This window comes from Helicobacter aurati, assembly GCF_003364265.1.
GTDB lineage: Bacteria > Campylobacterota > Campylobacteria > Campylobacterales > Helicobacteraceae > Helicobacter_A > Helicobacter_A aurati.
Genome location: NZ_NXLW01000005.1, coordinates 1 through 57,671, shown reverse-complemented (window position 1 = coordinate 57,671; position 57,671 = coordinate 1). Strand labels below are relative to the sequence as shown.

Below are 57,671 nucleotides of genomic sequence, written 5' to 3'. Positions count from 1 at the left end.
TGCGCAATCATAGCAAGAATCCCTTGCTTAAAATAAGACGTGATTATATCATAGTATTTCATATTCCCTGCAAATGAATTTGTAAGCAATAAAGAAAAGCTTAAATGCAATATACTTCCCTCAAAGAGGATAATACTTTTGCGTAAAGAATGTTTTGCAATCAATGTTTGCAAAAGAGATTCTACGTTATCAATGACTTCGTATAAATCGTTTATGTTGCGGACATCTGTGTCGAGCAATGCACTAATTTGCATAGATAATTCTTGAGTAGGCTGAAGAATCTCATGATTATTCAATGTAAGCTCAAAAGGTAAAAAATTTTTTTTTAAATTTTGTATAGCTATTGGTTTATTGATGTCTCGTAAGGAAAATTCATCATCGTTATAGCTTAAAGCCCCTGTAATTTTTGCCCCATAGCCTAAATTAATAACCATATTTGGTTTATATAAGTCAATGCAATGGGCTATGTTTTTTGCGCTTAGGTAAAACAAATCATTGCTATACACTTCTAAATTCTTATTGGATTCTACTTGGAAACAATCTTTTGGAATCTCTTTGGTTTCTTGTCCATAAAAGCTATTTTTTGCATGTTTGCTATAACCCTTAATATAGCCGCAATCAATGCCGCATAAAATCACATCACTTCCTAGCAAAGCAGCTAGTGCTACTCCTGCGTTTCCAACGAATGGTGCACTAAATTCTAAAACAGATAGTTTAGAATCTAGGTAGGCACTTGCACTTCCTCCGCGCATAAACGCGAAAGATTGTTTTGTGAGTGTTACGGCATCACAATTAGTTGTTTGTGCGAATATAAGGGGAATATCTCCTAAATTTGCTTCCTGTAAAATTTGTGAGAGATAGGGTACGCGTTCAATTTCGATTTGAAAGTCTGGTTTGATACCATGATGACGTAGGACCTTAAGAGCCGTTCCGCAGCTAAAAATAATCATTTTATTTTGATATGCCCGAATAAAATCTATACATAAATCAAGGCTTGCCCCATTTCCAACAACACAAATTGGAGCATTGACTCGTTTAGGACGTTGTAGAATAGAGCAGTTTGCTAAGTTATTAAGCGCATTATGAAAGCCTATCATCTCATCTTCAAAGCTTCCCCAACCTCGCATAGCAGCTTTTTTTTCTTGCATAATGAGATTCTGTAATGCTTGTGTTTGCACACTTGTGTAATGTTTAAGTTCAAGGCTTAAAAAATTATTGGTTAGTCGTTTTGTAGCAATGAAGCTTTTAATGATGGTTGGATAAATGTCTTTGATAATAATAAGGCAGCTTCGTTCTTTGACAGATTCGAAGAGTCTCTGATAATCAAGGAAATATAAAGAGATTCTTAGCAGATCAATATGCTCTTCATAGATAATAAGAGAATGGAATGAAAAACCTTGTTCTAGTAAATCTTGTAAAAAAATGCCGCCCATAAGTCCATAAAGAGTTGTTTGAGGTAGAAATTTAGAATCCATAAAACAAGTTAATAGATTGTTGTATGCTTGCGTATTGGCTATTGTTGCTAACTCTTCTTGTGCTTTATTGGAAGAATCTGCATTATCATTACATGAATCAATAGATCTATCTTGTAAGGTATGTAAAACGGATTGCAGCATTTGATTGTAGTATTTACCTGTGATTGGTAATTTATCTTGATTAACGAAGTTGGATTCTATGGATAAAGAAAAATTATAAGAGAGATTCCATTTCGGATGTTGCAGAGGATTCTTTGCAAGGTCTTTATGGGTATCTAACATGGTAGAAATCATTTTAGGTTGCATTGGGTTTGTTGATTGTATGTTGGGCATTAATGGATATTGCAAGGTTTGGCTAGGTAAATGGATAATGTTATAGCCAGAGGAATCCACTTGGAGATTATAATGTATTGGATTCTCTTGCAAGGCTTGGAATAGTTTGTCATTATATTCTCTGAAAAATTGCATGTTTGTGTAATAAGTGATTTGGAGTTGTTGTTCTAAACTATAATGTTGTGGTTTTTGCGGATTTGATTCGAAAGATTGCATAATAACCTCATACCAATTGTGTGCAATAAAGTAAATGGTATTGTAACATTATTCGCTTATATTTATTGCTATTGTCATAGAGAGTAGAGTTATGCGATATTTTAGTGGTTTTGGTTTACAAGATGAATATTGTTTTTTTGCCCCATTATTAAATAATTTCGGTTTTACATTGACTGAATTTGATATTGTAGGATTTGACTATGGAGCACAATTAGCATTAGAGTATGCGTATAAATGTATTACTAATGGGCAACGCGTAGGGAAAGTCTTGCTGCTTTCCCCATGTGTGTATTGGCAGAATCTTTCTTGGTTTAATTGGGGCGAAGTCGATAAAGTATTAGTGAACCATGATAATATAGCAACGTCATTGTCTCGTTTTCCATTGCAATCAGATGTGCCTTTTACGCATACCCGCTTGGCATCTTATATGCGATTTCTATATAAACAGGATTCTAGGCAAGATACAACAAGGGAATATTATAGCCTTGTAGCAAGATGCGTGAATTATTACAAAAATCAACGTGCAAAATATATGCAAAAAGTATATCAAGATTATGGATTATTGTTTAATGGCTATGATTGTAGTGGGATAAAAGAGCCTAATTATTTTGAATATAGGTATAAAGATTCGCTAATGAATACGTATTGTATTCGTCCTAACATTGGAGATTTAGTGAATCTTTTGTCTTACAATTGGATTGAGATAAAAGAAGTTGCCCAAAAAGCAAAATCGTTAATAATTTTTTGCGGAAAAAATGATAGAATTGTTAATTCGAATTTTGTGTCAAGCTTTTTTTCACGTTTTGGTTATTGTTTTTTGCTGCATTCTTGTAATCATTTGTTAAGACAAGAATCCTTGCAGCTTGGAATATAGAAAAGCTCACATTTTCTAAAAGAGGCTTGTTATTAATGAAAAAGAGATCGTTTTCTGGCATACAACCTACAGGAAAACTGCATTTAGGTAATTATTTGGGAGCGGTTAAGAATTGGGTAGATAGTCAAGAGCAGTATGACAATATTTATTGTGTTGTAAATTCCCATGCCATTACTGTTTATCACGATCCTAAGGAATTGCAACAAAGAACATTTGAATTATTTGCGATACTTCTTGCCTGCGGGTTGGATTCTAAGTATTCGAAAATGTTTGTACAAAGTCGCATTGATTATCATGCTGCCCTTGCATGGATTTTAGATTGTAATATTGCGATTGGTGATATGAATCGTATGACACAATTTAAAGATAAATCACAGAAGAGTCCTAAAAACATTAATGTTGGTTTATTTAATTATCCCGCTCTTATGGCGGCAGATATTTTGCTTTATCAAAGTGATATTGTACAGATAGGGGATGATCAAAAGCAACATTTAGAACTTGCGCGTGATGTTGCTATACGATTTAATGAAAGATATGGAACTTGTTTTACAGTTCCAGAGCCTATCATAGCTGAAGTCGGTGCTAGAATCATGTCATTAGATAATCCTCAAGCAAAAATGAGTAAATCTAACACATCGGAGAATGGTATTATTTATATGTTAGATTCTAAAGATGCTATTGTTAAAAAAGTCAAACGCGCTGTTACTGATAGCTTAAACCATGTTGCTTTTGATACTAGTCGTATAGGACTCTATAATCTTTTATCTATCTACGAATGTTTGACAAAGAAACCAAGAGATGAAATTGAAAAAAGTTTTACAGGCTATGGTGATTTAAAAATAGCATTGGCTGAAGAGATTTTTAGAGAGTTAGAGCCAATTCAACGGAAATATTATCAGTTAACTAAGGATATTGGTTATATTCAGCAACTTGTGATACAACATGAAGAATATATTAAGGATATTGCAAGTGATACCTACAATAGAGCTAAAAACTTGGTTGGCTTAATTTAACTTTTAAATATAGGAGTTATTATGGATGATATTGTTAAAGAAGATATTTCTACAATTATAGGGCAGATTCAAGATTATTTAGATGAACTTGAAAGTCATTTTGAGAAATTAGAATCCAAAAACACAAAAAATTCCGAAACTATTCGGAATATGATTGAAGAAATGAGGTTAAACCTTGAGACATTGCAGGATTTTCAAGATAATTAAATATCCTATTCGTTGTTTGCATGAAGTAACACCATTTATTCAATGTGCTATTTAGTGTTTAGTCTTAGAGGAATAGATGCAGCTTCACAGCATTAAAGTGTTATTTGTTGGGTATCTAGCAATGATATTGTTAGGTACATTTTTGCTGACTTTGCCGCCCATGTTTTCTACTAATATGGGGTTTTTAGAGGCTTTTTTCACAAGTGTTTCGGCTATTACATGCACAGGCTTAATTATTAGGGATACTTCATTAGATTTTACTTTTTATGGTCAAGTTGTAATTCTTGTATTGATTCAAATTGGCGGTTTTGGTTATATGACTGTGATTGGAATCCTTTATATTGCTATTTGGGAAAGATTAAGCACCGCAGAGAAGAGTGTTATTAATATTGTCGAAAATCTTAATCATAAATCTCTTAGCGGCGTAGAGAAAGCCGTTCGTAATGCGTTTATCTTTGTGCTTTTCGTAGAATGTGTTGGCGCGCTTATTTTATCGCCTTATTTTTGTTGGAAGTTAAATGATACTAAAATGGGTATTTGGGCAGGAGTATTTCACGCCATTGCGGCTTTCAATAATTCTGGTTTTACAATTTTTAATAATAGCCTCATTGATTATCAGGCTGATATTTTTGTAAACGTTGTTGTTGCTTTACTTGTTATTATTGGTGGAATAGGGTATGTTTCAACACTTGAAATTTCACGTTTTTGTTATTCTCGAGTGAGTTATAAGATTTTTCGCAAGGAAGATTTCGTAACTAGGTTAAGTCTTAATGCGCGCATTGTAGTCGTTGTAAACACATTGCTTGTGTTATTTGGTATGCTGAATATTCTCATTTTTGAATGGAACAATATTAAAACACTTGCTAATATCCCTTTCTGGGAAAAAATTATTAATTCTTTTTTTACTTCCGTTTGTTATCGCACAGCTGGCTATAATATTTTTGATATGAGTGGATTTGATGATAGAACGATGTTTTTTTCAGTATTTTTTATGATAATTGGTGGTAGTCCTGGTGGCACAGCATCAGGAATTAAAGTAACGACTTTTGCAGTGCTGATTGCGTTGTCCATTGCAATTATTAGGAATCGTAAAGATACGATTCTTTTTAAGAGAACTATTGCACAAGATATTGTTTCAAAGGCTTTTAGCGTTTTCGCGATTGCTGCTATTTATCTTTTGGTAGCAACTTTTTTGCTTTCAGTTTTTGAGCCAGATATTCGCTTTCTACCATTGTTTTTTGAGACTTCTTCGGCATTTGCTACAGTGGGAATGTCGATGGGCGATGGTGGAGTGTTGAGTCTTTGTTCTAAATTTGATACTGTTGGCTTATGTATCATTATGATCCTTATGCTTTCGGGTAAGATTGGAATTTTAAGTTTCACTCTTATATTTGTAGGCGGCACAAAGTCTAAGCATGTGCAATATCCCCAAGAGAGAGTGTTGATATGAAATTCGATAGTTTCATTTAATCATACAACAGTCAGGAGTGTAATATGGCAAAGAGTTATGCTGTGTTAGGTTTAGGTAGGTTTGGTTATCATGTTGCTTTAGGGCTTATAGAAAATGGTGAGAATGTTATTATTTGCGATAATAAAGAGTCAAGTTTTATAAATTTACGCGATAAAGCAGAACAAATTTATATTTTAGATTGCACGGATAAAATAGCTTTAAAAGAGGCTGGAGTAACTGAACTGGATATGGTTATCGTAAGTATTGGCGAACATATTGAAGCAAGTATTTTAACTGTTATGGCGTTGCGTGAGCTCAATAATAAAAAAATTATTGCTAAGGCTATTTCTAGTACTCATGGTGCAATTTTAGAAAAATTGGGTGTAGATGAGGTTATTTATGCTGAAAAACAAGCTGCAAAAAGATTATTAAGCGAAATCACTGAATCTAATGTCGAAGATATTGAATTGAGTGCAAATATGAAAGCCTGTAAGGCTGTCGTAACGCGTTATTTTGCAAAAAGAAGCATCGGTACAATTCGAGAAGAAGATAATGTCAAAATAGTTGCTATTCGCAGAGGCGACAAGTGGGATATTGACGTGGAATCTGACTTTATTCTACAAAGAGGCGACGTCGTTTTGTTTTTGGGTGCAAGGGTAGATATAGAAAAAATTACGCAAACTATTGAAGCGTAAGATTATCTAATTATTTTGTAATAAGAGAGTGTAAATGAATGCAAGTAATATAAAGAAACGCGATGAGTTATTGCATGAGGACTCTGGTTTAGAACCCTTAAACGATGAGAGAGATATTCTTATGCCCACTCTTTGTTTGGTTGTCCCTGCTTTCAATGAGGAAAAGGTGTTAGCCAAAACCTTAGAAGTGTTGTTGAGTAAACTGCAACATCTTATCGAAGAAAAATATATTACAAAACAAAGTATGCTTCTCGTTGTTGATGATGGAAGCAATGACGCAACTTGGGAAATTCTTAAAAATAGTGCTAAATTATTTTCAGATTCTTGGAAAGACAATAATTATCAAAGAATCCAAACTTCTTGCCCCCCCCCCCCCGTTTTATTGCATTAAAACTTTCTCGTAATTTTGGACATCAAAATGCTCTTTTGGCTGGGTTACATTATGCAACTAATAAATGTGATTGTGCGATTAGCATTGATTGCGATTTGCAGCAAGATGAAGAAAAGCTTACTGCTTTTATACAAAAATTTCAATCTGGGAATGACATTGTCTTGGGCGTCAGAAAAGATAGGAATACTGATTCTATCTTTAAAAAATATAGTGCCGTTGCATTTTATGAAGTAATGAAATTATTAGGGGTAAAGATTGTTAAGAATCATGCTGATTTTAGATTGTTAAGCAATAAGGCATTATTGCATTTGGGAAATTATACAGAATTTCATTTTTTTCTACGTGCTTTAGTTATTGATATGGGGTTTAAGCAGGATGTTGTATATTTTGACGTTAAACCACGTTTTGCAGGAGATTCTAAATATCCGTTATGGAAAATGTTGGCATTTGCATGGGATGGCATTACAAGTTTTTCCATTAAACCATTGCGTTTAGTAAGCGCATTAGGTGCTGTTATCTTTTTACTATCATTATTGTTTGGTGTGTATGCGTTATATGTGAAGTTTTTTACAGATAATGCTGTATATGGTTGGGCTTCTACTTTGATTCTGTTGTGTTTTTTCAGTGGATTGCAATTATTAAGTTTAGGCATTATTGGTGAATATATTGGGAAAATGTATCAAGAGGTAAAAGCTAGACCTAAATATTGTATTGATGAGATTATAGATTCCTGTGAATCTTAATTTATGTTTCTCTTTAGATTGTGTTGATACAGGAATATTACAATCTACTTATGTTGCAAAGAAAAATTATAGAATGCAATAATTTCCAAAAAATATAACATGTAAAACATTAGAATCTAGGATATTCTTATTGGGAATTTGGCGAATAAAGCAACTACTTAGATCATTGTTAAATAAAGAAATAACTAGGAATCTTGCAGTTTAATTCTATCTACATTGATAGCTTCCTTTAACACATTACGCTTTGAAAGTATCAATAAAATATGTTTAGACTAATATAGAAAGCTATACGTTAAATATTTATGCCGATAAAAATAAATAGAATTTCATAAACTTAGACTACACTATAAAGAACGCAAATCCCAACAAGATATGCCTATTACTCGATTCTATTTTGACAATCTAAAAGAGCAAGAAAGTGCTTTTGAAAATCTTATTTTAGATTATCAAAGTATGCGCAAAGTATTAGTGATAAAGACTTAAAAAAGTTACTTCAAGCTACCCACAGAACACAAACAAATAATCTACAATGTTATTATCATATTGTTGTTAATACATACGATGTAATTTAGATTATATAGGTTGATGGCTTTAATTGTAATATTCTTGTTAATGTAGAGTTATTTTGGTGCTTATGGAATTTTTTGGCTTTAGTGGGAGAAATCAGACGATAAATAAAGAGATGATTAAAAAACTTAAAGATAGTGCAGAATATGTTTGAGGAAATATTTATAGTATTCTTGTTCATTTATGATTGCAATTCATTGCATTTACCTTTTTCTGTTTTTAACATCTAAGAAAGTACGGGAAATGCTCAAAGCCCCTTACGCATTCCTAGAGTATTTTTATATCCTTTTATAAATATCGCTAATAATTATATTGATTTATCCCTATGGCGTGCTGGTTTCTAAACTTTGACTAAACAATTTATTATCTCGTATCCTTACACATAAACCTCTTTATTGCACTATCTTTAGTAAAGTTTATCTCCGCGTCAAATGTCTATATAGAATCGAGAATCTACTTGATAAAAAATATTTTCTTTAAATTTATTTCTATTGTCTAGTTGGATAATAAAAAGTTAGTCTCATTATAGCAATACTCTCTTGTTAATAGGATTTATCATTGTTATACGTGGATTCAAAAGTAATTTCTTTTCTATTATTTCTATCATTTCCCTTTTTGTCAATTTTTTTTGGACGTTGTTTCTTTCTTTTATTTAATTCTCAAGCATTTCATGTTGTTTTGCTTATATTCTTTCTTTTTAATGGCTACTAAGAATAACTAAGCTGTGGAAGATTCACAAACCAAAGAGATAGTGAAGTAATTTTATAAGGTTGTATGTAGCTTTTATTGTATTGCATAAGATTACTATTAATAAAAATAGTAGAGTGAGTTTAACTTCATGTAACAAAATTTATTATTGTATTCGAGTGGTTAAAGTTGCTTTTTATTAGGATGTAAGAAAGGTATTGAAAGTAAATGCAGCGGAAAGTCTTTAGGTTTTAAGATTTATTTCATATTCTATTTCATAATATTCAAAATCTTTGAGTAGAGTTTTTCGCTTTGTTTCATCTGGAACAAAAAGTAATAAATTAAGAGAATCCTGATTCTTAAAATAGGAAAAGTCTATATGCCTTTGTCTTAAAATTTCGTTTAGGCAGAAGAATTTATAATCGTCAAGGTTTTTCACTGCGACTTTAGTTGGATCTATTTTTAAGTCACGTTCTCTCTTTACCTCAATAGCAATATCAAGGATATTAGCAGGAAATTGATAATTACTCACTTTTGTGATTTGTTCTGTATTCTGTAGCCATTGCGTATTTTTTGTAGTATCGACTTTAGGAATAGCAGTAAAACTTTCTTTAGGTGGTATGATTACTGGAGATTCTTCAATTACAATATCGTTATTCTGCAGCTTTTGGTAGAAAGCATAAAGACTGTATCCTCCAGTGACAACAACAATAAAAGCCAAAGCTGCAATCACACCTTTAATAATCATATAGCTTCACAACTCTTTTGTAATATTTAATCATCTTTATTCTGTAATTGTTCCTTAAGGTTACCTAATACATCGCCTAGTACAATTTTTTCATGCGAGTTATATTCATTGAGTTCTTGTCTTTCTTTTTTCTTTTGTAATCTGCGAATAGAAATACGAATCTTGTTTGCTTTTTTGTCGATGTGCGCTAGAGAACCTTCTAAAGTGTCGCCTATTTTGATGTTTTCTTTGCTAACATCTCCTAAATCTTCATTGCGTATAATTGCATCGACTTCCTCTCCTTCAATCTTAAGGAATATTCCAAAATTCTTTATAGTAACAACCGTACCCGAAACGTCATCATCAATATGATATTTTTGCGCGAATTTGTCGACAGGAGATTGTTCCAAATCACGCATATTAAGTGATATTTTTTCATTTAACTTGTCTATTTTTTGAATCTTAACTTCTACCTCTTCACCTTCATGAAATATATCCATACATCTTTTGGATTTATTCCAAAAAGCATCTTCATTATGTACTAAGCCGTCTACTTGCCCGATATTAACAAACATACCAAATGAAGTGAGTGTCGCAACCTTGCCTTTTATTATGTCGCCTACTTTATGTAATTTTGCGAAAGATTCAAAAGGCTTATCTTGTAGTTTTTTGAGGCTTACACGTAGTTTTCGATTGGCAGGATTAATTTCGATTACTTCGACGTCAACCTCATCTCCGACTTTTAGGTAATCTCTAGGCTCTTTGATATTTTTCTCCCAAGACATTTCTGAAATATGTAAAAACCCTTCAATATCATTACCCAAATCTACGAATGCACCATAAGATTCTATGTTGCTTACAGTAACTCTAATCACGTATCCAACTTTTATTTCGTTTGCAATTTCTTTCCAAGGATCGTCTGATAGAGCGCGAATAGAGAGAGAAAGCCTGTTTTTTGTTTCATCAAAAGATAAAGGTTTAACTTGTACGGTGTCTCCTATCTTATAAAGCTTGAATGGATTAACTGGTCCTTTGTAGCTAATTTCTGTAATATGCACTAATCCTTCAACACAACCAATTTCTACAAATATTCCAAACTTTTGTATGTTTTTTACAACACCTTGATATGCTAAACCGCTTTCTAGAAGCTTTTTGGCATTCTCTTTTTGAATATTGGAATGAATATTTAAATATCTTTTACGAGAGACTACGATAGAACCTCTCGCAGCTTCTACTTCGATGACACAGGCTTTAATATTTTTTCCTTCATGTTTAGTATCGTCCCTTAATGCAGCGGAATGCTTAGGCATAAAATATTCTGTTCCGTGGCTAGATTTTATAACAAATCCGCCTCTATTTTTTTTGGTGATAATTCCTTCTACAACTTTATCCTTATAATCATCACCGAACGACTTTATTTCATCGAGAGTTTGTTTGAATTGCAAAGCTTTTTTATAGGAAACTCGCAGACCATTTTTTTTTGAAATATGTACTAAAATATCATCTCCAACTTTAAATAATAGTTTTCCTTCAGCATCTTTAATCTCATCAATGTCCATATAGCCTTCTTTTTTTTCTTGGACATCTATCATTACTGAATTATTACTTATTTTAATGATTTTTCCCTCTTTTAACATATTGAAGTCATTATTTTTTTCTGAACGGCTAAGTATTTCTGCAAAATCCTTTCCCTCATTTGGATACATCTCGTCGATTTTCTCTGGACTCACTAACATCGGTTGCCTTTAATCTGGTTAAAATTTGTATATTTTAGTATAATTTTCTTTGAAATTGAATAAAAAGTCTGCAATTTGTGTTTATTATTGCACATTTATTTTTCCTAAAATAAATAGCAGGGTTTTTGAGCTACATGATAGCACTTTATTTTTGCAATTCAATATTGTAATAATCCAGTCCTAAGGATACAGATATGCGAATCGTTATTGCAATTACAGGAGGTGGAACAGGAGGGCATCTATCTATTGCTAAAGCATTGGGACTTGCTTGTAAAGAGCAAAATATACAGACGGTTTATATAGGAGGAGTGAAGGGTCAAGATAGAGAATGGTTTGAGAAAAGCGATATTTTTACTAATGTATTTTTTTTAGATTCCGTGCCAGTTGTTAATCAAAAAGGAATAAAAAAAATCCATGCTTTTAACAAAAATATATTGCAAGCGATACAAGCAAAAAAGATTATGAAGAATCTAGGAGTTAAAGCATGTATTAGTGTGGGCGGTTTTTGCGCGGCTAGTGGCGGATTTGGTTCGCTATTTGGGAGGATACCTCTTTTTATTCATGAACAAAATGCTTTTATGGGTTCTCTTAATAAATTATTAAAGCCTTTTTGTAAGATGTTTTTCTCTAGCTTTACATTTCCAAATTCAATAATTATGCCCTATCCAACAAACGCAATATTCTTTCAAACACAAAGAATACGAAAGCATTTAGATTCCATGCTTTTTTTGGGTGGTTCGCAGGGGGCTAAAGCAATTAATGATTTTGCTTTAGCGATTGCCAAGAATCTGCATGAAAAAGGTATACGCATTATACATCAAACGGGTAGAGCGGACTTTAATAGGGTTGAAACAGCCTATCGTGAGTTGGGATTTGTTACGCAGTCACTCTCAAGTTTTGTGAATCATATTGATTCTGTATTGCAAACAAATCCTCAATCCTCAATTTTTGATACACAAGGTGCACTACAAAAAGAAGTTATTTTGTTTGATTTCAGTGAGAATCTCTCAAGCATTATGGCTATGAGCGATTTTTGTATAAGCAGAGCGGGGGCATCGAGTTTATGGGAGTTGACAAGCAATGGACTCCCAACATTGTTTGTTCCTTATCCTTATGCTGCCAAGAATCACCAATACTTTAATGCAAAATTCTTAAGCGATAAAGATTGTGCTAAGATGTATTCCGAAGAAGAGATTAAGGAATATTGCAAAACTTCAGCTAGCAAGGAAAAATTATTGGCAGAGATTTTTTCTATTCCTCTTGAGAAATATTCAAGAGATCTTATACATTGTGCACAAAAAGATGGGGCAAAAGAGATCGTGGCAAAAGTTATAGAATCTCTCAATCCTTGAATTAAGTGCTAAAACTTGCATGTTCAAATAAGAATTTATTTGTAGCTTATTGTTGCAAGTGAGAGACCTGCATGTGAAACTAATATAATGATTTACTCTTTTTTACTCTTTCATGCCAGCGATTTGGTCTTTTGTGATGAGCGTAATGCCAGCTTCTTGATTAAACTTAGATTCTTTAGTATCAGCAAGAAGTCGACTAATTGCAGCCTTATCAAGCCCGGTCGGATCTATGAATATTCCCTGAAATTTTTCCTTATTTATTTCTCTGAAAAATTCAGAATCTTTCTTTGCTATGACAACGTTATTGTTTTTACTTTGGCTCATAATGTCAATTTTTACGTTAATTTCTACTTTTGCCTGATTGGTAAGAATGAGAAATTTTTTTACATATCTTACTTGATGGTTGCTGTAATAGCGATACATAGCTTGTTCATTTGCGGCAGTGATTTTGCCCTTATCAAGCTTTTTGATTGTTTGTCCTAAGAAAGTCATCATGCAATAGGGCTCATTAATATTATGCTTAAAGAAGACATTGCGAATAGACACAGATTTCATGCCAAATTCCCAAATTTGATTGTCTAATTGTGTGGCGGTTACATTAATAGCTTCTTGTGTTTTTTCACGTAACATATTCATTGTTTTGCGGAATACGGCTTCGAAAATCTTAAGATTTTTTTCTGCAAAACCTTTACATAGTGCTTCGAGATTCTCTGCTGCTTTTGTGAGGGTTTTGCTTTCTTCATGGGATTTATCCGCATTAATTCTTACTCTGTTAATCTTTTCTTTTAACTCATTTTCATCGCCTCTTTTTGCATCGAGTCTATTACGTAGAACTTTAAGCTCATGACTTGAAATTCTGATTTTATTTTGAAGTTGCATAATACGTTCTTTTATGCCCGTTGTAGCACGTACAGCACCCTTATAATGAAATTGATATTCTAAGAATGCTTCCTCAAAAATTCTTTCAGGATTAACTTCATTCTTAGTAAAAAACGCGTTGGAATATTCTAGTGTGCCTAGTCTGCCATGAAATTCAGCAAACATATCGATATTGAGCTTTCTGTCTGAAAAAATTAAATGGTCTAGTGCCTTATTTAAAAATCGTTTGCAAATCGAAAAGTTAATCAGTGGAGCAAGAGAGGGAATATCAATTTCTTGTAAAAACTCGATACTTTTCAATTCAACAGCAAAGTATTCCTTAATGCAGTCTTGAATACTTCTATTGAGCTCTATTTCTTGTAATTTAAGATAGTTTGTTTGAGCAAAGATTTTTTGTGTCTCTTTAGCCCGTAGTTCTGCTTCTTTGTTTTTTAATTCTTCATCCGTATTGCTTTTCCAAAAGTCTATTTCACGGATTAGTGAATCAGGTGCGAATTCTTGATATTTAGAGGCTCTTGCATCGGTTACTTGTATTCCGTTTTCTCCTGTTCTAAATTCCACATACATACCTACAGCAGGTCTGTTTCTTCCATCATGCCAGCTATCTTTTTTGAGTTCAAAGATTTTTTTTGACGCATTCATGATAACTCCAGAACCTGTTGTAGCTGTGTAACGTGTAATTTTTCCGTGCATATCAACTCCTTAATTCTGTGATAAGATTTTAATTATGCTATAATTTTAACCAAAAACTTCGAGGATTTCACAATAAAAAGAATATATATCTTTGCTTTTATCAGCTGCCTAATTTTATTTTTATGGATTACGATAATATTTGGTTACACAGATCCGAATATTGCATTGCAGGGTGTTCAAGTAGAAAATAAATTCTTCAAGATTGATAGCTTTGGCAGTAAGTTTGCAAATTTCAATATTCAAGTTTTTGGATACTTAGCCTATATATATCTTCCATTATTGTTATTTCCACTTTATCGATTATATGATAATACGCAGTACTCTTTTCGTAAAATTCAACTTACTTTTGCGACGTTATTGTGTTTTTTATCGTTGTTAATTTTGCAATCACTTATTTTTGGTGTTGGTGTTTTGGGGAATGAAATTTGTAATGCGATCGCTTCTTATATTGGAATCCCCGGAGTTATTATTGTAATATTATTACTTGCCGGTATTGCTCTTTTTATGGCTTGGAAGAAAGGCATTGTTCTTATGCAGCATCGTATTGGGGAAATAATGAATGCAGCATTTATTTCTTTGCAATCTTCATTTAAGAAAATGCAAATGATGTTAAAGGATATTAAACTTAGCCCCATTGAAAGAGTCAACAGAAAAATACTCAATACAGAATATAGTGAAGTACAAACGATTACAAAGAATCCAGACACATTCAATGAGCCACTTATTGACAAAGTATTGGATGAAAGAACACAATCAGATACTAATCATAAAGACAATTTTATTACACAAAATGAAATACAAGAGGGCAATGGAGTGCCGCTTGTGCAGAATACCGTTAAAGCGAAAGTGCAAGAAACTACGCATATCTTCCCATCCACATTAGCAAATTCGCAGCATCAAAATCAAAAGTCTTTAGAATCTACGGAAGTGAACCCTCATTTTGATGGCACAACAAATTCAATTCTCTTTAATCCAAAAAAAGATTCTCAAATAGTGAGTAAAACACTGCATTATAATCTTGATAATATCGAACAAAGAGTGGACAGCCTTACGAAAAATTATATTCCACGTACACAAATAGTTGAAATGCAAAATGATGATACTTTAAAGAAATTTCATAAATTGCCTAAAGTAAAATCTGAAATAGCAATACATGGAATAGAGCAAACAAAGAGTTCCTCACAAGAGGAGGAATCATCTAATATTCTTAAAAGCTTTGTGAAACCAATAATAATGAAAGTAGATGAAAGCAATTTTCATGCTCAACCAAAAACCATTCAGATTTCAGAGAGCAATGTTGACATTTCATTTGTCAAAAAATCGACAAAGACTACGCAAACGCATACTTTTACACCAGTATCTAGTGATATTTCTCCCTTACAAATTGAATCTTTAACTCATTTAAGTGCGCATACAAATTTGCAGAAAGAACAAAATACCATAGCGGATATAAAGTATTTTCCACAAGCTATAAAAGATAAAGAAAACACAAAAGATTTTTCCTTTATTAGATTTGATTCTGCAATTACACCAATATCAATACCCCAAGAGGACACAATTAACCCAGCAAAAAAATCTTTAAGAAAGCCCTATAAACACACAACATACACGTCTTCTAAAGAAATGCCGTCTGGAGAATCTGATAGCATGATTAATATTTTAGATTCTGCAACAAACGGTACATCTTGTTTGATTTATAGAGAATCAACTAAGGCTCCTGAAGAGATTCTCACTGCTCATACTGATACAAATATCGATATACAACATACATCACAGCAAGGTTTTACAGAATCAGAAATTCGAAGCACTCTAACAGAATCTGATGACAATACGAAGTGTAACAATGTGGAGCAGGTTGCACAAGCTATGCCAAATGTCGATAATGGAGGGTCGCAAGCACATCAGATAGCATTCAATACCACATCTGAAATCAAAGAAAAAAATCACACTCAAGATGAAGAACATTCTATTGATTCAGCACTCGCTATTTCGCAAACTAGCACTGAATTATCTAATAAAAATGCAGCTATCGATATAAATATGGGATTAGATTCTGATACTTCTCATAAATCGATTATACATAATACCGTAAGTCATGATAGCTCACAATCTATCTCTGTATCGCAACCCGTTGCACAAGATTATGCAAATGCCATATCACATCTGAATCTTTCAGATAGCAATCAAAGCAATACTGAACCAGTGGCGCAAGAATCGCAGTCCGTACAATCGCATGATTCTTCGAACAATACCGTACAACTAGAAGAGATAAAGACTACTGAAGATTCTCAAAATCAACCAAACAACTACCATTTCCCCCCACTTTCATTGTTGCAACTTCCCGTGCATCAAGAGCAAGTACAGGATACGGAAATTGATAGTAAAATAGCTAACCTACTTAATAAGCTTCATGTTTTTAAAATAAGAGGAGATATTGTTCGCGTTTTTACTGGACCAGTAGTAACGACCTTTGAGTTCCGACCAGAGCCAGATGTTAAAGTGAATAAAGTTCAGAGCTTGCAAGATGATTTAGCGATGGCACTTAAAGCAAAAAGTATCAGAATCCAAGCACCAATTCCAGGAAAAGACGTTATAGGTATTGAGATTCCAAATGGCAAAACACAAACAATTTATTTACGCGATGTTTTAGAATCTAGTATGTTTTTGCATTCGCCAAATCCTCTTAGTATCACATTGGGCAAGGATATTATGGGGAATATCGTAATAGAAAATCTTGCTAAACTCCCCCATTTACTTGTAGCAGGGACGACGGGTAGCGGTAAATCAGTCGGAGTGAATGCCCTTATCCTTTCGTTGCTTTATCGTAATAGTCCAGATGATTTGAAATTAATGATGATAGATCCGAAGCAGGTTGAATTTGCGCCCTATGAAGATTTGCCACATCTTATTACTCCTCTTATTAATGCTCCAGATAAGGCTGTGCAGGCTCTTTATGCGGCAACGATAGAAATGGACAAACGTTATAAAATACTCTCTGATGCAAAAATGAAAAATATTCATTCTTATAATGAGAAAATAGATTCTAAAATGCCATTCTTTGTAATTGTGATTGATGAATTAGCAGATTTAATCATGACAGGCGGCAAGGATGCTGAAGCCTCTATTACACGTATAGCACAAATGGGACGTGCCGCTGGTATGCACTTGATTGTAGCCACGCAGAGGAGTAGCGTAGATGTTGTAACGGGATTGATTAAAACTAATTTACCTTCGCGCATTAGCTATCGCGTGGGGAATAAAACGGATTCTAAAGTTATTCTTGATGAATTTGGTGCGGAAAGATTACTAGGAAATGGAGATGGATTATTTAAATCTGTCGATTCGCTTAAGAGGATTCATGCGCCATGGGTGAGCGAACAAGAAATTGAAAGTATCGTTGATTTTATTAAAAAGCAAAGGGCAGTACAATATGACACTAATTTCTTGAGCGAACAAAAATCTAGTACTTTAAACTCTAGCGATAGGGTTGCAGAGGGTGGGCTGTTAGAAGAGGCTAAAATGATTATTTTAAGAGACAATAAAGCATCAATTAGTAATCTTCAAAGACGTTTAAGTATAGGTTATAATAAGGCGGCAACGATTATTGAATCATTGCAGGCAGAAGGTTTTCTATCCGCTCCTAATACTAAAGGAGAAAGGACAATATTAGGCTCTTAATTTGTGATTCGCTGCTTGTTTTGTCCAAAATAATATACTACACTTTCATTACGTGTATTGAATGTTCCATTCTTTGAATCATATCCTTTTAACTTCATTGAGTTGATAATCTTTCTCCTATTCTCTATTCTCCTATGGCAGCTTAAATATTGCTTATCATAGAAAATATTAATATTCTCCTAAGAAAATATTCCTTGTTTAATGAGTAAGCCTATTAAATTGTTACTTGTGTTGTAATGGTTGGAGATGTTCTTATTATTTTTGATGTGGGATTGTCTTTAGGATAATTTATCAATACAGATTCTGAATATTATATAAATGATAATGGAGGATTATGGTAGTTCGCATAATGGTCGGAGTAGCGGGATTCAAACCCACGACCTCACCCACCCCAAGGGTGCGCGCTATCAGGCTGCGCTATACTCCGAGACAAAAAATGATAGCATAATTTAATGAAATAAGCATTGTTTGCAGTAATGTTTGCAGATAAATTAATGCAAATTAACGTTACGCGCAGTTTTTGTTTATAAACGTACTTTGTAAAAATTCTTCTAAATTATATTTTTTACGATGATTTTCTGTGAAAATGTGTACAATAATTTCACCAAGATCAACCACAATCCAATCCTCATTTTCTTCGTCTGTATTGTGAATTTTTATTCCTTTGGATTTTAGTTCCTGTCTTAAATAATGAAGTAATGCCAAAGCATGTTTGCCGACGCTAGCTGTTGCAATGATTACAAAATCTGCAAAGTACTCTTTATTGTGTAGATTGATAATACTTATGTCGCTTGCTTTCTTAGAATCTAGAGTTTCTTTAATTTGATTTGTTAAAAGATAAAACGTACGATCATCTTGATTTGAGAAAGAAATTTGTTGCTTTTGTGTCTGCTGCATATCTATCCTTATTGGTCAGTTTATTCTATTATACTCATATTGTATGTATTCTCTTATACAAAGCGGAATGTTTGTTTGATGCAATACAAAGTTTTGCATAATTGTAGTCGATGATATGTCGCACGTGTGCGGTAAATAACGCAATTTTAGTGGCATATCATTAAAACAATGGGGTTGCGCGACGTGATTTCTATGTATTACTACAAATTCTACAAGGGAAATAAGCTCATTGAATTGCACCCATTTATCTAACGTGGTTAGATTATCTTCGCCAATAACACAATAGATTTTTTGTGGTTGATAGAGTTCTTTAAAGTATTTGATAGTTTCAATAGTAGGAATAGGTTTTTGTCGTTTCACTTCGTAGTCGCTACATAGTATAGAGGGAGATTGTGTAAGTGCTATTTCTTGCGCAATGTTTTGTAGCAGGGCTTGCATCCATAGTAGTCTTTTTTCTGCTTGGAATCTGCAAGTTTTTTTAAGTCGATTCTGATAGGCTACAACAACAATGAATTTTGTTATATCAAGTGTCTTGAGACATTGTCGTATAATATTTACATGTCCAACATGTGGTGGATCAAAACTTCCTCCAAAAATAGCAATATTCACTCACTTTCCTTTGTTAAAGAGATATAGAAAGATACATACAGAAATACTAAGCACAGCTATAATTGTAGTGAATGCTTCAAAATATGAAAAAGGAGCACTAAGATCAAAAACCTTTGTGCCGAATATATCAAAGCCATGATATTTGAGAATGATGTGTGGATATATTAAAGAGATCGATGTAAAAATTTGCATGCAGCTCCTTTGCTAATTATTGTAATGTGCGATTGTTTTGGTGATTTTTGGTAGGAAGAATATACCACCAAAGAAGAATTCCCGCTATTATCATAATAACGCTAAGAATTTGCCCCATACTAAGATGCAAGAAATAATAACCCATTTGTGAATCTGGTTCTCTAAAATATTCTGCTATGAATCTTGCAACGGCATAACTAAAGGCATAAATTACCATTAATATTCCCTTTGTTTGTGTGCGATAGAGGAAAAAGCGAACGATAAAAAATACCACAATGCCTTCCAAGAAAGCTTCAATAAGCTGGCTCGGGTAACGTAACGTTCCATCAACATATATTCCCATCCACTGAAGCCATTGTTGTTCTATTTCTCTGCCGTAAAGTTCTTTATTAAGGAAGTTCCCCAAACGACCAAAAACGTATCCCAAAGGCATGCTGATTGCAGCTAAATCTAATAGGCTACAAATAAGAGGTTTTGATAATTTTTTAATTTTACAAAATATAAATGAAGCGAGTAAAAAACCAAAAACAGCACCATGGAAACTCATGCCTGCAATGCCGATAAATTCTCCATGTGCATAAGGATTGAAAGCTTGCCAAGGTTGTGTTATATAGAACCATATAGAATCATCTGTGTAAATAAAAAGATAACCAAAACGTGCGCCTAGTATAATGCCGACTTCAACCCATATAAAATAACTATCGAGTAGGTTAGAATCAATATATTGAAATCTTGCATTTGTTTTAATGAAGTATTTAGCAAGAATAAAAGCTATAAGAAGAGCGAGAACATATGCCAGACCATACCAATGTACGCTGAAACCAAATAGCTCAAACGCTACGGGAGTAAAATATGAGTAAATATTATTCCAAGTCATACATAATGCCTTATGGAAGATTTATGTTAGCGGTATGATTATTGATTCTGAATACATTAGAACCTAATTGATAAATTATACAAGAATGTTGAAACGTTTTGTAAAATCATTGTAGTGCATGTGAGATTTATAAGTTAAGGTCATTGCTTGATTTTTGTGTGAGAAAATCTTTTTCATACACACGTAGTAACGCGATAAATAAAGCATTGATTGCAGGACCAATAATAATTCCCCAGAATCCAAAAGAACCGATCCCTGCTAAAATTGCAAAGAAAATGAGAAATTCATTAATCTGTAACTGTTGATTGAGTAGTCGAGAATTAACAATTCCTATAATCCATGGTTTAATAAGATTGTCAATTATGAATCCAATGAATATCGCGCTATATAACGACAAGATAATCGCATTTTGCGTGTTGCCATCAAAGTACAAGATAAGACTTACCGGTAGCCATACAATAATTCCTCCAATGATAGGGATAAGAGAGCAAATTCCATAAATGATTCCAAGTACTACGCCATGGAATCCAAAGATATACGCAATAACCCCGAAAGCACTGCCTTGAAGCACAACATTAAAAAGAGTAGAAAGAAAGACAATTCGCAACGTTCCGCTTACTTCATGTGAAACTTGTCTGATTTGTTCTTTACGAAAAGGCAAAAGTCTCGTCAAATAATCATAAGTTTGTTCTCCCCAATGTAGAAATATAAACAAAAAAACTATAATAAGACTTCCGTCAATAAGAAAATTTAGGCTACTTTGTCCGAGCGTGCTAGTATATTTTAATATGAGGGTAGAAATATTGCTAAGTGAAATCTCATTGAGATAATGAGTAAATTCTTGTATTGGCATGTATTTTTGTAAAAAAGTAAAAGTCATGGCAATTCGTTCTTTAATCGTATCAAACAAATTGGGCAAGCTATTCCAATCTATATCTTTAAGTGTAAATACCGTATAGGAAAGTATGAATCCTAAAGGTACAAAGAGAAAAAATATTATTAAAAGAATTACGCATAATGAAGAAAGAATGTCATATCGAAAAAATCGCCGTAAATAACTTTTAATCCAAAAAATGCTTATACACAACAAAAGAGCAATAACAATATCGAATAAATACGCATAATATAGTACTCCTATAGCGTAAAGGCACAAAGTAAATATTATTCCAAATAATATTTTTGTTTGCATGTTATTCCTTATTGTTGTTAAAGAATAAAGGATAAATTCCAATTTACAAATCGCATTATATTTACATTGCTGGAATCAAAGCTACTATAAAGGAATTTTTGTAGTGAGTATTCTGCCTATTTGTATTAATTGAATATAGGCTGCCTTATTATTTTATTTGATTCTATGATGTTATCATTCAGGGTGGTGAATACTACGCTTCTTCGAGGGGGACCAACTTAGTCTCTAGGTTATTGTCTGTTTCGTAATTTGCAATGATTTCGCGCACTCTTTCCCCTTCTATCACTTCTTTTTCTAGTAGTTCGTTTGCCATTGTCTCAATCGCGCCTTTGTAAAGCGTTAATGTTTGCTTGACATGTTCATAATGCTCTTGTAGTTGATTTTGAATGTAGCTGTCAATTTTTTGAGCTGTTTCATTGCTGTATTCGCGCGTGTTACTTCCTCCACCTAAGAATCTGTTTCTTGCAGTGAAATCTTCTAATACCATTAATCCAGAGACATCTGTCATACCGTAATAGACGATCATGTTTTTAAGAATCCCTGTTGCGCGCCGTAAGTCATCAGAAGCACCATTAGAAATTTCACCCAAAAAGACTTCTTCAGCACCTCTACCGCCCAATAAAACATTAATGGTTGCTAACATCTCATGTTTTTGTTCTAAATGTCGGTTTTCTTCTGGAGTATGTAGAGTATAGCCCAAAGCACCCATACCACGTGGAATAATGGAGACTTTATTCACACGATGAGCACCTTTTGTAACTTCGCCCATGAGAGCATGTCCGCTTTCGTGGTAAGCCACAATACGTTTTTCTTTCAGAGACAATCTACGTGATTTTTTCTCTAAACCTATCATGGTTCTTTCCATTGCTTCTTTAAAATGTTTGTGTGAGACTTCTTTTTGATTTTCTCTGCCTGCCAAAAGTGCCGCTTCATTGATAATATTTGCTAAATCTGCTCCTGCTAATCCTGCAGTAAATTTTGCAATTTCAGTTAAATCCACGTCTTTGGCAAGTTTAACGCCTTTAATATGCACTTTAAGAATGTCAATGCGTCCTTTGAAATCTGGAGCATCAACAAGCACCTGTCTGTCGAATCTTCCGGGTCTAAGCAATGCAGGATCCAATACCTCTGGTCTATTGGTTGCAGCTAAAACAATCACGGGGGCACTACTACCAAATCCGTCCATTTCTGCTAAAAGTTGATTAAGTGTTTGTTCTCTTTCATCGTTGCCTCCAACCATAGAACCAGCAGCACGACTTTTTCCTATTGCATCAATTTCGTCAATGAAAATAATGCTTGGGGCATCTTTTTTGGCTTTTTCAAATAAATCACGCACACGGCTTGCGCCAAGCCCTACGAACATTTCGATAAAACTACTCCCACTCATAGAGAAAAAGGGGACATTGGCTTCTCCAGCGACAGCTTTTGCAAGTAATGTTTTACCTGTACCGGGCGGACCGACTAATAGGACCCCTTTTGGAATCTTCGCTCCAACAGCCGCATACCTATCGGGATGCTTAAGAAAATCTACAACTTCTACAACTTCTTCTTTTGCCTCTTTATTGCCTGCCATATCATCAAAGCGAACATTGGGTCTTTCTGCATTAATAAGTTTGCTTGCGTTGCCCAATCCAAACATGCCGCCACTCATATTTTTTTGCATACGACTTGTCATAAACATCCATATTGCGATAATAATAAATATAGGCATAAGCCATCCCAACATATCTGTAAAGAAATTTTGCTCACTGAATCCACTATATTTCACTTTATACTCATCGAGTAGGGGGATTAAAGTCATATCCTGAACTTTTTTGGTTGTGTAATAGATAGTTGGATGAGCATTTACACTCACTGCTTTAATTAACGTTTGCCCGATCGATACATTTTGTATTTGTCTATTTTTAATCAACTCTTTAAATTCAGAGTATTCAATTGTTTGACTAACGCTATTGCCACCTAAGCGTCCAAACAAGCTCGCGTCATCGGGGGAAAAAAGCTTAAAAATCCCAAATGTTAGAATTCCTAAAACAATAAAAATAAGAATGTAGTTTTTATTGTTTGGCTTTTTATTGTTCGTATTATTAACTGCCATATATTCTCTCTCAATCTACAATAAATTCGGTAGATTATATTATTTTTTGATAAACTTTAAGGCTATCCATTCCTCAATTTGTTGTTTTTCTAATAATTGTAACGTATCAAATTCTTTCATAATACGTTTTTCATGATCTTCAAGGATTCCAGAGAGGATAAGAATCCCCCCCTTCTTTAAGCATGCTATTAAATTGCGTCTTAGCAGAATAATCACAGAGCTTACAATATTGGCACAAATATAATCATATTCTAAAGGCGGTTTGATAGAAATAGATTCTGAGATTGTAGAATCTGTTATTGCGTGTTGCGCTATTGTGAGATCCTGTATTGCGGTATTTTGATTGTTGTCCAATGTAGTTATACAAGCTACATTTGAATTTGTATGGACTATTGATTCTAAACTTCCTTGCCAAATCATTTGATACTTTACATTGTTGTTATGAAAATTTTGTTTTGTTTGTGTGCAGGCGTAATAGTCTGTGTCGCAGGCGTAGATTTGTGCTCCTAGCTTTGCTCCAACAAGAGAAAGGATACCGCTTCCACAGCCCACATCAAGCAAGCTTTTCCCTTTTAAATCAAGTTGGCTTAGGAACATTATGCACATCTTCGTACTTGCATGATGTCCGCTACCAAAGCTAAGAGAGGGCTCCAGAATAATTGTATGAAGTTCGTCAGATTGTGTATGTTGTACATTAGACTTGATTTCTTGAGTGGTATTAGCGACTTGAGCGGAATGTTTTGATGGCTTTTTGTCTTTATGCCAGCTTGGAGAAATATAAAATTTCCCACACACAATGGGTTGTATGCTTTTTTTGTATTCCTCTATCCAGTCTTTATTTTGCACTTTAAAAAGATGTATTCTTACGGCTTCGATTTGTGAAACGGTATAGAATTTCATATCTTTAATGGAATGCGTTATTGGTTTCGTTGTTTTGGCTTTTATGATTAAATTGCTGACTTTAGCAATAGTTTTTTTACGATAATTTTTGTTCATAAACGGATTATTGTGTTTGATGAGAAGTCGCAACGCGATTTTAAAATCTACATTGCTTATATTTTTTACTCGATTGGGAATATGCAGCCTTGTTGTGTAAAAGGTGTGGTTGTACTTCTTAGGAATAAATTCTATAGTGCTTTCTACCATACTTTGTTTATCAAGTGCTTTGAAAACTTCGGAGCAAGAATCTCGTATTTCATTAATAATTTGTTCTATTTCACTAAGGCTTTTATTGCTGCGCCACACAATATTCGATTCTGTGATACGTATGGGGTTATTGTCAAGTTTTTCTCCAGATAGTTTGTGTGCTAATGGGTGCAAAATGTTTATCTTTTCTTTCATCATTGCTCCTTCATTGGTAGGGAATCTCTATGTTATCTAAGAAGAGGCTCTCTTCGATACATTCATTTGCTTTTTTTAAACAAAGCTTGTAATAAAGAATGCTTTCATTCTTTGCGGTTTGGTTTTGTTGTATATTCACTATGAAAGTTTGTACGTCTTTTAAAAGTAGTGCATTATTGAAATAGAGATTACCATTAGTAAGTTGCAAGGTTTGCGGTATTGTCTGCAAAGAAATATCCATAAAATGAGCACTTTGTGTAGGTATAAACAAATTGTTAAAAGCTTCGTATTTGAGTGTATTATTTGTAACGACAATAGAATCTATTTTTGCTAGATTTATATGTTTGTTAATGAAAAGTTGAGTCTCAAATAGTGAGCTTTTTTTGACAAGAAAAGCTTGGATACGGTGGTTTTGTGCTTGTAAAGATTGCAATGTCTTTAGGAGTGGGATACTGATAAGTCCTACAATAAAAATAACAAAAAGGACTTCTATTATGCTAAAAGTACTTGTTGTTTTAGGGTGTTCATTGTCCCTTGTCATTACAACTCTTGTGGTTCTAGCATTTGCAGCTCTAGCACTTGTTTTTGTAGTTGTGCATTTTCTAGACGTCGATTCTCAACTTCTTGCATAATGTTTTCACGTTCCTGCTGTAACGCCCATAATACCCCCAATGAAGTTGTCCCAAAAAACAAATACCCCGTATATAATCCCGTAAAGCACGCAAATAATGCCACAGCAATAAAAATTCGCTTGGAATACAAGATATAATCCCAAGATTTTTCTCGATAACCTACTTTAATCGGCGAGATCGCCTCTAAATCATCGTCATCTGCTATATAATGTGTCGCAGAATCTTGAGGAAATTTGTTTTCTTCAGAATCTTGTTTTTTATCATTGAATGCCAATGTTTTGTCAGTATGCTTGTCGTTTATATTTTGGTTATTTGGAGATTCGTTGTCTATTGCATACCGCGCATCTAGTTCTTTGTCGTCTTGATTAGTGGAATCATGAGATTCTGTATTTGATACTATCAGAAGTTGGCTTTGTTCGATATCTTGTGTTTGTGGTTCAGTATTATCGAGCTGTAAGTGATTATGTTCTTTGTTTAACGGTGTTGTTTGTAATGATTCTTCTTTTTCTTCTAAAGTATCAGGTTGTATTTCTGAAGTGGTATTTTTTATCCTTGCATCTATGATTGTAGAATCATCTACTTCGTTTGTTGTATGTGATTGTGTGGAAGTGTCATCTGTTGAGATTGACATTATTTTATCCCTTATGCCCATTTTTGTAATTATAACACAAATAACTCTTTGGAATTTTTATCATAAGGATTGACTATGGATAGAGAATCTTTTTTTTTACATGTATTGCAAGAAAGTTCAGTAATAGGGAAATTAAATGATGATTGCGCCTTGTTACAATGCAGTAATAAGCTGCTTGTTGCTATGGATAGTTTTGTAGAAGGAACACATTTCTTGTTGCACACAGGATTCTATCCGCAATGGATAAGCTATAAGAGTCTTGCGCGAAAGGCTTTCATTATTACGATTTCAGATATTATTAGTTCTGGTGCTAAACCCAAGTTTGCGTTGTTGGCGATAACACTTCCAAAATATCTTACTAAATTGAACATCAGAGAGATAGTTGCAGGTATAGAAGAGGTTTGCAGCGAATACCAAATCAGGCTTATCGGTGGCGATACAATCAAGGGGAGTAATTTGTGTTTTCATGTTACAATCATGGGTGAATTGCAGGGAAAATATTTAAGCAGAGATCGTGTTTTATGCGGGGATTTGCTTGCTTATACGAGCATTCGCAATGGTGATTTAGGTAGTAGTTTACATGCTTTGCGGACGTTATTGCGTTGTAAAACTAAGATTCCAAACACACAACGCGGAGTTATAGAATCTGCAAACATTTATGCACGTTTTGGCAATCCTCTATTGCGAGGCAATTTTCTTTTTAAAGCACAGCGATATATTCATGCGTGCATGGATATTAGTGATGGCTTAGGTATGGAAATACAAAGACTACAAAAGATTAATGGTTTGGGATTATCTCTTAGGAAATCCTTTAAGCATTCGTGCCCAAAGCATGTTTATCAAAGTGGTGAAGAATATGAATTACTTTTTAGTTTTTTTCCTAAAGATTTGTTGGCATTGCGATATATTGCAAAGTTATGTCGTATAAAACTGCATATTGTTGGACAATTCGAACGTGTTAAAAAGCAAACATTGCCAATTATCCTATGGCATTGACAATCAATTAAGCATTGAAAGAGAATTGTAACAACCTTAGGTATTCAAAGGAGTGATATGAGTTTGGGCTTTATTACACACAAAGAAACATTAAAGAAAGTACAATTGCTTTCTCCAGCGGGCAATCTTAGAAAAATGCAAATCGCTCTGCATTATGGGGCAGATGCTGTTTATGGCGGAGTAAGCCACTTCTCATTGAGGAATCGGGCAGGGAAAGATTTTAGCTATGAGGATTTTGCAACAGGTGTTGAATACGCCCATAGCTTAAACAAGAAAGTATTTGTAACTATTAACGGATTCCCGTTTAATTCACAGATTGAAAGTTTAAAGAATCATATTGCTAGAATGCGCGATTTGAATCCCGATGCTTTTATTATTGCGGCACCTGGTGTTGTGAGATTAGCGCGAGAAATTGCACCAAATATTCCAATTCACCTCTCCACTCAAGCAAACGTACTCAATGTTTTAGATGCTAGTGTGTATTTTGATATGGGTGTAAAACGTATTGTAGCCGCTAGAGAAGTAAGCTTAAATGACTGTATGCAGATTAAAAAAGTATTGCCAGATTTAGAAATCGAGATATTCGTTCATGGCAGTATGTGCTTTGCTTTTTCGGGACGTTGTTTGATTTCTGCTTTACAGCATGGCAGGGTTCCCAATCGTGGAAGCTGTGCAAATGATTGTAGATTTGACTATGAATATTTTGTAAGAGACATCCAAAGTGGTAACCTTGTAGAGTTTTGTCCACAGGAGCTCTATGTGAAAAATCCAGATAACAACGTTTTTATGCGATTGGAAGAGGATAGTATGGGAACTCATATTTTTAATGCAAAAGATTTGAATCTCGCAAGCTACATTCATGAGATTTTAGAATCTCAAGCAATAGACGCGCTCAAGATTGAAGGGCGCACAAAGAGCAGCTACTATGCGGGTATCACAGCGCGCACATATCGACTTGCCATAGAAGACTATTACCAAAATCTTTCACGTTCGAATCTCTATCAATATGAATTGCATACATTGAAAAATCGCGGCTTTAGTGATGGATATATTATTCATAGACCATTTCAAAAGCTTGACACGCAAAATACTTTTAGTGCAATTAGTGATGGGAGTTATCAAGTGTGTGCAGAGGTTGATTGTAGTGGGAAGTTTTTTCTGTGCAAACATACCATTATAAAGCAGCAATGGATGGAAATCATTGCACCTTTGGAATATTATCCTAAGTACGATTTTGGTCTTGATTTTCCTTCTATCTCTCTACTAGATTCTTATAGCAGCAAAGAATCTAGTAGAAAAGATGTAGTACTCTCTAAGAATCAAGATTGTGTTTTACAAGAAATTTGCAATGATATAGGACAAATTGTCTTTATAGCTGGTAGATATTATCTTAAGCTTTTTAAAATCTTTACTGCAAGTGGCAGTGAATTAGAATCTGTGCATAGTGGGAATACACATCCTATCGTTTTACCTACGGCTTTACCTCCTCTAAGTTTTTTGCGCATAAAAATTAACGATACAACCAATAATGACGGTTAAAAAGTTGACCTATTTGTTCGTTACTAATAAATCCGATAAGTGGTATTTTTTAAACTCTTCAATAAAGGAATTACGCGCGCGATTAATAACTATTTTGAGATTGCAATCTGTATGATAAGGGCATAATTCTCCAGCTTCTTGCTTTAAGCACTCTACAAGATGAATGTTGTTTTCTGTATAGAGCAAAACCGATGAGAGATTGATTTGTTCTGGTTTTTGAGCAAGCCTTATGCCACCTTCGCGACCCTTAAAAGATTCTATGAAATGCCCTTTTGAAAGCTTATGAATTATCTTTTTAAGATGATTTTGTGAAATTTGAAGTTCTTTTGCCATTTGTTCCACTGTGTTTAATTCGTTGTTGTTTTCTGCGAGATACATAAGCGCACGAAACGAATAATCGCTGAATTTTGATAGCTGCATGACATTCCTTAAACGTTAAGGGTAGATTCTCTAATTGATAAATTTCCATTATTAAGTACAAATGTTTGTTGTCTTATAGAGTGTATTTAGAGATAATTTGCGTATTGTATCAACAATCTCCGTGATTGCTTTCATTATGTGAGAAAAGTGCATTACTTACATATTCTAAAATTTCATCGCAGCTTCTAGAACGTAACAAATCGGAATGTTTTACAAGACTATGGTTGATTTCAAAGCCGTTTTTTAGGTTGGCTAAAATGGTTGTCATACCATTTGTGCGCGCACATTTAAGGGCTGGAATCAAGTCAATATCCTTAGAGAAAATAAGGATTCTCTCTGCAAGTTTGTTATAGACAATGTGTGCAATGTCAAGCCCGATAAGCATGTCCACTTGTTTTTGAATGATAATAGGATGCCCATTCGAATCTAACCCTCGATATTTTGAAACACCAAGACGCGTTGCAACAAACGGTAATCGCACTATATCATCAAGAAATTTAAGGACATAAGAGATTTTTTCATTATATTCTTCTTTGCCTTTTTCCAGAAACTTTTCTTCTATAGGTTTGGCGGTGTAAAAAAATATTTTTTTTAATTTTTCCTCTTTTAGTAAAAAAGAATGAATTAGCGCAATGACATGATAAGCATTATTGTAGTCCATCGTATCTTCATTAAACATTGGATATTGAGAATCTTTTTGTATTTTCTTTATTTCATGTCGTAGGTTTTCCCAATCTACAAAAAATTACTGTGTCCATTACAATCCTTAAAACTTATAGCTATAAGCTATATAGGGGTTAAAATCAAGCAACACGCCGCTCTTGTCTATTGTTAGAGCTTGCGTTGGAAGTAATTTTACTCCAATTTCAAATTTATTTTTGTGCGCAAGCGTCATTGTTATGCCTCCTTGCACAGTGACATTGGCACTCCATGCAATGTCTATACGATTGCCGTTTGCCAATATCATAGGCGTATTATTATCAAAATAGATAAGAGCACCTGCGCCTACTCCTAGAAAGAATCCCATTGTGTGCTGATAGGTTTTACCGATAAAAAAATCAATCAAAATATCTATGCCAAGAGAAGCCATAATCATTGTTCCAGAATATTGAATATTCAAATCGGTTGGTTTGAGTGTGTTTTGTTGCAAAATAGCTATGGCTAAGGAATCATGTGTGAAATCAAGTCCAAAATATCCGCGAATTCCAATGTAGCTATCAAGATAGCTTATCATACCACCTCGTAGCCCAAATCCCGAGCTTAGAATCCTTACCGTATTCCCATGAGTATCCAATCGATTAATGGACGTTATATTGTATAAAAGCATAAGGTAATAACCATTACGTTTAATGTTCGCTTCTCTAAGTAACAAACTCTGCGTAGGTGTTTTTGCGATTTTTGGAGTGATAAGTACGGGTTGTAAGGATCTGATTTGTTCTTCTGTAAAGCTTGGTGCTGTTAAAGAATTCTCATCTTCATCAGGAAATGTTATTTCGTTAGTGTTTGCTTGCAAACAACATAGTATCAATAGAACGATAAAGAAATATATGGATTTCTTATGTAATATTTCCCTTTTCATAATTTATGGATTCTTTCTACAAAAGACTTTCTTCATAAGGGATTATACCTTGTTCAAAGAGATTGTTGGCTTGTTGCTTTAGGCTAAGAAACTTTGAAAGGGATTCTTGCGAAAGAGATTCTAATCGTAGGAAATCCTGTATCATTTTCGAGTCGAGAATCTCTTGGATAAGAATCCTCTTGCCAAATCCTTGATAATAGCAATGTGGACATCCGAGTGCTATGGCTTTATCCTGTATTTTACATTGCGGACAAAATGTCTTAAGTAACCTTTGTGAAATAATGCAGCTTAGAGTGGATTCTAATAAATATTGTTTCGCGCCTAAGTCTTTTAATCTCGCAATGCTTGATTGACAATCATGGGAATGAATGCTTGCAAGCACCAAGTGCCCGGTAAGTGTAGCTCGCAAGGCACTTTCCATAGTAGCACTATCACGTATTTCGCCTATCATGATAATATCTGGATCTTGTCGTAGGATATGCTTAAGGGCTAAGGAAAAATTCAATTCTTCATTGACTTGGCATTGTGTAATGCCCGCGATATTTTGTTCAATAGGGTCTTCTATTGTGATGATTTTTTTTGTGCTATCGTTTAAAAAACGTAGACAATTATAGAGAAGCGTGCTTTTTCCGCTACCTGTCGGACCACTTACTAGAATTAACCCGCTTTTTGCAAGTAAATGTTTTTTGAGAGATTCTCTAATATGCGGTTGTAAATTCAGAGAATCTAAACTAAGGAACTTTTGAGAATAATGAGGGATTCTAAGTACAATGCTTTCATTTTCTAGCGCGGGAAAGCATGAAATACGAATATCGCAATGTTGTTGCGAGAGTGAAATTGCAAAATCATCTTTTACACATTGATACAGAGTTTTAAAGGAATGGGTATCAAAAAGCCCATCAATACTAAAATGCCCATCTTGCGGTAACCTTTTCTCTGTAATATCAAGATGACAAAGTAATTTGATTTTTTGTGCGATTTTATAGAAAAGCAGTTCATTGAAATCCATAAAATGTAGTAAATTTCCCTCTATACGTAAGGCAATTTTACCTACCTTTTCTTGCAGGGTGATATGAATATCGCTTACGTTATAGAGTACAGCTAATGAAATCAAACTTATAATGAGATTTTCATGTAGCTCTTTTTCCTCTAAATAATGCTTGATAGTAAGGCAAAAATTAATTTGGTGTAAAAACTTTTGCTTACAGAGGTAGAATACAACATGAGCCTCTGAATAATATTTACGTAGCTCTTCCCGAAGTTGGTTTTGATGCTGTGCATCAAGAGGTTCTTGAAGAATAACACATAAATTTTGAGAATCTGCACAAGGAAAGATAATATGCGGCAATATAATCTGCTCGGTTTGCATGATAGAAAAAATATGTCCTCTATTGTTTTGCAATACGGTGAGTTGATAATAAACGAGATAGCATGACAAAAAGTGTTCTTCAACGTATGGATGTGCGTCGATAAATTTACTAAAAATCAGAGTCTTTTTTTGCAGCATCTCACAAAGAAAGTCTCTAAACGCTTCTTGATGTTGATGATTCAAAGCATGAAAGCTTTCTTGTGTTGGTGTATAAGGGTTGTGCTCAACCTGTGCTCGCAAAGAATCTAAACTAATCAAACTTCACACTACCTTTAAACAAATACTTATGACTATGTGGTAGATTGGAATAAATAGCTAATGCCAACTTCCTAATCTCAAATAATGCTCTCTTATCGGTGCGTAATTCAAAAAAGTTTTGTAATGAACGTGCGTTAATAGTGAAATAAAGATTGGTTCGATAAGCCTCAGGTAAAGCATATTTAGCCACATCGTTAGCCTTACCATTCACTAGCAATTCCCTTAATTTCTCCAATGAATGAATAATTGCATTATTTGTTTCGTTGTCTTGTGTAAAAACTACCCACTTACTAGCTCTCTCAAAATTAACGCTATCAATCGGTAAAAAGCTATCTTGTTGTCTTAACTCTTTCAGTGTGTATCTTGTGCTCTTAACAGAATAACTTGCCATTCTATGCCGTGTTAATTCAATCAAACACGCTCTACTTATGCCTTTAATCTCAAATGAATAGCTTAAATGCTCTAAAACCGATTTATGCTTAAACTTATTCCCAACTCTATCGATTAACTCTAAATCAGCCTTATTTGAAGCTTTATCGAAACTATCCCAACATGTCCTAACTCCACCTACACACACGTTTAAAGGCGTGTAATGTAAAAGTTTTATTGAAAATGATAAATTATATGCAGGAGATGATGCGGATTCCATGATAGCTCATTCTAACTTATTTTGTCGGCTGTAATTGTATATCATTTTAAGAAAATTAGTGCCAAAAAAGTTTTTTGCCTAAGAGTTTTTGAGAGACTTTGTTGATTAAACGTAGCATATATTGCTGTTTGCCTCCAAAGACTCCTTCGAATATTGCTTGTTCGAGTTTGGGGGTTGGTTGCATAGTTTTAGGCGTTTGCAATGGGAAATCAATATCATAATTTTTTAATGCTTGAATTGGTGATGTAGATGTGGTATGTGTAGCATCTTCGCGATTAAAACCAATATTTTTAATAAAAGCATGTTTGGGTTGTATGCTTATTGCCTGATGCTTCCACATGCTATACGTTAATGGGTAATCCCAAGTGTCAATTTCGCCTGCAATGTAGGACAGGAAAATCTTATGCCAATATCTTTTTTCACGGTGATTACAAAAAGACATTTTTGCAAAATGCGTCTCAAAGTCTTCAATCTCTCTTTCGTATTTTGTCCATCGATTTGCCCAGCTAGCCCAGCCCCAAATATGCGCATATTTTGAGAAAAAATAATCTACTTGCATATACTGTTTTAGACGCGGCAGTAAGTCCAATCCACTCCAACCAGATATTAGAAAGATTTGTTCAGTTTCCTTATAATATTCCAGCAATTCATCGCAGAATCTAAAGAAACTTAAACTAGGCAGGCAGTCATCCTCTAAGATAATCCCTTGTTCTTCTTGACTAAAAAACCACGATATGGCTGAACTAACGCCCATTTTACATCCAAGGTTAGAATCTAAAAAGCGAGTTTTGATTTCACATTGTTGATTGATTGTATCCAACATATACTTGCGAATCTTTGCAACTTTTTCACTCTCTAATTTGCCTTGAGAATCTTTTTTATTCTCTCTAGCACCGTCGCTTGCAAGGTAGATTTTAGGTGGTTTTGCCTGAAGAATCTGCGGCAATGTTTGCTCTACTGTATCGAGTCGATTAAAGGTAAGAAAAAGCACGGGTGATTTACATTGATAGAATGTTTGGGAAGCAGCTTTCATGCAACTTCCTTTGAATTTTTGTGAGAAGAATAAACTACATTGTTGTGAATAAAGTGGATTCTGGTTGTTTGAAAGAATTTATAAGTGGAGAAGAAATAAATAGAATAAGATGTGTGGCAATTTAGGCTATTGGTTTTCGTTGTGATTGAGGTTGCCCCCCCCCCCCCGTAGTAGTCAATGCCGCGAATCTCTTTTGTACGCTATTTCGCAATGTTCTTTGTAATTTAGTGATTCTTTTGGAAAATGTCTTTTTCCTTCTTTCAAGTTCAAATTGTTGAATCCTAGTGAGTGCTAGTTTGGATTCGCAAACTTGTTGCGGATAGGTAAGAGGAAGTGTTACGCACACTTCTTGTGGATTGCATATATTATCGTCTCCACCGCAGTGAGTGCCGCTTCCATCAAAGCCTATTTGTCTGATTAGTGAATGCGAGGGTAGCAAGGTTAGAGCTTTATGTTTATAGGCGATAAGATAGTTGAAAATTGCCCAAGTTTTTATTTTGCCGCTTTTATTGAGTAGAAGTTGTTCCCAATAGCCCTTACTATAATCATCCAAATTGATATAACGTATGTCCTCTTGCGTGAAATTTTGCAATGCCCAATCAACATCACGTTTATAATATTGCCATCGATTTGCCCAGCTAGCCCAGCCCCAACAATGTGGGATTCTAAAAAAATAGCAGGATTCTAATCCATCTGTTTGTATAGGTGCACTCCATGCACTAATGCTCCAAACACGATTATTATTTTCGTAAAAATTGAGTGCTTCATTCATGTATTGTAAAAAAATAGGACTAACGACTATATCATCTTCCAAAATGATAGCCTTGCCGTATTTTTGCATCGTAGTGCTTACGCCATCGATAATAGAATCTGCTAAACCAAAGTTATGTTCCCTTTCGATAATTTCAATTTCCTGAAAACGACGTAATATTTTGTTTTGTTCACAGAAAGTTTGAAGATAATTTCTGACTGCAGCAACTTGCTCTATCGCCGTACTGCTTGCCTCCCTTTTTGGCGCATCTGCATAGATAATGAGTTTGCTTTGCAGGCTAAATGGATTGTTTGCTAAAGCTTGGAGTGTTTGCTGTGTATGCCAGATTCGATTGTAGGTAAACAATACAATAGGTGCTAAAGGTTGCTGCATAAAATTCCTTAATAAAATGAAAATTATAACTTATTCTTAGTGATTCAAATGGAATTTTGCATGTGATTTCTATGGTAAGTTTTGTGTTACAATATATATAATTTTTGTAAATCATACAGAGATTCAAGGAGGTTGAAATGCTACAAATAGGAATCTTTGGGGCAACGGGTCGAGTAGGAAAACTTTTAATTAATGAGATTCTTTCGGAAAAAAAATGTCAATTATCAAGCGTTTATGTGCGCAATGAATTGCAATACAATATTCCTTCGAAAACACTTGTAACAAATGATATGTTTGCTTTTATTGCAGCCAATCAAGTGATTATTGATTTTTCGAGTCCAGAAGCTACACAATTGCTTTTAGAATCTATTCTTCAATCAAATTTAGATTCTAAAGATATTCCAGCTCTAGTTATTGGCACAACAGGATTAAATAACATGCAGCAAGAGTTGTTAGATAGGACGAGCTCTATTGCGCGCGTTCTTTATGCAAGCAATATGAGTTTTGGTATTGCGGTTTTAGAGAAGATAGTTGCATTATTAAGTCGTGAATGGCGGGATTCTGAAATAGAAATTACAGAATCGCATCATAAGTACAAAAGGGACGCTCCGTCTGGCACTGCATTATCTCTTGCAAAAAACGTTCTTCAAGCACGTAATTTAAATGAACAACATTTGAAATTTGGCAGACAAGGATTTGCGCTTAGAGAGAAAGATGAGATTGGTGTATTGAGCGTGCGTGCAGGAGATGTTGTTGGCAAGCATACGGTTGGTTTTTATGGCGATGGAGAATATTTAGAGCTTACTCATACGGCTACTTCAAGAGTAACTTTTGCTAAAGGCGCACTTAATGCTGCATTTTGGGTGATTAACCAATCCAATGGTTTATACAGCATGAGCGATATGTTTGAAGTGTAATCAAGGATTCTAAGATTTTTGAAATATGAGGAGAAAAAATGTATAAAGAGTACTTTGAAGAAATTTTAGTACAGCATGCTAAGGAAATCATACAACATTTATTACATTATAAAATACATTTTTACTTGCAATGCTGTGTAGAAAAGGTGCATTTTGATCCTATATTACCCGCAGATATTACTGCGACTTTCCAACCCTTAATTGATTTTGTCCTTGCAGGCTACACGTTTGAGAGCATTGAGCTTTGGGAAAATGAGATTTCTTTTGAAGCTGGTTTTGGTAAGGAGAATTTTGCGAGTATTATAACCGTGCCTTTTTCTGTTATCGTACAAATTATTGTTCCAACACAAGATCGTATTGTTCGTGATTTATGCTTGTTTGTTAATACGATTAGTTTATTGGACCTTGAATCGCCAAATAAAGAACAAACACAAGAAAAGGAAGAGGAATTGTTAGCGAGCTCTAAGAATGCGATACTTTCTAATCCCGATAACCAATTTTTAAAGCATTAATTGCTATGAAAGTTGTTGCATACAGCGTTAAGAATCCAGTCGTTGTTTGTGTGGGGGTGATTTTTCTTCTACTCTTTGGTTACTTAGCCATTAAACAAATGCCTTACTCTCTTACTCCTAATATTAGTAGACCTACTGTGAGTATCATAACAACTTGGAGTGGGGCAACACCCTATGAAATAGAAAAAGAAATTGTACAAAGACAAGAAAAATTCCTTAAGAATCTTCCCAATCTTCTTACTATGACTTCTACAAGCCGCGAAGGTGTTGCAGTAGTGAGTCTTGAATTTGAAATTGATACTGATATGAAAAAGGCTCTGCTTGATATTAATTCCAAGCTCTCTGAAGTTCGCGGGTATCCTTCTGGCATTGATAATCCAGTAGTAAAAGCAACGGGTGAAAATATTGCCCCTGTTGTGTATTTATTCGTAAAGTCCGATACGCAGCAATCTGTAAAGCAGTTTTATACCTATATCAACGAAGATATAGTCAAACTTTATGAGAGATTAGAGGGTGTAGGCTCTGTGGATATTGTTGGTGGAGTGGCTAAACAAGTGCAAGTGATACTTAACACGAAACAACTTGCTTTCTATAATATTACGATAGAGGATGTCATTACTGCTTTGCAGAATCAGAATATTGATGTTTCAGCTGGTAGTCTTGATTACGGGCAAAGGGCTTATCGTGTTCGTACAATCGGCTTATACCAAACTACTCAAGATGTTTATAACACAGTGGTTAAAACGAGCGATACACAAGTTGTTTATTTACGTGATATTGCTTCTGTGATTGATTCCTATGAATTATCTACTGTCCCAAATATACACAATAACAATGAAACCATTTCGCTGCAAGTGCGCCCGACTCCAACTGCCAATGTATTAGAGCTTATAGAGCGTGTCAAAGAATTAACAAATACGCTTAATAACACTCAAATGAAAGAGAATCATCTTCATATTGATTGGGGAAGGGATAGTGCTGGATTTATCCAAGATGCTATTGCGCTTGTAAAACACGATATTCTTTTGGGTATTATCCTTGCTGCTTTAGTGCTTTATGCGTTTTTACGTAGTTTTTCGAGCGTTTTTGTTGTTAGTGCCATTATCCCTATTTCTATTCTAAGCTCATTTATTTTGTTGAATCTTATGGACAGAAGTCTTAATGTGATTTTACTTGCTGGAGTGAGTTTTGCTATAAGCATGATTATAGATTCTAGCATTGTAGTCGTAGAGAATATTTACAGACATTATAGTATGGGCAAACGTATGTTTGAATCTTGTATAGACGGTACTAAGGAAGTTTTAGGGGCACTCTTTGCAAGCACGATTACTACGGTGGCAATCTTTATTCCTATTATTGGGTTAAAAGATGATGTCGGACAACTTTTTTCTGATATTGCTTTGGCATCGAGTAGCGCGCTTATTCTCTCGTTTTTTATTTGTATGATAGTTATTCCTAGTTTATATTATAGTCTTGCAAAGTTCGTGCATACTACCTATAAATCCAATACATGTAATATAGATTCCAAGAATCATAGTAAATTAACACGATTGATAAGAGATTCTCTTGCTGTAATATTCCCAAGAAGAATATTCTCTTCACGAATTATTATTAGAATAATACAACCAAAACATACTTTTGATTTGTTCTTACTCATGATGGGACAATTTATTTTTCGCATTATTGCTAATCTTGTGAGATTTTGTTTGGAGAATGTATGGACACGTATTGCTTGTGTTGTTTTTTTTATTATCTTTAGTGTGAGCATTAGCGTTGCTTTTTTCCCAAAATTAGATTATCTACCAAAAGGTAGCCAAAATTTCCTTATCGCTTATGTGCAAGCACCAAATGGTTTGAGTTATCAAGAGAGATTGGACATATTGCAAGGTATCTATACGTATCATGCTCCGTATATGCTCGCTAATGGTTTTGTAGGAAATTCTAAGTATCCGGCTATCAAGGACTTTTATATTTCGGCTGGGACAACAAGTATCTATTTTTATGCAATTTCTAACGAACCACAACGTGTCAAAGAACTCATTCCGCTTATGCGTGAAAGTATAGATTCTCTCCCTAATATCAGCGGCACTGTAGTGGAGCAAGGAATCTTTAGTAGTAGTGGAATCTCCGAAAATGTTGAGGTAAATATTGTCGGATTTGATATGGATTCTATGGTGAAGAGCGCAAACGTGTTTATGGAATTAGCCAAGCAATACCTTCCTGGAGCAAGGATTCGTGTTTTTCCCTCTCTTGATTTAGGCAATAGAGAAATTAATTTATATCCCGATATGCGTTCTTTGGCTGTTAATGGTCTTAATGTAAAAAGTTTTGGCAATATTGTTGATGTGGTAGTAGGCGGTAAGAAAGTAGGCGATTTTCGTAACACAGAAGGTCGCATTATAGATTTAATATTGCAATCTGATAATATGACACAAAGTCCTGAAGACATTTTATATTCACAAATTTATGCACCTTCAGGGCGAATCATACCTCTTAGTAGTCTTGCTGATATTCGTCAAGACAGGGGATTCTCTCAAATTCGACATTTTGAGCAAAACAGAAATATTCTTTTTTATATTAATCCTCAATCTTCTATGCCATTGCAAGATGTTATTCATGTGATTGAAAATGTAATCAAGCCACAAATGCAATCACAAGACGTTTTAGGAGATAATAAGATTCTTCTTAGCGGCAACGCCAATAAGCTGCATAAGCTTGCAAAACATTTGAGTGGCGGTTTTATTCTTGCCTTAATCATTACTTATTTGCTACTTGTAGCCCTGTATAGTAATTTTCTTTATCCTATTATCATTATTTGCACTGTTCCTTTTGCTTTAGCTGGAGGATTTATTGGGTTAAAGTTTGTAGATGTCTATATTGCAAGTCATAATCTTGATGTACTTACAATGCTTGGCTTTATTATTCTTGTGGGTTCAGTTGTTAATAACGCGATTTTGATTGTTTATCAAAGCCTTATTAATCTACGCAAATATGCAATGTGTGTGTATGATAGTGTGTACGAAGCAACCATTTCACGTATCCGACCAATTTATATGAGCATGCTTACGAGTCTGTTAGCCTTGTCTCCGTTAGTATTCTCGAGCGGTGCTGGAAGTGAAATTTATCGCGGATTGGGAGCTGTAATTGGAGGGGGCATTTTAGTCTCTACTATTATTAGCGTTTTTGTGATTCCATCGCTTTTAGTTTTTGCATTAAAGCCCCCTAAAGACATTGTTGTTTAATCCATTTGAATCAAAATTGTGTAGTTATATATTTATCTAAAAGTTGTTATATATATAATTTATATATTTTTACGACAACGTTAATTTGTTTATAAACTATTAAAAAATTATCATTATAATATTTTGCTACTAAGTAATTATTATTAAGGATTATTATGCAGTTTTTCAAAGCAAGGCTTTATAATATTCTTGTTCTTTGCATTGTATTGCTATTATGGGATTTTTTTAGCACAGGTAAATTTTTTGATATATCTTTTTTTCAGACAAATCATATTATTCCTAGCCCCTTTGAAGTTTGGTTGTACTTACAGGAGGTTGTTGCAAATCACAAATTGTTTTTGCATATTCAAGCGAGCTTGTATCGCTACATCTTGGGTTTTGCTATTGGTGCTATTTTAGGAATTGTTGCTGGGTTTATTTTGTCGTTTTTTTCTCGTGTTCGCGATGCAATAGATCCTCTTATTCAGATATTACGTCCTATTTCTCCGATAGCATGGTTTCCTCTAATTGTTATTATTTTTGGCATTGGTGATAAGCCTGCTATTTATATTATTGCTTATGCGGTGTTTTTTCCTATGTTATTACTCACATTAACAAGCATTAAACAAATAGATTCTATTTATTATCAAGCAATGGAGAATCTAGGTGCAGGAAATATGGATATTTTCTTGCATGTCACGTTGCCTGCTAGCTTTATTGGAATCTCTTCTGCATTGAAGCTAGGCGCGAGCCTTGCTTGGATTAATCTTGTTGTAGGAGAGATGGTAGGGGCACAAAATGGACTTGGATATTTGATTATTGATTCTAGGAATCTGTTGCAAACAGAGGGCATTATTGCCTCTATGCTTTGTATTGGTTGTATCGGATATTGTATTAATCTTGGTTTTGAGTCGTTTGAAAGATTTATCCAAAAGAAACTAGGTGGTAAATAAGGAGAATGTATGCCAAATATGAATCATGAAATTGCAATTTCTAATCTGACAAAATATTATCACAATCATAAAGTGTTAGATTCTATTACTTTAAATGTCAAGAAAGGTGAATTTATTATGTTGCTAGGTAGAAGTGGCTGCGGGAAGACCACCCTGCTTAATATACTCGGGGGATTTGAACCCTTTCATTCTGGATTTGTACGTGTGCAAGAAAGAACAGCCGGCAATGCCAAACATAAAGATTTAGAATCTTCGCTAGATTCTCAAAAAAAATCGCGGTTTTTTACAAGATCTTCTTACCCTAAACCAATTTATCAGATTAAACCCAATAAAAAATGTATCAAAATCTTTCAAGAGTATGCTCTTTTACCTTGGAAGAGTGCCTTTGAGAATATTCGTTTTGTGCTAAAAGCTAATAAGATTCCCGATGGAGACAAAATTGCCAAGAAATATCTTGAAATTGTGGGTCTTCATGAACATAGCGATAAATTTCCTAGTGCGCTTAGCGGAGGGCAAAAGCAACGTGTAGCTATTGCAAGGGCAATGTGTTTAAAGCCAGATATTTTACTGCTTGATGAACCCTTTTCGGCACTTGATTATTTTATTCGAGAAAACCTTCAAAAACTCATATTGAGACTTTCAAAAAGCTTAAATATGACTATCGTATTTGTAACACATGATATTGATGAAGCTATTTTGCTTGGTGATAGAATCATTATTCTTCATGAAGGGAAAATTGTCCGCGAATTTGATAATCAGCAAAAACCAATTAAAGATAGCCGAGATTTTTATCATCTTAAAGAAAGAATCGCCTTTGAATTACAGGGATTTGAGGAAATGGTGGAATACAACATTTGATTGTGATTGAATAAATTATCTTGCCGAGAATATATCTTGCAATGCCTTATAGAGAGCGTTTGCAATGAGCTTATATCCAGCAGGACTTAGATGTACGTCTGGTTTAGAGAGATTGTTGAGCGTCCATTGTTTTTTGGATCCTGTTTTTTGAATAAAGTCGTTAGTGTCAAAGAGTAGGGTATGTTCCTTTTGTGCGATGATATGGATTGCTTCTTGAACAGCTTGAAAGCTCTTTGCAAGTCTATATTGTTTTATTTCTGCTTTGTTTGAAGGTATAGGTAGCAAAACGGGCGGTGGTGAAACAAGCAAAATTAATGTATGCGGATTATAGTGTCTTAAAATCCTGATGAACTCTGAATAATTGCGTATAAATTTTTCTCTATTGAGATTATCGAGTGTTGCGTCATTGCTGCCATAGCACAGAATAATAAGATCGTATTCAAGTAAGCTCAATTGTCTTTTGACTGCTTTGAGATTCCATTTGAGCCAAATATCTGAACGTACCCCGTTTACTCCTAAATGTTCTATAAGCAATGGATTGTTTTTTTTATAAATAAAATACCCTCCTAGTTTTGCTTTTTCATTAAGAGCATAAATAGTAATCGGGAAAGTGAAATCATGTTGCGCAATTTCCCACTGCTGTGTTTTTGCGGCAAGTATCGCAGTGTTATGGTTTGCATCTTCAATTCGGAAAGAATGAGTATTTGCTGGTCCTTGAAAAATGATTTGAGTAGTAAAATTTTTGTTTGCAATATTGAGTAAGGATTCTTTAACATTAAGGGTAATGCTAGCTGGTAGTTTCTCGACAACGGCGATAATCCCACCTAATGGATAATCAAGAGCATAATCAGCAAATTTCTTTCTGGAATCTAAAATTCGAAAGTTTGTGCTTTGATAAGAGAGCAGGAGGTTTTGATGATAGTCTGGCATAATAGGATAGGTGAATCCTATAGAGTTGGCATTTCCTAGAATTGTACGTAGTTCATGAGTGATAAAATCTGCCGCAATATGAGAATCCCCTAAAACGCGAATTTTTAGATTCTTTTTTGCCAACCATTTATTCCTGAAATTTTCTATTGCTTGTGTGTTCTGACTAAAATTCAAGATTTTGGCTTGTTGTAAATATTTTTTAAATTGTTGGTTCTTGTCGAGAAAACCAGCTGCATGTAGAATTTGCAATGTGAAAAGTAAAAATAAAAAGCTTGCTAATTGTTTCACGTTATTCCTTTATTGCGTCTTGGCTTGTTGTGCGGAAAAGAATGGATGCGATGTAAAAGGGGAGGTTTTATCTGTTTTAGACTCTCTATTAGATTCTTTATTTGCTGTATCATTGATGACAGGAGAATTAGCATGAGAATCTAAATGACTATTTGGCTGCAAATGCTCTTTGATTGGATTGTGAGATTCTAATGTTTTAGTTTGTATGGTATTTTGATTATATTGCTCTGATATGTTTGTGATGTTATGTGGGCTGTGTTCTTGGACGATGATTTTCTCAAGTAGGAGATTACTTAAGATTTCCGAACCCTTGGTGGTTAGATGGATTCCATCTTGTGCACGAACAAGCACGCTTTTGCCCTCTGTATTCTTAATGTAACTACTGAATTTGCCTTCATTTGTTAATATTTCCGTCTTAATGAATAGCCCATGAGATTCTAGATTTTTTGCATACATAGCATTAAGTAAGGCGATTTTGTTATTAAGCTGTTCGTTTTTTATGGTTGGTACTTGAAACCACACAACAAATACCGCATGTTCTCTTGCAATGGAAAGTACCTCTTCTATCTTTGCATTGTATAAGGTATTCCATTTTTCACTTCCAAATTTTATTCCTTTTACGTCCCATGGATCATTTGCACCTAAGCAAACTACGAGAACAGAGATTTTTGGATTCTTTTCTAATGCTTTTTGTGTTGTCCGTGCCCAATTGAAGAATGAAGTAAAAGTGAGTCCAGTGTTTTGTTTTGCAATATTATACGCACGTAAGCCTTTTGTTCTTAATGCTCGAACAAGCATTATTCCAATGCCTTGCATAAGGGAATCTCCAATTAAAAGAAACTCTGTGTCTTTGTTAATAAGGAGTTTTCCATCGATAAATTGTATGTTTTTTAGTGGTTGATTGTTGGATTGTGTGAATTGTCTATCATCATTGCCTATAGCTGGCGGTAAGGTTATGCTAGGTTTTTCGGTATGCGTTTGTGATTCTCTTGACGCGAAAGATTCGGAGGGTTTTTCATGCAATAAATTACCTTGTGCAGATTCTGTATAGGGTGATTGTAGTTGTGTCGAGTCTTGCTCAAAGATTTGTGTGCGCCATTTATCAAGTGTGCTTGCAACAGCGGATGCAGTTTCTAAACTTGGTCGGAAGAGTGAGTTTGTTTCTAAAGGTTTGATATTGATATGATAGGTTTGCATGAAATAATCTATAAGACTACGATGAAAGACAAAACACACCAATACTAAACTAATAACTCCAAGAAAAAGCAAACGAATAAGCTGCATTAGAATCCCGCATAAATAAAATTTGGAATCCCATTGGCACTTAATCCGATAATTAGAATTGCTACAAGGGCAATTAAGAGTGGCTGTAAGATGAGTGGGAGAGAATCCAAAATCTTACAGCCATATTGCATTGCATTACATGTAAATGGATACATAAAAAAACATAATGCGCATAAGATGAGATATTGCCATTGCAATGAATTTGTGGGCAATGTGAGATTGAGGAATAGTGATTTGATATAGAAAAGTGAATCTTGTATATCTGTGTAAACGAAAAACAGCCAAGTGAAAGCTACAAAGTGAAATGTAATGATAGAACTCACATAAGGGACGTTAATACGAAAGTTATAGAATCTTAGAATGTTAAGACAAATCGTTGCTACACCATGCAAAAGCCCCCAGACAAGAAAATTCCAGCTATTACCATGCCAGATTCCAGATAAGGCAAATGAAATAAGAACAAAAATCTGCGTAAGAAAGAATCCCTTTTGATTGCCACCAAGAGGAATATAAATATAATCTCTAATAAATAGTGAAAGACTAATATGCCATCTTGCCCAAAAATCTTTGATATTGCGTGCCATATATGGCATGTTGAAGTTTTGAGGAAGGGTAAAGCCTATCATTAATGCAAAAGCAGTTACTAAGTTAATGTATCCACTAAAATCGCAATAAAGTTGCACACAATATGCGTAAATTCCAAGCAACAGAGTTAGGGAATTATAAATGCTAGGGTTATGTAGAATTGATTCGGAATAAATTTGTAAATAATTGGCTAAGAAAACTTTTTTTGTGATTCCAAAAAGAATAAGCACTACAATTAATGAAATGTTTTCTAATTTACGAATGCTATAAAGTTGTTCAAAGAAATACTGACTTCTCATAATGGGACCAGAAATAAAAGTTGGAAAAAAAGAAAGATAGCATGCTAGAGAAAGAAAGCTTTGTGGCATAGTACCTTGCAGTACACTATGCAAATAGGTTATTGAGGCGAAAGTGTAAAAGCTAAGCCCTAGAGGAAAGATAACATCAGCTTGTTGTGCGGAAAAACCCAAAAAACCAAGTAGAATATCAAAACTATCCTTTATTGCAGGAAAGTATTTAAAAAAGCACAGATTAAGTATGATGCAGCTTAAACAACAAGCAAACAAAGTTTTTGAATCAAATTCAAAAATAAGCAATGCAAAAAGGTAAATGGTGAATGTATAAATAAAAACGACTAATGCAAAATAGGGATTTATCCAAACAATCAATACATAATTAAAAAGCAATAGCAATAAATTTTGTGCATTTAAGCCGAAGAACCGTAACACGATCCAATAGATAACAAGGAATGCAAGTAAAAAACAAGCAAATTCAACGGTAAAGAAAATCATTAAGTTATCCAAAGGAGAAGTTCGTTGTTATTATAAGTAATTTCAAAGAATAAAAGAGAAACATTAACAAAGACTTGAATGGCTTTTGTCTGGGATTGTACATGGAAGCTTGACATGACAAAAGAAATTTATTACAATCTTTGCTTATTTGAAAAGGTGGATTTATGAGATTATCACTGTATATAGCTTTGTGCTTATTATTGGGGTTTTTTGGTTGTTCTGATACAAAAAGTGAATCAGAAGTTGCAGAAAATCAATCACAAGTCGAGCAAAAGGAGAATCCAATAAGCAACGTAGACGTAGTAACAAAAACAAATGAACAGAAACAAGTTTCAAATGTTAGCGACAGAAGTAAGCCTAATATAGTTATTCTTGCGACAGGAGGAACTATTGCTGGCACTACCGATTCCCATATTAATACAACAGATTATACTGCGGGAGTAGTAGGGGTTGAGACATTAATAAACGCTGTGCCCGAAATAAAGAATCTTGCTAATATCAAAGGGGAGCAGATTGCTAATATTGATAGTGCTGATATGAGCAATGAGATTTGGCTTAATCTTGCCAAACGTTTAAATGAATTATTGCAAGATTCTACAGTTGATGGTGCTGTTATTACACATGGCACTGACACGATGGAAGAAACCGCTCTTTTTTTACATTTGGTGTTAAAAAGTAATAAGCCTGTAGTCATTGTGGGTGCTATGCGACCAAGTACAGCAATGAGTGCAGACGGAGCGAAAAACCTCTATAACGGTGTGAGCTTGGCAGCGGACACTCGCGCAAAAGGTAAGGGCGTTATGGTGGTTATGAATGACAGGATTCAGAGTGCACGTTATGTAACTAAAACGCATACTCTTAACGTTGATGCTTTTTCTTCAACAAATAGTGGAGATATGGGCTATATTGTCGATGGTGAAGCGTTTTTTTATTCTCTACCCAATAAACCCCATACAATTACGAGTGAATTTGACGTAAGCAATTTGGATACATTGCCACAAGTAGATATTTTATACTCTTATGCCAATGATGGCTCATCTATTGCGGCACAAGCTTTATTTAATCATGGAACAAAAGGGCTTGTTGTTGCCGGAAGTGGTGCTGGAAGCATACATAAGAATCACAAAGAAACATTACGGCAACTCATGCAAGAGGGGTTAATTGTTGTTCAAAGTTCGAGGGTAAATGCTGGTATGGTTTTTGCGAGTGAATCTGATTCGGAACTTGGCTTTATTGGGAGTGGGGATTTGAATCCTCAAAAGGCGCGTGTATTGCTTATGCTTGCTCTTACACAAACCAATAACACAAAAGATATTGCAAGGATTTTTGCGCGTTATTAATATTCTATCGCCCTATGTGCGTTCTATGTGGTTGTTAGTAATTTCTGTATTGTGTGTTGTGATGTCAAGATTTAAGCAGTTTGCTGCATTGTTTTTGTTTAATGCTTGTGGATTAGATTCTAAATATGCTAAAGCGGCTCTACCAATCATTGCAGCGTTATCACTGCAATATTGCATATCTGCGAGCAGTAATTTTTTTTGATATTTTGCAACCAAATCCTGTATTTTATCGCGTAATAGCGAGTTAGCACTTGCTCCACCAACCACTGCGAAATATGGAATATTAGATGTTGATTTGAGATATTTTTCACACTTTTGCAAGAGATGTGTTACTGCACTTTGCTGTAAGCCTAATGATAAAGCTTTTGTTGAGGGATGAGCAAGAATCTGTTGTTTTATTTTCTGTGCCTCTTGTGTTTGAGACGATAAGTCATGAGACAGCAAAGAATGATGTTTTTGCTTGTTGGCTAAGGGGTTTTTTGCCGTATTATGTAGAGAATGAGTATAATGGGAATGGGATTCTATAAGTTTTTGTAACTCTTTTTGCTCTTGAAGTGCTAAACGAAAGGCATTTTTAAGTCCAGAAAAGCTAAAGTGTAGGGTATGCGTGTGCATAAGGGGAACAGGAAGCTTTATAGGAGTAACATGATCGTTAAGTGCTTCTCTAGCTAGAGAATCTATGACCATACCGCCGGGATAACCAAGCGAAAGCATTTTTGCAGCTTTATCATAACATTCACCAAAGCTGTCGTCGAGCGTGCTAGAAATAATTTGCATATTGTCATAATCGAAACATTCAATAATCATAGTATGTCCACCAGAAACCAGCAAAACACTGATTGGCATTTTGACCATCGGCTGATTAATAAATAATGAATAAATATGCCCTTTTAAGTGGTTTATCCCTAGCAAAGGAACATTGAGAGAGAGGGATAGTCCTTTTGCCATTATAACTCCTTCTAATAGAGAAGTGGCAAGACCTGGCTCATAAGTTACTGCAATAGCGCATAAATTATTAAAACTATGCTTTTCTTTAAATTCTCCAAGTAAGTAAGGTAAATCTTTGGCAAAAAGTCTTGAAGCAAGCTCTGGCACAACGCCACCAAAATATGTATGAGCGTTTTCTTGAGAAATTTTTCTATGCCATAAGAGATTGCAATCGAGATTTTGTAAGGCGAGAGAGCTATCATCACAGCTGGATTCAATACTAAGAATATTCACTTCTTTTCCTTAACGAGCTTCAAAGAATCAATGTTATAATTTTACAAAAATTATCTAAATTAGAAAGGTTATTATGTTTGCAGAATGGGAAAAACAAAAAGGTGTAGTACTCATTTATCCGCATAAATTTTGCGGATTTGCATTAAACCTTAAGGAAGTCCAAGATTGCTATGATACTATCATTGCTAAGATTCTTAAAGTAGAGGATATTCTTCTCATTCTCCACCCTCATGATGAAGAAACAAAAAAACACATACAAGAAGTATTGCAAACCTTAGAGGGAGTAGCCTATAAATGTCATTGTATAGAAATAGAAAGCAATGATGTTTGGGCTAGGGATTGTTTACCTATTTCTGTGAAGCGAGGCAAAAATACTCAAACTATTACAAATATTGCTAATGCGGTTTTAGGTAAAGGAAATTGGCAAAGTGAGAATCTGGGGTTCTTCGGCAGGCTTATAGAGCAGGAGAAACAATACGCAGAGGATGAATATTTGCATGAATTTGGAAATTTTGGTTTTAATGGCTGGGGGTTAAAATATCCTGCTAACCTCGATAATCAAATCAATAACCAGATACAAAAATTAGGGTTTTTTTCTAACATGAAATTGCGAGATATGATTTTGGAAGGGGGTAGTATTGATAGCAACGGAGCAGGTATGTTGCTAACCACTGCTCAATGTCTTTTAGAATCCAATCGTAACCCTCATCTTACAAAAGAGCAAATAGAAGAAAAACTAAAGCAATACTTAGGTGTTTCAACGATTTTGTGGCTTACAAGAGGATTTTTAGAGGGCGATAGAACAACCGACGGACATATTGATACTCTTGCACGTTTTATTTCCGAGGATACGATTGTTTATGTGCAGTGTCAAGATTCTCATGATTTACATTTTAGTGAGCTTCAAGCTATGGAAAAAGAATTAGAAGATCTAGCAAGCATTCATAATTTGAAGCTTGTTGCTTTACCGTTGTGTGTTTTTAAAGAAGAATCTAGCCATTTAGACTCTAATAAAAGTCTTATTGGCAGTGATGAAACTTTGCAAATGAGATATTTGCCTGCAAGTTATATTAATTTTCTCTTTCTTAATCAAAAGCATTTGCTTATGCCTATTTATCAGAAGCCTACCGATTCACTTGCGTTACAAATATTGCAAAGAGCATTGCCTGATTATACTATTACCACTGTGGATTGTAAAGCGTTAATAACACAGGAAGGCAGCTTGCATTGCGCAACTATGCAATTCCATTAATTTATTGCATTGAGTGTTTAATTTGTGGAATATGCAATTCAAGAATTGAGAATCTTTAATTGCTAAATTTTAATTATGGTATAGATTTTGCTAGCGTAGTCTATTATTATATTAAGACAACTAAGGACAGTGATATGATGCGTTCGCTTTATACTGCTACAACAGGAATGTTAGGGCAGCAACTTCAAATAGATACAACTTCAAACAATATTGCCAATGTTAACACAGTTGGATTCAAAAGGCAGCGGGCGGAATTTAATGATTTGTTTTATCAGGCATTACAATTTGCGGGTACGCAAACTAGTGAAACTACACTTACACCAACCGGTATAGAAGTGGGGGTAGGTGTTCGCACGGGCGCAATTAACAGAATTTTCTCACAAGGTAGTCCCAAAGAAACTGAAAATCCACTTGATTTAGCAATAATGGGAAAAGGATTCTTTCCTATACAACTTCCCGATGGTAATATTGCCTATACTCGTAGCGGGAATTTTAAGCTTGATGATCAAGGTAATATCGTTACTTCAGAAGGGTATCTTGTGCAACCACAAATCACTGTTCCGCCAGAGGCACAAAGCATTAATATAGGAGCAGATGGTACTGTGAGTGTTACATTGGGAAATAATGGACAAGCGGAAGTTCTTGGGCAAATTCAATTAGTGAATTTTGTTAATCCTGCAGGTTTGCATGGACTAGGGGATAATCTCTACATGAATACCAATGCGAGTGGTGAGCCAATTGAAGGAATCGCAGGACAAGATGGTTTAGGGAATATTCGCGCAGGCTTTCTCGAATTGAGTAACGTAAGGCTTGTCTCTGAAATGACCGATCTTATTACTGGACAGAGGGCTTATGAAGCAAATTCAAAGAGTATCCAAACGGCAGATTCTATGTTGCAAACTGTCAATGGATTGAAACGATAATCTATTGAAATTATTTAATTGATTAATAGAACCGCAAAGCAAAGATGAAATTTGTGTATCGGTTTGTCAATTAGTCATTTATGTATCTAAGCTGAATGGTGAAAGATTAGATTCTATACTAGTTCCAAGCTTTCTCTAAATTGCAGTAGAGTTTCGCTTGTGTGTGCTAGTGCTTTAATGATGATACTTTCGTTGTTTTTGCTGATACCAATATTGATATTTGCGTTAGCCTTAGAGACTTTTTGTTTTAATAATGAAAAATCGATGTTGTCATCAAATATTATTAGACTTAGACTATGTGTATAATTATCAAATGAGCAGCAATTTTGCATTTTTACTTGCGTAGGCTTTAAAAGCATATTTTCAAAATATGCTAAACGGTTATTTTTATAAATAGATAATTTAGAATCAAACTCTCGAAAATCAAATAATTCTCCATTTTCTACTCTACCAGCACAAAAAATCTCGCTAAAGTAGAGTTTAGAGTTTTTTTCAAGGTAAATTTGTGTATGGCCCTTAAAACTAGAGTTTTTGAAAGGCATTATTGGCAGTGGCGTGTAATCTAATACGGCATTTTCTCCTAATGTAATATACATGTGCTTGCTTGCATGCCCATTTTGTGTGTCATGTATTTTTTCATAACTTTGAGAAGTGAGCCTTATCTTACTGTGTTTGCCTATTTCTATTTGTATCTTATGATTGTCTCCTTTCATTAACCCAGCTGATACAGACAAGAGCATAATAGTTGTAATATTGTCTTCTTCTAACGGTGTAAGAATTTTAAGTGGAGGTGTGAAAAACATCTTTTCAATGATATTTTTATTATTTGCATTAACTTTAGTTTTAAGTTGCAATGTACTTTCTTGCGTAAAGCTATTCATTGATAATCTTCTAAGAGTGCGTATTTTTTTATCCACTTTATTACGTCGGCTATTCCTTCTTTAGTCTGAATGTTTGTGAAGAAAAAGGGCTTATTACCCCTCATCATTTTGGCGTCCCTTAGCATAATTTCTAAATTAGCACCAACATAAGGAGCTAAATCAATTTTATTGATTAGTAATAAATCTGAACGCGTAATTCCCGGTCCACCCTTTCTTGGAATTTTATCTCCTCCAGAAACATCAATAACAAATATTGTAAAATCTGCCAACTCTGGACTAAATGTGGCAGAAAGGTTATCTCCCCCACTTTCTATGAATAGAATCTGAATATCTGGAAACCGTTTTTGCATTTCTTCCACAGCTTCAAGATTCATAGAGGCATCTTCTCTGATGGCAGTATGTGGGCAACCGCCAGTTTCTACTCCGATAATTCTTTCGATAGGTAAGACAGAATTCGCGCTCATAAATTTCGCATCTTCTTGCGTGTAGATGTCGTTTGTAATTACGGCGAGTGAATAGTCTTTGTGTAAAATACGTGTAAGACATTCTATGAGTGCTGTTTTTCCACTTCCCACAGGTCCGCATACGCCTATTTTTATCATTTTTTTCCTTTATGACATGTAAAGTCTTGAATAGAGATTTTCATGCTGCATAGCTTTAATTTCATAATGAATTGCTACATTGCAAAAATCTCGCCTCTGTAGATTCTCTAATTTCTTAGAAATTGCAATAAACTCATTATGTAGAGAAGCGAGTATTTCTTGCCCACAACTTTGCGCTAACGGAATGAGTTTAACACAATTTGTAAGAGTATTGGAAGCTTGTGCATAGAGATACTGCTGTATACAATGTTGATAGTTAAGAGTATATGCCTTACAGAATACGCCGTAAGCTACCACATAAATGTGTAGTTGACTCGTTTGTATATATTGTTCAAAAAGTTCCTTGCGTTCCAGCTGCATGGCATTAATGGTTTTGACAAACCTTGCTCCTAGTTTCCGATTGGCATTTCGTAATTCATTTGCTGCACTAGCTGCATGTATAGTTTCTTCTAAAATAAGAATTTCCTGCAATGAATCTATCTCGTGGATAAGTTTTATTGCTAATAAATCCGTGTATAAGATTTGTGTATTAAGGTAAGCCTTTAAATAATCTTGTACTTCTTGTTTTGTTGTGATTCTTTCAAGTTGCACATAGCTTTCTAATCCAAACGAATGCGTATAACTTCCTATCGGAAAAAGCGCATCATTGATTTGTAAGAGTAGAAAATCCAAATCTTAATCCTTTCTTGTTACTGTAACGGTAAAATTTGAATTTCTCGTCAATCTTGGCTCTTGAGCAATAAATGGGCTAGCCATATAGATTCTGTTTTTGTTATCTAGGATATACATTTCTTTTTCAAAAGGGATACAAAGCTTTTCAAGGGCTCTCTGAAGAGGTTTTTCAAAGGGTGCTTGTAATTCTGTATTATTTCTACCAAAAAATAATGGAATATGTAAATTACCGATTTCATAGCATACTCTTACTATGCTTTCCCAATCTTGTATCTGTATAGAAAGTGCTAGAGTCGGCAGAATAGTAATAATGATGATTCTGCGCGAATCTTGAAAAAGTATATCACCGTCTTTCAATCCGTGTTTCGGTACGTTTGCAAGCCGCATGGCTAGAGTTTGTCCGTTTTCTGATTGTAAAAGTGCTATTCTTTTCCCTGTATCATACCATTCCATTTGCACCCTATCAACTTCCAAGTGCTTGTAATTTGCTGTGTGAATATTGCCAAGAACTCTCTCTACTATCATTTCCAATATCCCACAAGGATTAACCATGAAGGAATCCAAGCCGTAACAATCCCTTCGATAATTGCCAAATAAGGAACGAACTTAATTTCAATCTTCAGCACGGTTTCTATCCAACCTGTAAGCCATAGAATCCCCCAAGCAAGCCAGATAATAGCAAAGGCAATGTTCTCTTGTGTGCGACCATTATTATTGTAGCTTAGATAGGCTGCAGGTATAGAATTTATGGCAACAAATAGGCTATACCATCCGTATGCTCTCAAATCAAGATTAAAGAGATTATTGCATGCTACAAATAAATAAGTGAATCCAAAAAGTAACCCAGTGGCAGCCGCGTAAAAATCATTTTTGTCACCAACAATGTCCCCATGCACAATAACGATGATATTTATAATGACAGAGAGTAAGCCCACAAAGATATTCATTACCGAACATGTTTTGCTATTAATATTTGCAATACGACAAATACCGTTATTAATTAAAACAATTGCTACATACATTAATACAATGCCCAACATGCTTTACCCCTTAAAATAAATGATAGAGCTGTCCTAAAGAAACCTTATTGACAGGCTTAGAAGTTATTTTCACACCGTTCACTTTTACTTCGTAGGTTTCTGGATTAACTTCAATTTGTGCAGTTACGTCGTTGTGTTTCATATCCTTTTTTGTAATGTTGCGGCAATTTTTTACTGGTACGACCACTCTCTCTAAACCAAGCTTTTCCTTAATGTTTGAATCATAGGCGATTTTTGAAACAAAAGTAATGCCACAATCATATTTTGCTTTTCCATAGCTTCCAAACATTTTTGTATATGTTACTGGCTCTGGAGTAGGAATAGATGCGTTGGAATCCCCCATTTTGGCTGCCACAACCATTCCATTTTTAATAATCATTTCAGGTTTTACACCAAACATGCTTGGTTTCCAAAGGACTAAATCAGCGAATTTACCTTCTTCAATAGAACCTACATATTCTGAAATGCCATGCGCTACGGCCGGATTAATTGTATATTTTGCAATATATCTTTTGATTCTGAAGTTATCATTGTCATCTTTTTCTTCTTTTAGTGGTCCAAATTCATTTTTACATTTATCTGCCATTTGCCAAGTTCTAATAATCACTTCGCCGACTCTGCCCATAGCTTGGGAATCAGAGCTAGTAATCGAAAAAATCCCCATATCATGCAAGGCGTCTTCTGCCGCGATTGTTTCTGGGCGGATTCTACTGTCTGCGAATGAAACATCTTCTTTAATATGTTTATCTAAATGATGGCATACCATAAGCATATCTAAGTGTTCATCGGCTGTATTTTTTGTGAAAGGGATAGTAGGATTGGTAGAAGCGGGTAAAATGTTCATTTCTCCTGCCGCTTTAATAATATCTGGAGCATGCCCACCACCAGCTCCCTCTGTGTGGAATGTGTGTATAGTTCTGCCTGCTATGGCATTTAGGGTGTCTTCCACACAGCCACTTTCGTTTAAGGTATCCGTGTGTATAGCCACTTGTACATCATATTTTTCTGCAACATTAAGAGCGTGATTGATGACAGCAGGAGTTGAGCCCCAGTCTTCGTGTATTTTTAACCCTAATGCTCCGGCTTTAATTTGTGATTCTAAAGCGTTTTCATTTGAACTGTTCCCTTTTCCTAGTAGCCCAAAATTCATTGCGTAGCCTTCAATGGAACGTAGCATTTGTTTAATGTTGTATTTTCCTGGCGTACAAGTTGTAGCGTTTGTTCCAGCTGTAGGTCCTGTCCCGCCTCCTATCATAGTTGTGATACCGCTATACAATGCGGTCGGAATCTGCGTAGGAGAGATAAAGTGGATATGAGTATCGATTCCTCCTGCCGTAACGATAAGCCCTTCCCCAGCTATAGCTTCAGTGTTTGCTCCGACTACCATTGTAGAATGTATGCCATCTTGTATGTCTGGGTTCCCCGCTTTACCAACACCTACAATTTTTCCTTCTTTAATACCAATATCTGCTTTATAGATTCCGCAATAATCGATAATTATCGCATTAGTAATTACTACGTCAAGTGAATCGTTATGACTACTTACAGATTGCGCCATGCCATCGCGAATAGTTTTCCCTCCACCAAACTTAATTTCTTCTCCGTATAATGTAAAGTCCTTTTCAATTTCTGCAAATAAATTGGTGTCCCCCAGCCTTACTTTGTCGCCAATGGTAGGTCCATACATAGAAGCATATTGTTTTCTTGTAATTTTTATCATCATTCCCTCCTTAATTGCTAAAGTGTTTTTGCATTGCTGTGTCATAGCATTGTTGAGCATTGCTTTGATTTATGTGTGTATTTACTAAATCATTAAAGCCAAAAACTCTTTTTTTACCACCAAAGTCAATAAGTTGCACATTTTTACGTTCGCCTGGTTCGAATCTCACGGCTGTTCCTGAAGGTATGTCTAGACGTTTTCCCAATGCCTTTTTTCTGTCAAATTGCAATAATTTATTGACTTCAAAAAAGTGAAAATGCGAACCTACTTGTATAGGTCTGTCTGCTTTATTGATGACTTGTATTTCTATTGCTTTTTTGTCTGCGTTTAAAATTATGTCTTCGTTTTTGAGTATATATTCACCAGGTGCGAGTTTGCCATTGTCTTCAATCGGATTATGTATGCTGACAAGTTTTGTTCCATCTGGAAAAGTTACTTCTACTTGTACTTCATGAATCATGTTTGCTACACCATCCATTACATCTGAATCTTTTAGAATTTGTCTCCCAAATTGCATGAGTTCGGCAACACTTTTTGTTCCTTCTCGTGCAAGTTCCATAATTTCCATGCTGATTAGAGCAATTGATTCCACATAGTTCAATTTTATTCCACGTTCTTTACGTTTTTTTGCTAGTTCTCCTGCGTAGTGCAACATAAGTTTATCTAATTCTCTGGGCGTTAATCGCATAGATATTTCCTCCTGTTCAAGCTTTTAAGATTGATATATTATAAAATATTTTTATTAAAAAAGTCAAGATTTCTTAATATATATGAAGAATGTACGTTTAAGGTAATTCTATGCAATCATTTTGAAGTGTTAATAGACAGAATCTATAGATACGATTCTGTTATTTCTGATAATCTAAATCTATATCGCGTGGAGGGGGTTGAGAATACAAACTTTATTGCATTCTTGCTATGCCTGTAATAATGTAATAATTAGGTAATAGGACAAAATAAATCAATTATGAAGATGTGAGTTGGATATTGCACATAATCAAATGCTATTTATTATATATTGCTTTAAGGTTTTGTAGCGTAGAACTTGCATTGAGTAGAAGCATGTCTGCTAGCACTAGTGCCACAATGCTCTCACATACAACACTACCTCGCACACCAACACAAGGATCATGTCTGCCTTGTAGTTTAATCACGGATTCCTTACCTTCTATATCGATGCTTTGTTGTGGTTGAAAAATACTAGGCGTTGGTTTAAAGTGTACGGTAATGATAATATCCTCACCATTTGAAATTCCTCCTAAAATTCCACCGGAATTATTGGTAATGAAACCGTGTTTATTAATAAAATCATTGTTTTGTGAACCTTTTTTATACGCTGATTCTCTACCACTACCAATTTCTATTGCTTTAACTGCATTTAGTCCCATTAGGTCGCGTGCAAGGATAGAATCTAATTTATATCCTAGAGGTTCCCCCAATCCGATAGGTACATTTTTTATGCGCAAAAGCGCACTAGCACCCACACTATCACCATGTTTTTTAGCATTGAGAATTTCTAATTTTTGTGCTTCCTCTATTGTTTGGTCGAGAGCGAATATTTCACTGCATGTTGCTGATGTGAAGTCGTTATCATTAAAAGATTTTTTTTCTGAAATAACACTTCCAACATTAATAATGCCGCTTTGTATTACAATATGAAATTCTCTTAATAAAAGCTTTGCAATACCGCCCGCTAACACTTTTGCAACAGTTTCTCTTGCGCTGCTTCTCCCTCCCCCTCGATAGTCTCTTATGCCATATTTATGATGATAGGAAAAGTCTGCATGTGAAGGTCGAAAAATGTTTTTAATTTCGCTATAATCCTTACTTTTTACGTTTTTATTGGGGATAAAAAAACCAATAGGAGTTCCTGTGCTTTTGCCTTGGAAAATACCACTTAGAATCTCAAAATCATCATCTTCTTTTCTAGGTGTAGCGAATTTACTTCCGCCTTTGCGTCTCGCTATTTCTGTTTTAAGAAAATCATAGTCTATATTCAATCCGGCGGGTATGCCGCTTAACATACCACCAATGCCAACACCATGGCTTTCTCCGAATGAACTATATTGCAATAGAATGCCGATTGTATTCATAATTTTCCTTCTGTAATTGAGATAAACTCTATACGCTACATTGTCAATAATGAAAGATTCGTTGTTTATACAAAAATTTTACATAGAATATAGAACATTTGATTTTAGTTATCAAGTATTATATATTTTATATTATAATGGGACATTCTTTTTTTGGTAGCGTAGCTCAGTTGGTAGAGCACTACCTTGACATGGTAGGGGTCGCTGGTTCGAGTCCAGTCGCAACCACCACTTTTTCTTTTTAGCTTACTTTCCTGTATATTCTTTATTTCTAATCATAGGTAACTATATCATATTTTAGACTCTCATCAAAGTTTAATGTCACCAAAATCAAAACCCTATAAACACAATATCATATCTATTCAACCCTTAGTGATAATTTCCTTGTTAGAGTTAGAGAATCTACAAACTTTTGCCAAGCA

Annotated in this window: 51 protein-coding genes and 2 tRNA genes (1 of these 53 running past the window's edge); 20 read left to right on the top strand and 33 right to left on the bottom strand. The window is 34.7% G+C overall.

Annotation, left to right across the window (positions count from 1 at the left end; genetic code table 11):
- Window positions 1-2,024, bottom strand: partial view of a motility associated factor glycosyltransferase family protein gene (locus CQA66_RS03735; RefSeq protein ID WP_181882231.1) — the 5' portion only. Its footprint begins 28 nt before the window's first position; 2,024 of the gene's 2,052 nt are visible here — the first part of the coding sequence; the start codon lies at window positions 2,022-2,024; the stop codon falls past the left edge of the window.
- A gap of 91 nt (window positions 2,025-2,115) precedes the next feature.
- On the opposite strand from CQA66_RS03735, the gene CQA66_RS03730 reads away from it, so the two are divergent.
- From CQA66_RS03730 to CQA66_RS03705, 7 genes are all read left to right on the top strand, one after another.
- Window positions 2,116-2,898, top strand: a complete 783-nt coding sequence (locus CQA66_RS03730; protein WP_104762441.1) for a hypothetical protein — start codon at window positions 2,116-2,118, stop codon at window positions 2,896-2,898.
- Between the two features lie 35 nt (window positions 2,899-2,933).
- Complete coding sequence (gene trpS, locus CQA66_RS03725) at window positions 2,934-3,911, top strand: tryptophan--tRNA ligase (RefSeq protein WP_104762442.1); 978 nt, start codon at window positions 2,934-2,936, stop codon at window positions 3,909-3,911.
- 21 nt (window positions 3,912-3,932) lie between these two features.
- Entirely contained in the window at window positions 3,933-4,118 is a 186-nt protein-coding gene (locus CQA66_RS03720) for a hypothetical protein (RefSeq protein ID WP_104762443.1), read from the top strand.
- Window positions 4,119-4,194: 76 nt separating this feature from the next.
- The gene (locus tag CQA66_RS03715) at window positions 4,195-5,568 is read left to right on the top strand and encodes a TrkH family potassium uptake protein (RefSeq protein ID WP_115582544.1); all 1,374 of its coding nucleotides are present in this window, start codon (window positions 4,195-4,197) and stop codon (window positions 5,566-5,568) included.
- A 44-nt stretch (window positions 5,569-5,612) separates the two neighbouring features.
- Window positions 5,613-6,263: a potassium channel family protein gene (locus CQA66_RS03710; protein ID WP_104762445.1), complete on the top strand. Its 651-nt coding sequence runs from the start codon at window positions 5,613-5,615 to the stop codon at window positions 6,261-6,263.
- A 34-nt stretch (window positions 6,264-6,297) separates the two neighbouring features.
- Complete coding sequence (locus CQA66_RS09580; RefSeq protein WP_267892937.1) at window positions 6,298-6,654, top strand: glycosyltransferase family 2 protein; 357 nt, start codon at window positions 6,298-6,300, stop codon at window positions 6,652-6,654.
- Window positions 6,624-7,397, top strand: a complete 774-nt coding sequence (locus CQA66_RS03705; protein ID WP_267892938.1) for a glycosyltransferase — start codon at window positions 6,624-6,626, stop codon at window positions 7,395-7,397. The genes CQA66_RS09580 and CQA66_RS03705 overlap by 31 nt, the downstream gene beginning before the upstream one ends.
- Before the next feature lie 1,498 nt (window positions 7,398-8,895).
- Here CQA66_RS03705 and CQA66_RS03695 read toward each other — a convergent pair.
- The gene (locus CQA66_RS03695) at window positions 8,896-9,399 is read right to left on the bottom strand and encodes a hypothetical protein (protein ID WP_233707668.1); all 504 of its coding nucleotides are present in this window, start codon (window positions 9,397-9,399) and stop codon (window positions 8,896-8,898) included.
- 26 nt (window positions 9,400-9,425) lie between these two features.
- On the bottom strand, window positions 9,426-11,114 hold the full coding sequence (locus CQA66_RS03690) for a 30S ribosomal protein S1 (protein WP_104762446.1): 1,689 nt from the start codon (window positions 11,112-11,114) through the stop codon (window positions 9,426-9,428).
- Between the two features lie 194 nt (window positions 11,115-11,308).
- On the opposite strand from CQA66_RS03690, the gene CQA66_RS03685 reads away from it, so the two are divergent.
- Window positions 11,309-12,466, top strand: a complete 1,158-nt coding sequence (locus tag CQA66_RS03685) for a UDP-N-acetylglucosamine--N-acetylmuramyl-(pentapeptide) pyrophosphoryl-undecaprenol N-acetylglucosamine transferase (protein WP_233707669.1) — start codon at window positions 11,309-11,311, stop codon at window positions 12,464-12,466.
- 102 nt (window positions 12,467-12,568) lie between these two features.
- On the opposite strand, the gene CQA66_RS03680 is transcribed toward CQA66_RS03685, so the two are convergent.
- A complete protein-coding gene (locus CQA66_RS03680) occupies window positions 12,569-14,038 on the bottom strand; it encodes a hypothetical protein (RefSeq protein WP_115582543.1) in 1,470 nt (489 codons plus the stop codon).
- Window positions 14,039-14,077: 39 nt separating this feature from the next.
- Between CQA66_RS03680 and CQA66_RS03675 the strand changes: the two genes are divergently transcribed.
- The gene (locus CQA66_RS03675) at window positions 14,078-17,716 is read left to right on the top strand and encodes a DNA translocase FtsK 4TM domain-containing protein (protein ID WP_342352823.1); all 3,639 of its coding nucleotides are present in this window, start codon (window positions 14,078-14,080) and stop codon (window positions 17,714-17,716) included.
- A 350-nt stretch (window positions 17,717-18,066) separates the two neighbouring features.
- Here the strand turns inward: CQA66_RS03675 and CQA66_RS03670 are convergent.
- From CQA66_RS03670 to CQA66_RS09460, 10 genes are all read right to left on the bottom strand, one after another.
- Window positions 18,067-18,143 (bottom strand) — tRNA-Pro (locus CQA66_RS03670).
- Between the two features lie 80 nt (window positions 18,144-18,223).
- Window positions 18,224-18,613, bottom strand: a complete 390-nt coding sequence (gene rsfS / locus CQA66_RS03665) for a ribosome silencing factor (protein ID WP_104762449.1) — start codon at window positions 18,611-18,613, stop codon at window positions 18,224-18,226.
- Window positions 18,614-18,628: 15 nt separating this feature from the next.
- Window positions 18,629-19,222 (bottom strand): nicotinate (nicotinamide) nucleotide adenylyltransferase, encoded by a 594-nt coding sequence (gene nadD / locus CQA66_RS03660; RefSeq protein WP_104762450.1) that lies wholly within the window; start codon window positions 19,220-19,222, stop codon window positions 18,629-18,631.
- Complete coding sequence (locus CQA66_RS03655) at window positions 19,223-19,414, bottom strand: hypothetical protein (protein ID WP_104762451.1); 192 nt, start codon at window positions 19,412-19,414, stop codon at window positions 19,223-19,225.
- Window positions 19,415-19,430: 16 nt separating this feature from the next.
- On the bottom strand, window positions 19,431-20,291 hold the full coding sequence (gene lgt, locus CQA66_RS03650) for a prolipoprotein diacylglyceryl transferase (RefSeq protein ID WP_104762452.1): 861 nt from the start codon (window positions 20,289-20,291) through the stop codon (window positions 19,431-19,433).
- A gap of 127 nt (window positions 20,292-20,418) precedes the next feature.
- Complete coding sequence (locus CQA66_RS03645) at window positions 20,419-21,480, bottom strand: AI-2E family transporter (RefSeq protein WP_104762453.1); 1,062 nt, start codon at window positions 21,478-21,480, stop codon at window positions 20,419-20,421.
- Between the two features lie 193 nt (window positions 21,481-21,673).
- Complete coding sequence (gene ftsH, locus CQA66_RS03640) at window positions 21,674-23,575, bottom strand: ATP-dependent zinc metalloprotease FtsH (protein ID WP_104762454.1); 1,902 nt, start codon at window positions 23,573-23,575, stop codon at window positions 21,674-21,676.
- 39 nt (window positions 23,576-23,614) lie between these two features.
- Complete coding sequence (locus CQA66_RS03635; protein ID WP_158656994.1) at window positions 23,615-24,916, bottom strand: 50S ribosomal protein L11 methyltransferase; 1,302 nt, start codon at window positions 24,914-24,916, stop codon at window positions 23,615-23,617.
- A gap of 10 nt (window positions 24,917-24,926) precedes the next feature.
- The gene (locus tag CQA66_RS03630) at window positions 24,927-25,457 is read right to left on the bottom strand and encodes a type II secretion system protein (protein ID WP_104762456.1); all 531 of its coding nucleotides are present in this window, start codon (window positions 25,455-25,457) and stop codon (window positions 24,927-24,929) included.
- Entirely contained in the window at window positions 25,457-26,179 is a 723-nt protein-coding gene (locus CQA66_RS09460; protein WP_233707670.1) for an FtsB family cell division protein, read from the bottom strand. The genes CQA66_RS03630 and CQA66_RS09460 overlap by 1 nt, the downstream gene beginning before the upstream one ends.
- Before the next feature lie 75 nt (window positions 26,180-26,254).
- Between CQA66_RS09460 and CQA66_RS03620 the strand changes: the two genes are divergently transcribed.
- Window positions 26,255-27,175, top strand: coding sequence for a thiamine-phosphate kinase (locus tag CQA66_RS03620; protein ID WP_104762457.1), 921 nt, complete (start codon window positions 26,255-26,257; stop codon window positions 27,173-27,175).
- Window positions 27,176-27,232: 57 nt separating this feature from the next.
- Window positions 27,233-28,714 carry a peptidase U32 family protein gene (locus CQA66_RS03615; RefSeq protein ID WP_104762458.1) on the top strand — a complete coding sequence of 494 codons (1,482 nt, stop codon included), beginning with the start codon at window positions 27,233-27,235 and terminating at the stop codon, window positions 28,712-28,714.
- A gap of 9 nt (window positions 28,715-28,723) precedes the next feature.
- Here CQA66_RS03615 and CQA66_RS03610 read toward each other — a convergent pair whose 3' ends face one another.
- From CQA66_RS03610 to CQA66_RS03580, 7 genes are all read right to left on the bottom strand, one after another.
- A complete protein-coding gene (locus tag CQA66_RS03610; RefSeq protein WP_104762459.1) occupies window positions 28,724-29,134 on the bottom strand; it encodes an RrF2 family transcriptional regulator in 411 nt (136 codons plus the stop codon).
- A gap of 109 nt (window positions 29,135-29,243) precedes the next feature.
- A complete protein-coding gene (locus CQA66_RS03605; protein WP_324843335.1) occupies window positions 29,244-29,795 on the bottom strand; it encodes a PIN domain-containing protein in 552 nt (183 codons plus the stop codon).
- A gap of 105 nt (window positions 29,796-29,900) precedes the next feature.
- A complete protein-coding gene (locus tag CQA66_RS03600; RefSeq protein ID WP_104762461.1) occupies window positions 29,901-30,713 on the bottom strand; it encodes an outer membrane beta-barrel protein in 813 nt (270 codons plus the stop codon).
- A gap of 16 nt (window positions 30,714-30,729) precedes the next feature.
- Complete coding sequence (locus CQA66_RS03595) at window positions 30,730-32,340, bottom strand: GspE/PulE family protein (RefSeq protein ID WP_233707671.1); 1,611 nt, start codon at window positions 32,338-32,340, stop codon at window positions 30,730-30,732.
- A complete protein-coding gene (gene thyX, locus CQA66_RS03590) occupies window positions 32,333-32,989 on the bottom strand; it encodes an FAD-dependent thymidylate synthase (protein WP_104762462.1) in 657 nt (218 codons plus the stop codon). The genes CQA66_RS03595 and thyX overlap by 8 nt, the downstream gene beginning before the upstream one ends.
- Window positions 32,990-33,044: 55 nt before the next feature.
- A complete protein-coding gene (locus CQA66_RS03585) occupies window positions 33,045-34,022 on the bottom strand; it encodes a methyltransferase FkbM (RefSeq protein ID WP_104762463.1) in 978 nt (325 codons plus the stop codon).
- A gap of 121 nt (window positions 34,023-34,143) precedes the next feature.
- Window positions 34,144-35,166 (bottom strand): glycosyltransferase family protein, encoded by a 1,023-nt coding sequence (locus tag CQA66_RS03580; protein ID WP_104762464.1) that lies wholly within the window; start codon window positions 35,164-35,166, stop codon window positions 34,144-34,146.
- Window positions 35,167-35,303: 137 nt separating this feature from the next.
- On the opposite strand from CQA66_RS03580, the gene dapB reads away from it, so the two are divergent.
- The 5 genes from dapB to CQA66_RS03555 all read left to right on the top strand — a co-directional run bounded on the left by dapB (window position 35,304) and on the right by CQA66_RS03555 (window position 41,627).
- Window positions 35,304-36,083, top strand: coding sequence for a 4-hydroxy-tetrahydrodipicolinate reductase (gene dapB, locus CQA66_RS03575; protein WP_104762465.1), 780 nt, complete (start codon window positions 35,304-35,306; stop codon window positions 36,081-36,083).
- 38 nt (window positions 36,084-36,121) lie between these two features.
- Window positions 36,122-36,595, top strand: coding sequence for a hypothetical protein (locus CQA66_RS03570; protein ID WP_104762466.1), 474 nt, complete (start codon window positions 36,122-36,124; stop codon window positions 36,593-36,595).
- A gap of 5 nt (window positions 36,596-36,600) precedes the next feature.
- Window positions 36,601-39,837 carry an efflux RND transporter permease subunit gene (locus CQA66_RS03565; protein WP_104762467.1) on the top strand — a complete coding sequence of 1,079 codons (3,237 nt, stop codon included), beginning with the start codon at window positions 36,601-36,603 and terminating at the stop codon, window positions 39,835-39,837.
- 155 nt (window positions 39,838-39,992) lie between these two features.
- Complete coding sequence (locus tag CQA66_RS03560; RefSeq protein WP_104762468.1) at window positions 39,993-40,769, top strand: ABC transporter permease; 777 nt, start codon at window positions 39,993-39,995, stop codon at window positions 40,767-40,769.
- 9 nt (window positions 40,770-40,778) lie between these two features.
- Complete coding sequence (locus CQA66_RS03555; protein ID WP_115582542.1) at window positions 40,779-41,627, top strand: ABC transporter ATP-binding protein; 849 nt, start codon at window positions 40,779-40,781, stop codon at window positions 41,625-41,627.
- A gap of 15 nt (window positions 41,628-41,642) precedes the next feature.
- Here CQA66_RS03555 and CQA66_RS03550 read toward each other — a convergent pair whose 3' ends face one another.
- Genes CQA66_RS03550 through CQA66_RS03540 form a run of 3 tightly spaced genes read right to left on the bottom strand, consistent with a single transcriptional unit; the run spans window position 41,643 to window position 45,505 of the window.
- Complete coding sequence (locus CQA66_RS03550) at window positions 41,643-42,845, bottom strand: GDSL-type esterase/lipase family protein (RefSeq protein WP_104762469.1); 1,203 nt, start codon at window positions 42,843-42,845, stop codon at window positions 41,643-41,645.
- A 9-nt stretch (window positions 42,846-42,854) separates the two neighbouring features.
- The gene (locus tag CQA66_RS03545) at window positions 42,855-44,129 is read right to left on the bottom strand and encodes an SGNH/GDSL hydrolase family protein (protein ID WP_104762470.1); all 1,275 of its coding nucleotides are present in this window, start codon (window positions 44,127-44,129) and stop codon (window positions 42,855-42,857) included.
- Window positions 44,129-45,505 (bottom strand): MBOAT family O-acyltransferase, encoded by a 1,377-nt coding sequence (locus CQA66_RS03540; protein WP_104762471.1) that lies wholly within the window; start codon window positions 45,503-45,505, stop codon window positions 44,129-44,131. Before CQA66_RS03540 ends, CQA66_RS03545 begins: the two co-directional genes overlap by 1 nt.
- Before the next feature lie 164 nt (window positions 45,506-45,669).
- Here CQA66_RS03540 and CQA66_RS03535 point away from each other — a divergent pair, with 164 nt between their 5' ends.
- Complete coding sequence (locus tag CQA66_RS03535; RefSeq protein ID WP_104762472.1) at window positions 45,670-46,845, top strand: type II asparaginase; 1,176 nt, start codon at window positions 45,670-45,672, stop codon at window positions 46,843-46,845.
- Between the two features lie 12 nt (window positions 46,846-46,857).
- Here CQA66_RS03535 and tsaD read toward each other — a convergent pair whose 3' ends face one another.
- The gene (tsaD, locus tag CQA66_RS03530) at window positions 46,858-48,066 is read right to left on the bottom strand and encodes a tRNA (adenosine(37)-N6)-threonylcarbamoyltransferase complex transferase subunit TsaD (RefSeq protein WP_104762473.1); all 1,209 of its coding nucleotides are present in this window, start codon (window positions 48,064-48,066) and stop codon (window positions 46,858-46,860) included.
- Window positions 48,067-48,139: 73 nt separating this feature from the next.
- On the opposite strand from tsaD, the gene CQA66_RS03525 reads away from it, so the two are divergent.
- The gene (locus CQA66_RS03525; protein WP_104762474.1) at window positions 48,140-49,318 is read left to right on the top strand and encodes an agmatine deiminase family protein; all 1,179 of its coding nucleotides are present in this window, start codon (window positions 48,140-48,142) and stop codon (window positions 49,316-49,318) included.
- Between the two features lie 134 nt (window positions 49,319-49,452).
- Window positions 49,453-50,241 carry a flagellar basal-body rod protein FlgG gene (gene flgG, locus CQA66_RS03520; protein ID WP_104762475.1) on the top strand — a complete coding sequence of 263 codons (789 nt, stop codon included), beginning with the start codon at window positions 49,453-49,455 and terminating at the stop codon, window positions 50,239-50,241.
- Between the two features lie 113 nt (window positions 50,242-50,354).
- Here the strand turns inward: flgG and CQA66_RS03515 are convergent, their stop codons facing one another.
- The 8 genes from CQA66_RS03515 to aroC form a co-directional block, all read right to left on the bottom strand.
- Window positions 50,355-51,122, bottom strand: coding sequence for an urease accessory protein UreD (locus tag CQA66_RS03515; RefSeq protein ID WP_104762476.1), 768 nt, complete (start codon window positions 51,120-51,122; stop codon window positions 50,355-50,357).
- Entirely contained in the window at window positions 51,119-51,724 is a 606-nt protein-coding gene (gene ureG / locus CQA66_RS03510; protein ID WP_104762477.1) for an urease accessory protein UreG, read from the bottom strand. Before ureG ends, CQA66_RS03515 begins: the two co-directional genes overlap by 4 nt.
- A 9-nt stretch (window positions 51,725-51,733) precedes the next feature.
- Entirely contained in the window at window positions 51,734-52,396 is a 663-nt protein-coding gene (locus CQA66_RS03505) for an urease accessory protein UreF (protein ID WP_104762478.1), read from the bottom strand.
- Between the two features lie 3 nt (window positions 52,397-52,399).
- Window positions 52,400-52,921, bottom strand: a complete 522-nt coding sequence (locus CQA66_RS03500) for an urease accessory protein UreE (protein ID WP_158656995.1) — start codon at window positions 52,919-52,921, stop codon at window positions 52,400-52,402.
- Entirely contained in the window at window positions 52,918-53,436 is a 519-nt protein-coding gene (locus tag CQA66_RS03495) for an AmiS/UreI family transporter (protein WP_104762480.1), read from the bottom strand. The genes CQA66_RS03500 and CQA66_RS03495 overlap by 4 nt, the downstream gene beginning before the upstream one ends.
- Window positions 53,437-53,446: 10 nt before the next feature.
- A complete protein-coding gene (gene ureB / locus CQA66_RS03490; protein WP_104762481.1) occupies window positions 53,447-55,156 on the bottom strand; it encodes an urease subunit beta in 1,710 nt (569 codons plus the stop codon).
- A gap of 10 nt (window positions 55,157-55,166) precedes the next feature.
- A complete protein-coding gene (gene ureA / locus CQA66_RS03485) occupies window positions 55,167-55,844 on the bottom strand; it encodes an urease subunit alpha (RefSeq protein WP_104762482.1) in 678 nt (225 codons plus the stop codon).
- Window positions 55,845-56,160: 316 nt separating this feature from the next.
- Window positions 56,161-57,249, bottom strand: a complete 1,089-nt coding sequence (aroC, locus tag CQA66_RS03480; protein WP_104762483.1) for a chorismate synthase — start codon at window positions 57,247-57,249, stop codon at window positions 56,161-56,163.
- A gap of 155 nt (window positions 57,250-57,404) precedes the next feature.
- On the opposite strand from aroC, the gene CQA66_RS03475 reads away from it, so the two are divergent.
- Window positions 57,405-57,480, top strand: a tRNA-Val gene (locus CQA66_RS03475).
- Window positions 57,481-57,671: the final 191 nt, after the last annotated feature.

Excerpts from the sequence above, each read along its gene's own strand:
- flgG (WP_104762475.1), top strand. The coding sequence starts at position 49,453 with ATGATGCGTTCGCTTTATACTGCTACAACAGGAATGTTAGGGCAGCAA.
- ftsH (WP_104762454.1), bottom strand. The coding sequence starts at position 23,575 with ATGGCAGTTAATAATACGAACAATAAAAAGCCAAACAATAAAAACTAC.
- CQA66_RS03680 (WP_115582543.1), bottom strand. The coding sequence starts at position 14,038 with ATGCACGGAAAAATTACACGTTACACAGCTACAACAGGTTCTGGAGTT.
- CQA66_RS03710 (WP_104762445.1), top strand. The coding sequence starts at position 5,613 with ATGGCAAAGAGTTATGCTGTGTTAGGTTTAGGTAGGTTTGGTTATCAT.
- CQA66_RS03580 (WP_104762464.1), bottom strand. The coding sequence starts at position 35,166 with ATGCAGCAACCTTTAGCACCTATTGTATTGTTTACCTACAATCGAATC.
- CQA66_RS03515 (WP_104762476.1), bottom strand. The coding sequence starts at position 51,122 with ATGAATAGCTTTACGCAAGAAAGTACATTGCAACTTAAAACTAAAGTT.
- ureA (WP_104762482.1), bottom strand. The coding sequence starts at position 55,844 with ATGCGATTAACGCCCAGAGAATTAGATAAACTTATGTTGCACTACGCA.
- CQA66_RS03555 (WP_115582542.1), top strand. The coding sequence starts at position 40,779 with ATGCCAAATATGAATCATGAAATTGCAATTTCTAATCTGACAAAATAT.
- CQA66_RS03645 (WP_104762453.1), bottom strand. The coding sequence starts at position 21,480 with ATGCAAACAAAAATATTATTTGGAATAATATTTACTTTGTGCCTTTAC.
- CQA66_RS03540 (WP_104762471.1), bottom strand. The coding sequence starts at position 45,505 with ATGATTTTCTTTACCGTTGAATTTGCTTGTTTTTTACTTGCATTCCTT.
- ureG (WP_104762477.1), bottom strand. The coding sequence starts at position 51,724 with ATGATAAAAATAGGCGTATGCGGACCTGTGGGAAGTGGAAAAACAGCA.
- ureB (WP_104762481.1), bottom strand. The coding sequence starts at position 55,156 with ATGATAAAAATTACAAGAAAACAATATGCTTCTATGTATGGACCTACC.
- CQA66_RS03500 (WP_158656995.1), bottom strand. The coding sequence starts at position 52,921 with ATGATAGTAGAGAGAGTTCTTGGCAATATTCACACAGCAAATTACAAG.
- CQA66_RS09460 (WP_233707670.1), bottom strand. The coding sequence starts at position 26,179 with ATGTCAATCTCAACAGATGACACTTCCACACAATCACATACAACAAAC.
- CQA66_RS03600 (WP_104762461.1), bottom strand. The coding sequence starts at position 30,713 with ATGAAAAGGGAAATATTACATAAGAAATCCATATATTTCTTTATCGTT.
- CQA66_RS03695 (WP_233707668.1), bottom strand. The coding sequence starts at position 9,399 with ATGATTATTAAAGGTGTGATTGCAGCTTTGGCTTTTATTGTTGTTGTC.
- CQA66_RS03535 (WP_104762472.1), top strand. The coding sequence starts at position 45,670 with ATGAGATTATCACTGTATATAGCTTTGTGCTTATTATTGGGGTTTTTT.
- CQA66_RS09580 (WP_267892937.1), top strand. The coding sequence starts at position 6,298 with ATGAATGCAAGTAATATAAAGAAACGCGATGAGTTATTGCATGAGGAC.
- thyX (WP_104762462.1), bottom strand. The coding sequence starts at position 32,989 with ATGGAATCCGCATCATCTCCTGCATATAATTTATCATTTTCAATAAAA.
- dapB (WP_104762465.1), top strand. The coding sequence starts at position 35,304 with ATGCTACAAATAGGAATCTTTGGGGCAACGGGTCGAGTAGGAAAACTT.
- CQA66_RS03560 (WP_104762468.1), top strand. The coding sequence starts at position 39,993 with ATGCAGTTTTTCAAAGCAAGGCTTTATAATATTCTTGTTCTTTGCATT.
- CQA66_RS03620 (WP_104762457.1), top strand. The coding sequence starts at position 26,255 with ATGGATAGAGAATCTTTTTTTTTACATGTATTGCAAGAAAGTTCAGTA.
- CQA66_RS03565 (WP_104762467.1), top strand. The coding sequence starts at position 36,601 with ATGAAAGTTGTTGCATACAGCGTTAAGAATCCAGTCGTTGTTTGTGTG.
- CQA66_RS03630 (WP_104762456.1), bottom strand. The coding sequence starts at position 25,457 with ATGACAAGGGACAATGAACACCCTAAAACAACAAGTACTTTTAGCATA.
- CQA66_RS03610 (WP_104762459.1), bottom strand. The coding sequence starts at position 29,134 with ATGCAGCTATCAAAATTCAGCGATTATTCGTTTCGTGCGCTTATGTAT.
- CQA66_RS03585 (WP_104762463.1), bottom strand. The coding sequence starts at position 34,022 with ATGAAAGCTGCTTCCCAAACATTCTATCAATGTAAATCACCCGTGCTT.
- CQA66_RS03730 (WP_104762441.1), top strand. The coding sequence starts at position 2,116 with ATGCGATATTTTAGTGGTTTTGGTTTACAAGATGAATATTGTTTTTTT.
- CQA66_RS03720 (WP_104762443.1), top strand. The coding sequence starts at position 3,933 with ATGGATGATATTGTTAAAGAAGATATTTCTACAATTATAGGGCAGATT.
- CQA66_RS03655 (WP_104762451.1), bottom strand. The coding sequence starts at position 19,414 with ATGCAAATTTTTACATCGATCTCTTTAATATATCCACACATCATTCTC.
- aroC (WP_104762483.1), bottom strand. The coding sequence starts at position 57,249 with ATGAATACAATCGGCATTCTATTGCAATATAGTTCATTCGGAGAAAGC.
- rsfS (WP_104762449.1), bottom strand. The coding sequence starts at position 18,613 with ATGCAGCAGACACAAAAGCAACAAATTTCTTTCTCAAATCAAGATGAT.
- CQA66_RS03715 (WP_115582544.1), top strand. The coding sequence starts at position 4,195 with ATGCAGCTTCACAGCATTAAAGTGTTATTTGTTGGGTATCTAGCAATG.
- CQA66_RS03545 (WP_104762470.1), bottom strand. The coding sequence starts at position 44,129 with ATGCAGCTTATTCGTTTGCTTTTTCTTGGAGTTATTAGTTTAGTATTG.
- CQA66_RS03525 (WP_104762474.1), top strand. The coding sequence starts at position 48,140 with ATGTTTGCAGAATGGGAAAAACAAAAAGGTGTAGTACTCATTTATCCG.
- CQA66_RS03605 (WP_324843335.1), bottom strand. The coding sequence starts at position 29,795 with ATGGACTACAATAATGCTTATCATGTCATTGCGCTAATTCATTCTTTT.
- CQA66_RS03635 (WP_158656994.1), bottom strand. The coding sequence starts at position 24,916 with ATGAAAGAAAAGATAAACATTTTGCACCCATTAGCACACAAACTATCT.
- trpS (WP_104762442.1), top strand. The coding sequence starts at position 2,934 with ATGAAAAAGAGATCGTTTTCTGGCATACAACCTACAGGAAAACTGCAT.
- CQA66_RS03495 (WP_104762480.1), bottom strand. The coding sequence starts at position 53,436 with ATGTTGGGCATTGTATTAATGTATGTAGCAATTGTTTTAATTAATAAC.
- CQA66_RS03690 (WP_104762446.1), bottom strand. The coding sequence starts at position 11,114 with ATGTTAGTGAGTCCAGAGAAAATCGACGAGATGTATCCAAATGAGGGA.
- lgt (WP_104762452.1), bottom strand. The coding sequence starts at position 20,291 with ATGACTTGGAATAATATTTACTCATATTTTACTCCCGTAGCGTTTGAG.
- CQA66_RS03685 (WP_233707669.1), top strand. The coding sequence starts at position 11,309 with ATGCGAATCGTTATTGCAATTACAGGAGGTGGAACAGGAGGGCATCTA.
- CQA66_RS03570 (WP_104762466.1), top strand. The coding sequence starts at position 36,122 with ATGTATAAAGAGTACTTTGAAGAAATTTTAGTACAGCATGCTAAGGAA.
- CQA66_RS03615 (WP_104762458.1), top strand. The coding sequence starts at position 27,233 with ATGAGTTTGGGCTTTATTACACACAAAGAAACATTAAAGAAAGTACAA.